45 protein-coding genes (2 of these 45 only partly in view) are annotated in these 57,671 nt (G+C 69.3%); 10 read left to right on the top strand and 35 right to left on the bottom strand.

The genetic code is table 11. The features are described 5' to 3' along the window. Positions 1-483 carry the 5' end (the start) of a cytochrome c oxidase subunit II gene (gene coxB / locus ACG00Y_RS04845; RefSeq protein ID WP_394477487.1) on the bottom strand. It extends 636 nt beyond the left edge of the window, so 483 of the gene's 1,119 nt are visible here — the first part of the coding sequence; its start codon is at positions 481-483; its stop codon lies beyond the left edge, outside the window. Positions 484-742: 259 nt separating this feature from the next. Further along, positions 743-1,666, bottom strand: coding sequence for a class I SAM-dependent methyltransferase (locus ACG00Y_RS04840; RefSeq protein WP_394476513.1), 924 nt, complete (start codon positions 1,664-1,666; stop codon positions 743-745). 77 nt (positions 1,667-1,743) lie between these two features. Here ACG00Y_RS04840 and ACG00Y_RS04835 point away from each other — a divergent pair, with 77 nt between their 5' ends. From ACG00Y_RS04835 to trmL, 3 genes are all read left to right on the top strand, one after another. After that, positions 1,744-2,445, top strand: coding sequence for a ComF family protein (locus ACG00Y_RS04835; protein ID WP_394476511.1), 702 nt, complete (start codon positions 1,744-1,746; stop codon positions 2,443-2,445). A gap of 84 nt (positions 2,446-2,529) precedes the next feature. Next, complete coding sequence (locus tag ACG00Y_RS04830; protein WP_394476509.1) at positions 2,530-3,558, top strand: GSU2403 family nucleotidyltransferase fold protein; 1,029 nt, start codon at positions 2,530-2,532, stop codon at positions 3,556-3,558. A 62-nt stretch (positions 3,559-3,620) separates the two neighbouring features. Then, positions 3,621-4,091 (top strand): tRNA (uridine(34)/cytosine(34)/5-carboxymethylaminomethyluridine(34)-2'-O)-methyltransferase TrmL, encoded by a 471-nt coding sequence (gene trmL / locus ACG00Y_RS04825; protein ID WP_394476507.1) that lies wholly within the window; start codon positions 3,621-3,623, stop codon positions 4,089-4,091. Here trmL and ACG00Y_RS04820 read toward each other — a convergent pair whose 3' ends face one another. The 4 genes from ACG00Y_RS04820 to ACG00Y_RS04805 form a co-directional block, all read right to left on the bottom strand. After that, positions 4,092-5,090 (bottom strand): NAD(P)H-dependent glycerol-3-phosphate dehydrogenase, encoded by a 999-nt coding sequence (locus ACG00Y_RS04820; protein WP_394476504.1) that lies wholly within the window; start codon positions 5,088-5,090, stop codon positions 4,092-4,094. Between the two features lie 75 nt (positions 5,091-5,165). Beyond that, positions 5,166-5,639 carry a protein-export chaperone SecB gene (secB, locus tag ACG00Y_RS04815; protein ID WP_394476503.1) on the bottom strand — a complete coding sequence of 158 codons (474 nt, stop codon included), beginning with the start codon at positions 5,637-5,639 and terminating at the stop codon, positions 5,166-5,168. 118 nt (positions 5,640-5,757) lie between these two features. Beyond that, positions 5,758-6,018, bottom strand: coding sequence for a glutaredoxin 3 (gene grxC, locus ACG00Y_RS04810; protein WP_394476501.1), 261 nt, complete (start codon positions 6,016-6,018; stop codon positions 5,758-5,760). Positions 6,019-6,043: 25 nt separating this feature from the next. Continuing rightward, a complete protein-coding gene (locus ACG00Y_RS04805; protein WP_394476499.1) occupies positions 6,044-6,454 on the bottom strand; it encodes a rhodanese-like domain-containing protein in 411 nt (136 codons plus the stop codon). An 89-nt stretch (positions 6,455-6,543) separates the two neighbouring features. On the opposite strand from ACG00Y_RS04805, the gene gpmA reads away from it, so the two are divergent. Beyond that, positions 6,544-7,287 (top strand): 2,3-diphosphoglycerate-dependent phosphoglycerate mutase, encoded by a 744-nt coding sequence (gene gpmA / locus ACG00Y_RS04800; RefSeq protein ID WP_394476497.1) that lies wholly within the window; start codon positions 6,544-6,546, stop codon positions 7,285-7,287. Here gpmA and ACG00Y_RS04795 read toward each other — a convergent pair. Continuing rightward, positions 7,272-8,237, bottom strand: a complete 966-nt coding sequence (locus ACG00Y_RS04795; RefSeq protein ID WP_394476495.1) for a glycosyltransferase family 9 protein — start codon at positions 8,235-8,237, stop codon at positions 7,272-7,274. The two genes, gpmA and ACG00Y_RS04795, sit on opposite strands and share 16 nt — an antisense overlap. A gap of 51 nt (positions 8,238-8,288) precedes the next feature. On the opposite strand from ACG00Y_RS04795, the gene ACG00Y_RS04790 reads away from it, so the two are divergent. Both ACG00Y_RS04790 and ACG00Y_RS04785 read left to right on the top strand, forming a co-directional pair. Next, entirely contained in the window at positions 8,289-8,915 is a 627-nt protein-coding gene (locus ACG00Y_RS04790; protein ID WP_394476493.1) for a DUF4254 domain-containing protein, read from the top strand. Next, positions 8,912-9,655 carry a hydroxypyruvate isomerase family protein gene (locus ACG00Y_RS04785; RefSeq protein WP_394476491.1) on the top strand — a complete coding sequence of 248 codons (744 nt, stop codon included), beginning with the start codon at positions 8,912-8,914 and terminating at the stop codon, positions 9,653-9,655. Before ACG00Y_RS04790 ends, ACG00Y_RS04785 begins: the two co-directional genes overlap by 4 nt. On the opposite strand, the gene ACG00Y_RS04780 is transcribed toward ACG00Y_RS04785, so the two are convergent. From ACG00Y_RS04780 to ACG00Y_RS04740, 9 genes are all read right to left on the bottom strand, one after another. Next, the gene (locus ACG00Y_RS04780) at positions 9,652-10,311 is read right to left on the bottom strand and encodes an SdpI family protein (protein WP_394476489.1); all 660 of its coding nucleotides are present in this window, start codon (positions 10,309-10,311) and stop codon (positions 9,652-9,654) included. The genes ACG00Y_RS04785 and ACG00Y_RS04780 overlap by 4 nt on opposite strands. Continuing rightward, a complete protein-coding gene (locus tag ACG00Y_RS04775; RefSeq protein ID WP_394476487.1) occupies positions 10,304-10,612 on the bottom strand; it encodes an autorepressor SdpR family transcription factor in 309 nt (102 codons plus the stop codon). Before ACG00Y_RS04775 ends, ACG00Y_RS04780 begins: the two co-directional genes overlap by 8 nt. A 110-nt stretch (positions 10,613-10,722) precedes the next feature. After that, positions 10,723-11,751, bottom strand: coding sequence for a PEP-CTERM sorting domain-containing protein (locus ACG00Y_RS04770; RefSeq protein WP_394476485.1), 1,029 nt, complete (start codon positions 11,749-11,751; stop codon positions 10,723-10,725). 161 nt (positions 11,752-11,912) lie between these two features. Continuing rightward, entirely contained in the window at positions 11,913-12,635 is a 723-nt protein-coding gene (locus tag ACG00Y_RS04765) for a lysophospholipid acyltransferase family protein (protein WP_394476483.1), read from the bottom strand. Next, complete coding sequence (locus ACG00Y_RS04760; protein ID WP_394476482.1) at positions 12,632-13,936, bottom strand: dihydroorotase; 1,305 nt, start codon at positions 13,934-13,936, stop codon at positions 12,632-12,634. The genes ACG00Y_RS04765 and ACG00Y_RS04760 overlap by 4 nt, the downstream gene beginning before the upstream one ends. Beyond that, the gene (locus ACG00Y_RS04755) at positions 13,933-14,895 is read right to left on the bottom strand and encodes an aspartate carbamoyltransferase catalytic subunit (RefSeq protein ID WP_394476480.1); all 963 of its coding nucleotides are present in this window, start codon (positions 14,893-14,895) and stop codon (positions 13,933-13,935) included. The genes ACG00Y_RS04760 and ACG00Y_RS04755 overlap by 4 nt, the downstream gene beginning before the upstream one ends. Further along, positions 14,895-15,380: a bifunctional pyr operon transcriptional regulator/uracil phosphoribosyltransferase PyrR gene (gene pyrR, locus ACG00Y_RS04750; RefSeq protein ID WP_394476478.1), complete on the bottom strand. Its 486-nt coding sequence runs from the start codon at positions 15,378-15,380 to the stop codon at positions 14,895-14,897. The genes ACG00Y_RS04755 and pyrR overlap by 1 nt, the downstream gene beginning before the upstream one ends. Beyond that, positions 15,377-15,772 (bottom strand): Holliday junction resolvase RuvX, encoded by a 396-nt coding sequence (gene ruvX, locus ACG00Y_RS04745; protein WP_394476476.1) that lies wholly within the window; start codon positions 15,770-15,772, stop codon positions 15,377-15,379. Before ruvX ends, pyrR begins: the two co-directional genes overlap by 4 nt. A 2-nt stretch (positions 15,773-15,774) precedes the next feature. Beyond that, the gene (locus tag ACG00Y_RS04740) at positions 15,775-16,353 is read right to left on the bottom strand and encodes a YqgE/AlgH family protein (protein ID WP_394476474.1); all 579 of its coding nucleotides are present in this window, start codon (positions 16,351-16,353) and stop codon (positions 15,775-15,777) included. Positions 16,354-16,374: 21 nt separating this feature from the next. On the opposite strand from ACG00Y_RS04740, the gene ACG00Y_RS04735 reads away from it, so the two are divergent. Beyond that, complete coding sequence (locus ACG00Y_RS04735) at positions 16,375-17,814, top strand: cryptochrome/photolyase family protein (protein ID WP_394476472.1); 1,440 nt, start codon at positions 16,375-16,377, stop codon at positions 17,812-17,814. Between the two features lies 1 nt (position 17,815). Here ACG00Y_RS04735 and ACG00Y_RS04730 read toward each other — a convergent pair whose 3' ends face one another. From ACG00Y_RS04730 to ACG00Y_RS04660, 15 genes are all read right to left on the bottom strand, one after another. Continuing rightward, positions 17,816-19,159, bottom strand: coding sequence for a methyl-accepting chemotaxis protein (locus ACG00Y_RS04730; RefSeq protein WP_394476470.1), 1,344 nt, complete (start codon positions 19,157-19,159; stop codon positions 17,816-17,818). Positions 19,160-19,304: 145 nt separating this feature from the next. Further along, positions 19,305-19,808, bottom strand: a complete 504-nt coding sequence (locus tag ACG00Y_RS04725; RefSeq protein WP_394476469.1) for a Csu type fimbrial protein — start codon at positions 19,806-19,808, stop codon at positions 19,305-19,307. 4 nt (positions 19,809-19,812) lie between these two features. Continuing rightward, complete coding sequence (locus ACG00Y_RS04720) at positions 19,813-22,125, bottom strand: fimbria/pilus outer membrane usher protein (RefSeq protein ID WP_394476467.1); 2,313 nt, start codon at positions 22,123-22,125, stop codon at positions 19,813-19,815. 16 nt (positions 22,126-22,141) lie between these two features. Further along, positions 22,142-22,870 carry a fimbrial biogenesis chaperone gene (locus tag ACG00Y_RS04715; RefSeq protein WP_394476466.1) on the bottom strand — a complete coding sequence of 243 codons (729 nt, stop codon included), beginning with the start codon at positions 22,868-22,870 and terminating at the stop codon, positions 22,142-22,144. Between the two features lie 12 nt (positions 22,871-22,882). After that, positions 22,883-23,389, bottom strand: coding sequence for a Csu type fimbrial protein (locus ACG00Y_RS04710; protein ID WP_394476464.1), 507 nt, complete (start codon positions 23,387-23,389; stop codon positions 22,883-22,885). Between the two features lie 240 nt (positions 23,390-23,629). Beyond that, positions 23,630-24,469, bottom strand: a complete 840-nt coding sequence (locus ACG00Y_RS04705; protein WP_394476462.1) for a response regulator — start codon at positions 24,467-24,469, stop codon at positions 23,630-23,632. Positions 24,470-24,593: 124 nt separating this feature from the next. Next, the gene (locus ACG00Y_RS04700) at positions 24,594-25,229 is read right to left on the bottom strand and encodes a response regulator (RefSeq protein WP_394476460.1); all 636 of its coding nucleotides are present in this window, start codon (positions 25,227-25,229) and stop codon (positions 24,594-24,596) included. After that, entirely contained in the window at positions 25,226-26,587 is a 1,362-nt protein-coding gene (locus ACG00Y_RS04695) for a CHASE3 domain-containing protein (protein ID WP_394476458.1), read from the bottom strand. The genes ACG00Y_RS04700 and ACG00Y_RS04695 overlap by 4 nt, the downstream gene beginning before the upstream one ends. A 242-nt stretch (positions 26,588-26,829) precedes the next feature. After that, on the bottom strand, positions 26,830-27,873 hold the full coding sequence (locus tag ACG00Y_RS04690) for a GGDEF domain-containing protein (RefSeq protein ID WP_394476456.1): 1,044 nt from the start codon (positions 27,871-27,873) through the stop codon (positions 26,830-26,832). A 5-nt stretch (positions 27,874-27,878) separates the two neighbouring features. Beyond that, positions 27,879-33,944, bottom strand: a complete 6,066-nt coding sequence (locus ACG00Y_RS04685; RefSeq protein WP_394476454.1) for an Hpt domain-containing protein — start codon at positions 33,942-33,944, stop codon at positions 27,879-27,881. Between the two features lie 181 nt (positions 33,945-34,125). Continuing rightward, positions 34,126-36,492 (bottom strand): methyl-accepting chemotaxis protein, encoded by a 2,367-nt coding sequence (locus ACG00Y_RS04680; RefSeq protein WP_394476452.1) that lies wholly within the window; start codon positions 36,490-36,492, stop codon positions 34,126-34,128. A gap of 68 nt (positions 36,493-36,560) precedes the next feature. Continuing rightward, positions 36,561-37,091, bottom strand: a complete 531-nt coding sequence (locus tag ACG00Y_RS04675; protein ID WP_394476451.1) for a chemotaxis protein CheW — start codon at positions 37,089-37,091, stop codon at positions 36,561-36,563. Positions 37,092-37,108: 17 nt separating this feature from the next. Continuing rightward, positions 37,109-37,474, bottom strand: a complete 366-nt coding sequence (locus ACG00Y_RS04670) for a response regulator transcription factor (RefSeq protein WP_394476449.1) — start codon at positions 37,472-37,474, stop codon at positions 37,109-37,111. 23 nt (positions 37,475-37,497) lie between these two features. Next, on the bottom strand, positions 37,498-37,887 hold the full coding sequence (locus ACG00Y_RS04665) for a response regulator (RefSeq protein ID WP_394476447.1): 390 nt from the start codon (positions 37,885-37,887) through the stop codon (positions 37,498-37,500). A 60-nt stretch (positions 37,888-37,947) separates the two neighbouring features. Continuing rightward, on the bottom strand, positions 37,948-38,100 hold the full coding sequence (locus tag ACG00Y_RS04660) for a rubredoxin (protein ID WP_394477485.1): 153 nt from the start codon (positions 38,098-38,100) through the stop codon (positions 37,948-37,950). 183 nt (positions 38,101-38,283) lie between these two features. Here ACG00Y_RS04660 and thiD point away from each other — a divergent pair, with 183 nt between their 5' ends. From thiD to mpl, 3 genes are read left to right on the top strand one after another with little or no spacing between them, the layout of a single operon-like run. After that, on the top strand, positions 38,284-39,225 hold the full coding sequence (gene thiD / locus ACG00Y_RS04655) for a bifunctional hydroxymethylpyrimidine kinase/phosphomethylpyrimidine kinase (RefSeq protein WP_394476445.1): 942 nt from the start codon (positions 38,284-38,286) through the stop codon (positions 39,223-39,225). Positions 39,226-39,243: 18 nt separating this feature from the next. Continuing rightward, positions 39,244-40,530 (top strand): glutamate-1-semialdehyde 2,1-aminomutase, encoded by a 1,287-nt coding sequence (gene hemL / locus ACG00Y_RS04650; protein WP_394476443.1) that lies wholly within the window; start codon positions 39,244-39,246, stop codon positions 40,528-40,530. Positions 40,531-40,558: 28 nt separating this feature from the next. Then, positions 40,559-41,920, top strand: a complete 1,362-nt coding sequence (mpl, locus tag ACG00Y_RS04645) for a UDP-N-acetylmuramate:L-alanyl-gamma-D-glutamyl-meso-diaminopimelate ligase (protein ID WP_394476441.1) — start codon at positions 40,559-40,561, stop codon at positions 41,918-41,920. Between the two features lie 166 nt (positions 41,921-42,086). Here the strand turns inward: mpl and ACG00Y_RS04640 are convergent, their stop codons facing one another. The 4 genes in view from ACG00Y_RS04640 to ACG00Y_RS04625 are tightly spaced (at most 49 nt apart) and all read right to left on the bottom strand, a layout consistent with a single transcriptional unit that may run on beyond the window. Continuing rightward, on the bottom strand, positions 42,087-43,454 hold the full coding sequence (locus tag ACG00Y_RS04640) for a TolC family protein (RefSeq protein WP_394476439.1): 1,368 nt from the start codon (positions 43,452-43,454) through the stop codon (positions 42,087-42,089). A 49-nt stretch (positions 43,455-43,503) separates the two neighbouring features. Then, positions 43,504-44,838, bottom strand: coding sequence for an HlyD family type I secretion periplasmic adaptor subunit (locus ACG00Y_RS04635; RefSeq protein WP_394476437.1), 1,335 nt, complete (start codon positions 44,836-44,838; stop codon positions 43,504-43,506). Then, entirely contained in the window at positions 44,825-46,621 is a 1,797-nt protein-coding gene (locus ACG00Y_RS04630) for a peptidase domain-containing ABC transporter (RefSeq protein WP_394476435.1), read from the bottom strand. Before ACG00Y_RS04630 ends, ACG00Y_RS04635 begins: the two co-directional genes overlap by 14 nt. Before the next feature lie 16 nt (positions 46,622-46,637). Then, positions 46,638-57,671: the 3' portion of a VCBS domain-containing protein gene (locus ACG00Y_RS04625; protein WP_394476434.1), read on the bottom strand. It continues 10,650 nt past the right edge of the window; the window shows 11,034 of its 21,684 coding nt (coding positions 10,651-21,684); its start codon lies off the right edge, out of view; the stop codon is at positions 46,638-46,640.

Below are 57,671 nucleotides of genomic sequence, written 5' to 3'. Positions count from 1 at the left end.
GACCGGCGCGGGGTTGCCCGAATTGGAGGCCTCACGCTGGGCGGTGTCCAGCGTGGCCAGGAAGCCGATGCCCTCGCCCTCGCCCTTCAGGTAGTCGTAGCCCCACTTCCACTGGTAGCCGGTGGCCTTGATGGTGACGTCGGCGTTGGTGGTGTCCTTCATCGCAACGACCACCTTGGTCGCCGGCAGGGCCATGGCGATGACGATCAGCAGCGGGACAACGGTCCAGGCGATCTCGACGGCCACGCTCTCGTGGAAGTTGGCCGACACCGCGCCCTTGGATTTGCGGTGCTTGAAGATCGAATAGAACATGACGCCGAACACCGCCACGAAGATGGCGAGGCAGACGATCATGACGAAGTTGTGCAGCCACATCTGGTCGGCAGCAATGCGCGTGACCGGCTCGTGCAGATCGAGCTGATTAACGCCCGGGCCGCCTTTGAGGTCGTTCACCGCGAGGGCCGAACCCGTCGCCAGGGCCATCGTCGCCGCCACGGCAGCCCGCTGGGCCCAGCCGCGTGAAGCGCTATGCACTCGTGCGTTCATCATCGTCATGGTTGTCACTTGGTTCTTTGAAGAGCAGGACTTGCTGTTCCGCCCTACGCGAAGGAAAGGGCCGGATTTGCTGCCGCAAGATCCGGATCGGGTCGGGTTTTGCCCTTGACCCTCTTAGCGGCCCGGGATTTTAGCCCGAGGTCCTCGGGTGCCCGCCGCAGGGCAGCCCCTGGGAATCACCTAGCCATCAGCTCTCGGCGCGGCCCTTGCGCAACGTGGCCCGCATGGCGTCGACCGACACATGGGTTTCGGCGGCCATCGTCAGCCTGGGCGCGGCCTTGAACGCATGGCCGAAGACCAGTTCCAGCGTCAACGCCAGCCGCCCGTCGGTGCCGCGCAGGCTTTCCAGTTGCGCGGCCAGTGCCGCCCGCCAGCGCCGGCCACGCAGGCCCTGGAAACGCGCGGGCGCCAGGTTGCCGCCCAGCGCGCGCAGGTCGGCCAGCAGGCTGTCAGGGCCCGCCCACGTGAGTCGCAGCCGTTCCTGGTCCATCACCGGGTCGGCGAAGCCGGCCTTCAGCACCAGGTCGCCGATGTCGTGCATGTCCCACCAGTCCGGCGCCGGCCGGCCCCAGCCGGCGCGGGCGTAAAGCGGGCGCAGTTCGACAAAGCTGTCCGGCCCCAGGCACGAGAACATCACGAAGCCGCCGACGGCCAGGCTGGCCTGCCATGCGCTCAACAAACCGGGTAGGTCGGCATTGGCATGCAAGGCCATGTTGGACCACAGCAGTTCGACCTCGGGCTTCACAGGCAGCGTGTCGGTCTGGCCGGAACCAGCGCCGCGCAGCTTCTGCCACCAGCCCACGGAACGTGCAGCAGCTGCACGCCCGGCCAACGCCGGGTCGGCCTCGTGCCACAGCACCTCGGCCTTGGGGTAGGTCAGCCGCAGCAACTCGGCGCTGGCGCCCAGCGCAGGCGATGCATCCAGCACGCGCGCCGGCTGCAGCTTGATGTAGGGCAGCCGCTCGGCCATGCGGCGCGCCACCTCGGCATGCAGCCAGGGAGACTGTTCGGCGCGGGCCAGGCGCCGGGCCTGATGGCGCAGCGCCGCCGCGTCGACGTCCTGGGGGCGCGGCCCCTTGTTTGAAGTAGGGGTCGATGCCGGTTCACTCATGGAGCGGTCAGTATATTGAGCCGATGCCCGAGCGCTCCCCAGCACCCACGAAGCCCGCCCTGGTCGAGAAGGTGCTCATGCGATGCGCCGGCCAGTGCGCCGTCTGCCGCGCCTGGAGCCACCAGACCATCTGCGACGACTGCCTGCAACGCTACGCCGCGCCGGTGCCGCGCTGCTGGACCTGCGCGGCCAGGCTGCCGCTCGAACTGATCGGCAGGCCCCGGCCGCAATGCGGGCGCTGCCTCGTCGAACCACCGCCGCTGGACCGCGCGGTCGCCGCGCTCGACTACCGATTTCCCTGGGACGGCCTGCTGCAGCACTTCAAGTACCACCAGGCACTGGAGTTGCGCGAGACGCTGCTGCAGCGGCTGAACTCGGCGCTGACCGCCGCCGAGGTCGACGAGCCGGACTGGCTGCTGCCCGTGCCGCTGTCGGCCAAGCGGCTGCGAGAGCGCGGCTACAACCAGTCGCACGAACTGGCCAAGGCGCTGGCGCGGCGGCGCGTGCTGCGCTGCGAACCCGACCTGCTGCTGCGCGTGCGCGACAACGAACGCCAGGCCGGCCTGAAGCTGGACGCACGCATGGCCAATGTGCGCGGCGTCTTCGCCATCGATCCCTTGCGCGCATCCAGGCTGCGTGGCACGCGCGTGGCCGTGCTGGACGATGTGATGACCAGCGGCGCAACGCTGTTCGAGCTGGCGCGCGTGCTGCTGCAGGCCGGCGTCATGAGCGTGCAGGCCTGGGTCGTGGCGCGCACGCCGGAACCGGGCGCGGAATAGACACAAGCCAACGGCACCTCGCCAAGGAGCGTTCATCGCTCACAGAATCTTGTACTACCAAATTCAATAAGGTAGTATAACTTCATGTTTACCGACTACAGCACTGCCGCTCAAGCCAGCTACTCCTCCGTGATGGCAGCTGCCCGAGTTGCGGCATTGAACCGCTCGCCCGCAGATCTGCCTGGCGGCTTCACGACCAAGACCATCAACAAGCGGCGCTACTGGTACTACCAGCGCAAGGGGCCCGCCGGGCTGGAACAGTTGTACGTCGGACCGGACGATGAGGCAACGCGGTCTCTGATAGACGCAGCACGCAACGACCGCGCCGCAGCCACTCACGAACATCTGCGCAGGTTGGCGAATGCGGCCGCAGCGCATGGTTGCTACACCGTCGTCCCCAAACACTTTCGGGTTCTTAAGCGGCTCGCCGATCACGGCATCTTCTCGGCGGGCGCCATCCTGGTTGGGACTCACGCGTTCTTGGCCTACCAGAACGTGTTGGGGGTCACCTGGGGTGAAGCAGGCCAGACCGTCGATCTCGATTTCGCGCATGCGGGTCGGAACGTATCACTGGCGCTGGCTCCAGATACGAAGGTAGACGCGCATTCAGCCATTGACTCGCTCCGGATGGGCTTTGTTCCCGTCAATGAGGGAACAAGATATGTCAAGCCGGATGAACCGGACTTCGATCTTGACTGGCTGACTTCCAGAACCCAACCCGGGGACGAGCCGGTGGAATGCCCCGCACTGAATGTCAACCTGCAGCCATTGAGATTCATGGAGCTGGCGTTGGAGGCACCCATACCCGCCACTTTGCTTGGCGCTCAGGATGCAATCGTCGTTCACTTGCCTGATCCAGCCGCTTACGCCATGGGGAAGCTGCTGGTCGCTGCCGAGCGCTCAGGTGATGCCAGATCGAAGGCGAAGAAGGACATTGCCCAGGCAGCGGCATTGATCGACTATTTCGTCCAGCGAGATCCGCAGGCAATCAAAGAAATGGCGCGGAACACACGCGAGCGCGGTCCGGCCTGGCGCAAGGCACTCGACGCTGGTCTTTCATCGCTCTCAAGAGGATGGCCGCAGGTCCACGAATCGTTCTTGCAACTCGCCTAGGAACGCGCGCGAGCGCTTCTGACGCGGGCACCGTGCCAATCTTCTCGGGATACTCCCGCCCCATGTTCCGCATCGTCCTCGTCCACCCGGAAATCCCGCCCAACACCGGCAATGTGATCCGGCTCGCAGCCAACACCGGCTGCACGCTGCACCTCATCGAGCCGCTGGGCTTCTCGATGGAAGACCGGCTGCTGCAGCGCGCGGGGCTGGACTATCACGAGTACGCCCGTGTGCAGCGCCATGCCGACTGGGCCGCCTTCCTCGCTGCCGAGTCGCCGGACCCGACGCGCATGTTCGCCTTCACGACGCGCGGCAGCCGGCCGTTTGGCGAGGTCGCCTGGCAGCCGGGCGACTGGTTCGTCTTCGGCAGCGAGACGGCCGGCCTGCCGCCCGCGCTGCGCGACGGCTTTGCGCTCGAACAGCGCGTCCGGCTGCCCATGCGCGAAGGTCAGCGCAGCCTGAACCTGAGCAACAGCGTGGCCGTCGCTGTGTTCGAGGCGTGGCGGCAGAACGGCTACGCAGGCGGTAGCTGACTACTCGGGCCGTGCTTCGCGGCCCATCAGCCGCTCGACCGCTTCGCCCACGCGCAGCCGGCCTTCCAGCAGCGCCACCATGCCTTCCGTGATCGGCATCTCGACGCCCGCCTCGCGGGCCCGCGCCAGCACGGTCGGCGCGCTGTAGACGCCCTCGGCAACATGGCCCAGCCGGGCCAGGATGTCGGGCAGCGTCAGGCCCTCGGCCAGCATCAGGCCGACCCGCCGGTTGCGCGACAGATCACCGGTCGCCGTCAGGACCAGGTCGCCCAGGCCGGACAAACCCATGAAGGTCTCGGCCTTGGCACCTAACGCCAGGCCCAGGCGCAGCATCTCGGCCAGGCCACGCGTGATCAACGCCGCGCGGGCGTTCAAGCCCGGGCCATCAGGCGTTGCAGCGGACAAACCGTCGCAGATGCCGACCGCGATGGCCATGACGTTCTTGACGGCGCCGCCCACCTCCACGCCAACTGGATCGCTGGACGTGTAGACGCGCAGCCGATCACCGTGGAAGGCCTCGACGGCGGCCTGCGCCAGCTCGGCGTTCTCGCTGGCCGCCACCAGCGCCGTCGGCCGGCCGGCGGCCACCTCCTGCGCGAAGCTGGGGCCGGACAGCACGCCCACACGCATGACGGGCTGCAGCTCGCGGGCGATCTCGTGGCCCAGCCGGCCCGTGCCGGCCTCGAAGCCCTTGCACAGCCACAGCACGCGCTGCGTCGAGGGCAGCGCCGCCAGCGTCTCGCGCAGACCGGACATGGGTGTCGCGACGATGGTGAGGCCCTCGGCCGCGTGGGCGATTGCCCCGCTGCGGTCGGCCGTCAGCCCGAGCCTAGCGGGCAGTTCGCTGTCGGGCAGGTAGGCGGCGTTGCGCCGGCTGGCGCGCATCTGCTCGATGGCGGCTGCATCACGCGCCCACAGGCGCACATCATGGCCAGCCCGCGCGGCCTGGATGGCCAGGGCCGTGCCCCAGGCACCGGCACCGAGAACGCTGATCTTCATCGTCGTCATGCGCGGGAGTGTCACCCAAGTAAAACGCCCCGCACTCGGCGGGGCGTCGTCAGCGAAGTGGGCTGATCAGTTGACCGCTTGGCCGCCTTGGGCGGCGCGCTGCGCCTGCTGGGCTTCGAACATGGCCTGGAAGTTCACTTCCGTCAGCAGCACGGGCGGGAAGCCGGCGCGGGTGCAGACATCCGACACGATGGCGCGCAGGTAGGGGTAGACCATCTGCGGGCAGACGATGCCCAGGATGCCTTCGACCTGGTCCTGCGGCACGTTGCGGATCTCGAAGATGCCGGCCTGCTTGGCTTCCACCAGGAACAGCGTCTTGTCGCCGACCTTGGTGTTGACGGTGGCCGTGACGGCCACTTCGAAGATGCCGTCGGTGACGTTCTCGGCGGACAGCGTCAGGTTGATGTCGACCTGGGGCTGCTGCTGCTCCAGCAGGATGTGCGGTGCGTTGGGCTGCTCCAGCGACAGATCCTTCAGGTACATGCGCTGGATCTGGAACACGGGGGTGCCTTCGGCGGCAGCTTGGATCTCGTCGGCCATGGAACTCTTCTTTCGAACGAAGCGTCAAACAAAAGCCCGCAGGCGGCGCGCTGCGGGCGGTGGCGGATTATGGGCGAGGGCCCGTGACAGCCTGCCCGGGGCTTGCCCGGGCTTGAAATCAGGCGGCCTGCAACAAGGGCGCGAGCCCGCCGCGCTGGTCCAGCGCGATCAGATCGTCGCAGCCGCCCACATGCGTGTCGCCGATGAAGATCTGCGGCACGGTGCGCCGGCCGGTGCGGTCCATCATGGCCTGGCGCTCGGCGGGGTCGAGGTCGATGCGAACCTCCTCGATCTGCTGCACGCCCCGCTGCTTGAGCAGCATCTTGGCGCGGATGCAGAACGGGCAGACCTGGGTCGTGTACATCTTCACTTGGGCCATCGTCGATCTCCTCGGCGGCAAAGGCTTACGCCGTCTTCTCGACCGGCAGGTTGGCTTCCCGCCAGGCCCTCAAGCCGCCGGCGAGTACCTGGGCCTTTTCATAGCCCAGCTTGCGCAGCATGGCAGCGGCACGGCCGGCGCGTGCGCCGGTCGGGCACACCAACACCAGCGGCAGGGCCTTGTTGGACGGCAGCGACTTGTGGCCTTCCAGTTGGCCGAAGGGCACGTTGCGCGCGCCGACGGCATGGCCCTTGGCGAATTCCTCGGGCTCGCTGACGTCGATCAGCACGCCCTTGGCGCGGTTGATCAGCTGCACGGCCTCGGCTGTCGTGACGGCAGCGCCCTGAGAGCCCTTCACCACCATGGGCCAGATCAGCATGCCGCCGGAGACCAGCGCGGCGACGATCAAAAACCAGTTCTCGATCAGGAAGTTCAAGCAAGCATCCCGTGTAATTCAACGAAGCCGGCGATTATCGCTGCGTCCGATAATCCGCCGCTTCCACCACCCCTGTGCGTCTTCTGCCCATGTACAAGCTCGTTCTCATCCGCCACGGCGAATCGACCTGGAACCTGGAAAACCGCTTCACCGGCTGGACCGACGTGGACCTGACGCCCACCGGCGTCGAACAGGCCAAGAGCGCGGGCCGCCTGCTGAAGGAGGCCGGTTACGACTTCGACATCGCCTACACCTCCGTGCTCAAGCGCGCCGTGTGGACGCTGTGGCATGCGCTGGACCAGATGGACCGCACCTGGCTACCCGTGCGCCACGCCTGGCGCCTGAACGAGCGCCACTACGGCGCGCTGCAAGGCCTGAACAAGGCCGAGACGGCCAAGCAGTACGGCGACGAGCAGGTGCTGGTCTGGCGCCGCAGCTACGACACGCCGCCGCCCGCGCTGGAAGCGACCGACGCCCGCAGCGAACGCGGCGACCGCCGCTACCGCGGCCTGGACGCCGAGGACATTCCGCTGACCGAATGCCTGAAGGACACGGTCGCCCGCGTGCTGCCGTTCTGGAACGAGACCATCGCGCCGGCCATCAAGGGCGGTGAACGCATCCTGATCGCCGCGCACGGCAACAGCATCCGCGCGCTGGTGAAGTACCTGGACAACATCGCCGACGACGCCATCGTCGGCGTCAACATCCCCAACGGCATCCCGCTGGTCTACGAGCTGGACGAGAACCTGAAGCCGATCAAGAGCTACTACCTCGGCGACGCGGAAGCGGCGGCCAAGGCGGCCGCAGCGGTCGCCAATCAGGGCAAGGCTTGATCCACGGCTGAGATGACCTCATCGACGCTGGACCACTCAGCCGGTCCACGTCGCATCAAGGTCACCGTCGAGCCCCAGGGCGCCCAGCGCGCGGCGTCCACGGGGCCCCAGATGCTCAGCAGCTTCGCGCCTACGCCAGCGGCCATGTGGGCGGGGCCGGTGTCGTTGGCCACCACCACGCCGGCCAGTTGCAGCAGCGCGTTGTAGACGCCCAGCGCGACGCCATCCAGACGGGTTGCGTCCGGGTACAGCACCTTCGCGCCCTCCACCTCCGCCGGCCCCGGCACGATGACGACCTGCCTGCCCGCTGCGTGCAGGCGGCGCACGAAGTCCGGGAAGGCCGGCCAGCTGCGGTCCAGGAACTCCACGCGACCGTTGGCAAACGGGCAGATCAGCACGAAGCGGCCTGACTCGATACCGTGTGACGCCAGCAGCGCCAGTGCCTGCTCGCGCTGCGCGGCGCTGACCTTCATGTGGATGTCGGCCGGCGGCTCGGCCTGGATGCCGAGGAAGTCGCAGGCCAGCTCCCAGTACTCCACCAGCGTGTGCCGCCCCTCGCGCCTGGGGTGGCCGCGCCGCATCAGCCAGGTGCGGCCGTCGCCCGCATGGCCCTCGGCCTTCAGCCCGGCCAGGCGCGCATCCAGCGCGGCAGAGAAGGCATAGGGGAAGAGCAGCGCGTTGGCGCGTTTGTCAAAGCCCGGGTCTTCGGCCCTGAAGCGCCGCCGCAGTTCACGCAGCTGGCCGATCCGGTCGCCCAGCTTGGCCGGCCGCACATGCACCGTCCAGCCCTCGGCTTCCAGCAGCCCGCGCGCCCAGCCCTTGCCCACCAGCTCCAGCCGGTAGCCGTGCTGCTCCAGCAAGCGCAGCGCCGGCAGGCTCAGCACCGTGTCGCCGACGAAATTGCGCAGGCGCACGATCAGCGGCTTGGGTGCGGGGCGGGCTTCTATCATTTGCGGCTCAATCACAGTGGCGCGGAATTCTGACAGCGCCCCAGCCCGCCTATGACCGCCGCCCTGCCCTCCTCGACCGAAGTGATCGCCGCGCACGATGCGGCCCTGGCTGTGGCGCCGGCACCTGTCGATGCCGATGACGTGCGTGGCTGGATCTCCGTCAACCACTTCCACAACCGCAGCCTGTGGGCGCAGGAAGACCTGGCCCGCCGAACCCAGGCGCCCGACGCGGAGATCGTCGCCAACAAGCGCGCCATCGACCGCCACAACCAGGCCCGTAACGACGCCATCGAGCGCATTGACGAGTTCCTGCTTGCAGCGCTGGGCCTCGTCGACCCGGCCACGCTGGCGAGCGCCCTGCCCCGCTCGACGGTGGCGCCCGGCGCGCGACTGAACAGCGAGACGGCCGGCTCCATGCTGGACCGCATCTCCATCCTGGGCCTGAAGATCGCCGCGATGCGCGAGCAGACGCTGCGCGCCGACGTGGACGACGCGCACCGCCAGGCTTGCGGCGAGCGGCTGCAACGGCTCGTGCAGCAACGCGCCGACCTCGGCCAGTGCTTTGACGAACTGCTGGCCGACTCGCGAGCTGGCCGGGCCTACTTCAAGGTCTACCGCCAGTTCAAGATGTACAACGACCCGCGGCTGAACCCGGCCCTCATCGCGGAGTCGAAGTGATCCCACCGCGCTTCGCGGCCAATCTTGATTGGCTCTACACGGAGCACGCCTATCTGGACCGGCCCGACGTCGCGCGTGCCGATGGCTTTGCCGCCGTCGAACTGCAGCAGCCCCACCTGCACGACGCCGACGCCCTCGCCGCCCGCCTGGCCGGCCTGCGCGTCGTGCTGATCAATGCCCCGGCCGGCGACTGGGCGGCCGGCGAGCGGGGCTTCGCAGCATTGCCCGGCTCCGAGTTCCGCGACGCGACCTTGCGCGGCTTGGCGCTGGCAACACGGCTGGGTGCCGAGCGCGTGCACCTGCTGTCCGGCCTGGCAGAAGACACACCTCAGACGCGCGCAATCTGGCTGGCCAACCTTGCCTGGGCCGCCGAGCAGTCGACGCTGCCCCTGGTCGTCGAGCCCATCAACCGGCGCGATATGCCGGGCTATTTCCTGCACCGGCAAGCCCAGGCGCTGGAGCTGCTGGCCGTGCTGAACTCGCCGCGTGTGCAACTGCAGCTGGACCTCTACCACTGCCGCGTCGCCGAGGGCGAATCGCTGAGCCACCTGACCCGCGCGCTCGACAGGGGCCTGCTCGGCCACGTGCAAGTGGCCGGTGTGGCGGGCCGCCACGAGCCCGAGGCCAACGAGTACGCGACCGAACTCACACTGCTGCGCGAACGCGGCTGGCCCGGCGCCGTGGGCCTCGAATACCGGCCGCGTGCCGGCACGTCGGCGGGCCTGGCCTGGCTGGGTTAGGACTGCTGCAGCTGGCGCCACAGCCAGTACGACTTGAACACCGACGCCAACGCCACGCACACGCTGACGGCCACGATGGCCGGCGCCACCCAGCCGCTGGCCAGCGGCGTCGCCGCCAGCGCCAGCAGCAGCACACCGGCCAACACGAAGGCCTTGCCGCCGAAGCGGTGCGTCTGGTCCCAGACGCGCTCGTTGTCCAGCGTCCAGCGGGTGCGGATGCCGACCGAGTGGTTCGGCCGCAGTTTGCCCAGCACGTTGCCCATGACGATGAACATGCCGCCCGTCAGCAGCAGAGGCAACTGCGGCGCCGGCTGACCGAACCCGAGGGCCAGCATCGCGATGCGCAGCTGCAGCACCGTCAGCATCAGCGCAACCACGACCCAGATCGTATCGACCGCTGCCCCCGAGCGCTCGATGTTCTGGCCGCGCGGGTCGATGCGCGGCAGCAGCCAGCGCAAGCCCAGCAACGCCAGCGCAATGAGCGGCATCAGCGACAGCCCGATCCCGGCGGACATCCAGCCATCGGCCTCGCCCGCTGCGTTGAAGTGGACGGGCACGGTCGCGCCGGCCGGTAGCTGATTCCAGGCCCACAGGCCGGCCGCCACCATGACGGCGATCAGAGCGAGCTGGATGCGTGTGCCATTGCGTTCAAGCATGGGAACCGCCTTTCTTCGTGGTTCGGGTTGCCTTCGCCGGCTGGCCAAAGGCGAACAGGTCGGCAAAGCCCAGCAGCGCTTCCTCCAGCGTGGAGACGTTGAGGCGGTAGGTGATGGTCGTGCCGCTGCGGTCCGACGTGACGAGGTCCGCCTCACGCAGCACGCTGAAGTGGCCCGACAGCGTCGGCTTGGCCAGGTCGAAGCAGTCGGCCAGCTCGCCCGCCGTCATCTCCCGCTCGCGCAGCAGTTGCAGGATGCGGCGCCGTGTCGGGTCGCTGAGTGCCTTGAAGACTTTGTCCATGGTTCGTTATTTTGCCAAATAACAAAATAAATGCAAGGTCGCGGCGAAGTCGTAGGCGGCCGCGGCGCCGCCCTGTCACCGCAGCCCCCATCAACATGCCGGCGAGCGGATCAGACCCGCTGCCTGCCTTTGCAAGCCATCCAGGCAGCTAGCGCCAGGCCCATCAGCATCAGTGAGGCCGTGGTGGGTTCAGGAACCGGGCTCGCGGCAAACGCGATGTTGCGCGGCGCCTCGCCAAGCACCAGCCCTTCCTCGAAGTAGCTCGCCCGGATCGTCTGGCCGTTCAACAGCGTGCCGGTCAACACATAGGACACGCCGGGTCCCGAGATCCAGTAGGTCGGGTCGAAATACGAGTCGGCGCGTGCGTTGCTGAGTGCGAAGTTGGACCCGTACAGCACGAACTGTCCCAGGCCGCCCTTGCTGCTGCCCAGACGACCGTTGGTGGCGCCCAGGCCGCCCGACACCTCGATCAAGCCGTTGTACGAAAACAGCGTCGAGAAGTTGCCGCCGCTCACATCGACCGACCCACCCTGGGTCGCGCGCACGATGCCGTTGGTGCGACCGCCCGTCAGCTCGAGATGCGCTCCGATGCCAGCGGCCTCGGCAATGGTGAACGAACTCAGGGACTGGATGACGCCCCCGGACACCCGCGCCGTGCCCGAATCGTGCACCTGGATGCCGTCGACCCGACCGTTCTCCAGCGTCAGGCTCGAGTGGTCGTCCACGTTGGCAATGCCAAGGCTGGCTTTGTCGTAGGCGACTTTCACGTGCGCGCTGTCGTACAGACGCAAGCTCGTGCGGTAACCGTTGGCGTAGTGCGTGAAGCTGCCACCGTAGATGGCGGTGCGGCTGTCGCTGCGGGCATACAGGTCACCATTCAGTGCCGCGCCGGCGACGATGTCCAGGTCGACGCCGCTGACAAGGCCGCCACCGCTGGCTTGGCCCACATGCACGTTCTGCTGGCTGCCGAAGGCAGAGTTCCAGGCATTGCCGCCAGGAACGGTGTGATCAGAGCTGACGTAGACCGCCGCTTGAGCAGCAGACCCGGCCAAGGTGCAGGCAAGGAGAACAGAGGATGAGAGGTGGCGCATGAGCTTTCCGACGAGTCGAGGGCTGAGAGGAGGTGCTTGCGAAAGCACCGGCTGACCCTTTGAAAACGCAGATTCCTCAGCCGATAAGGGCCATCACGCGTGGCCTACCCCCTTGAACAGGTGGCCGCTGCCTGAAGAGCTCTGCCTCTGCGGGCCGGCACCAGGTTGCCAACTCACGCATCGGCGCGCCGATACCGGGCGTCAAGTCTTCAGTTGAGCTTGTCCGCGATCAACCCGCGCAGCGCCTCGCCGAGCGCGCGCCGGTCCTGTCCGGCGGTCTGCACGGCCGGCAGGATCTGCACATCAATGCCCAGCCCGCGCGCCGACGCGATGGCCCACAGGCTCTGCGTCAGCGTCATGTCGCCAATGAAGCGCGCCGAGGTGCTGAAGCGCTCGCCGGGCTCATACCAGCGCAGCACGACTGGCAACACGGGGGACTCCGTAGCGACGGCAGCCTGCAGCAGGTTGGCGTGAAAGGGCAGCAGCTCCGGCCCGGCACCCGTCGTGCCTTCGGGAAAGACCGCCACGCAGTCGCCCGCCTGCAGCGCCTCGGCCGTCTGGTGCACGACGCGCAACGCGTCGCGCTTGCTGGTGCGTTCGATGTAGAGCGTGCCGGCGCCCGTGACCAGTGCGCCGACGACCGGCCAGTGCTTCACGTCGGCCTTGGACACGAAGCGCGCCTGCGGCAGCACCGCGTGCACGGCGGCGATGTCCAGCCAGGAGACGTGGTTGGCCACCACGAGATGACCCGCCGGCTGGGCCGTGCCCGTCACCGTCAACTCGATGCCCAGGATGCTCAGCGTCTTCTTCGACCACCACTGGATGCGCTCGTGGCGCTGCGCGGGCGTCATGCCGTCGAAGGCGGTGCGCACGATCCACAGGCCGTGCAGCACATGGGGTGTCAGGCGCGCCAGGCGCCAGACCGCATTCATTCGGCGGTGTAGGCGATGTGCCCCGCCACCAGCGTGGTGCGCACCCGCGCCGGCAGCTCGAAGCCGCTGGACGCAAACGCGAACGGCGTGTGCTTGCCCTGGCTGGCCAGCAGCTCGGGCGTGACGGCCCAGCTGGCGCCGGCGTCGAACACGCAGACATCGGCCACGCCGCCTTCCACCAGGCGACCGGCGCTGTCGGCCAGCGAGCCCAGCGCGCCGCCCAGCACGCGCACCGGCTCGGCCGTGATGACGGCCAGTGCGCGTTGCAGCGGCAGGCCCGAGTCCTGGGCCCAGCGCAGGCTCAAGCTCAGCAGCAGCTCCAGCCCGGTCGCGCCCGGCGTGGCTTCGGCGAAGGGCACGGCCTTCTCGTCGGTGGTCACGGGCATGTGGTCGGACACCAGCGCGTCCAGCGTGCCGTCGGCCAGGCCGGCGCGCAGCGCGTCCCGGTCGCGGCCCTGGCGCAGCGGCGGCGTCAGGCGCATGGCGGAGTCAAAGTAGCCGATGTCCACGTCGCTGAGGTGCAGCGAGTTGATGGATACGTCGGCCGTGACGGGCAGGCCTTCCTTCTTGGCCGCACGCACCAGCTCGACACCGGCCGCGCTGGACAGGCGGCACAGGTGCACGCGGGCGCCGGTGGCGCGGACCAGCTCGAAGATGGTGTGCAGCGCCACCGTCTCGGCGCTGACCGGCACGCCCGACAGACCCAGCCGCGTCGCCACCGCGCCGCTGGCAGCAACGCCGCCGCCCAGGTAGGCATCCAGCGGGCGCAGCCAGACGGTGTAGCCGTAGGTTGCCGCGTACTGCAGCGCGCGGCTCAGCACCAGCGTGTCCTTGATGGGCACCTCGGCCTGCGAGAAGCCGATGCAACCGGCCTCGGTCAGCTCGGCCATCTCGGTCAGCGCCGTGCCGCTCAGTTGGCGCGTCAGCGCGCCCAGCGGGAACAGGCGGCAGCGGCTGAGCTTGCGGGCGCGGAACTTCAGCATCTCCACCAGGCCAGGCTCGTCCAGCACCGGGTCGGTGTCGGGCGGGCAGACCAGGCTGGTCACGCCGCCAGCGGCAGCTGCGGCAAGTTCGCTTTCCAGCAGGCCTTCGTGCTCGTGGCCGGGTTCGCGCAGACGGGCGCAGAGGTCGACGAGGCCGGGCGCGACGATGAGGCCGGTGGCGTCCACCGTGCGCTCGGCGCCGAAGTCCGCCACATCGCCCAGGTGGACGATGCGGCCGTTGGCGATGGCGACATCGCCGATGCGGTCGAGGTTCGAGGCCGGGTCGATCAGCCAGCCGCCCTTGATGAGGATCTTCATGCTTCGTTCCCGGCGAGGATGGCCATGACAGCCATTCGGACAGCGATGCCGAATGTCACTTGAGGAAGGATCACGCTGCTCTTGCCGTCCGCCACGTCGGACGCGATCTCGACGCCGCGGTTGATCGGCCCCGGGTGCATGACGATGGCGTCGGGCTTGGCCAGGCGCAGCTTGTCGTGGGTCAGGCCAAAGTGCTTGAAGAACTCGCCGCTGCTGGGCAGCATGCCGCCGTTCATGCGCTCGTTCTGCAGGCGCAGCATGATGATGACGTCGGCGTCGCGCACGCCCTCGGCCATGTCGTGGCAGACGCGCACGCCCATGTCGCGCAGGTCGCCGGGCACGAGCGTCTTGGGGCCGACGGCGCGGATCTCGGGCACGCCCAGGATGTTCAGCGCATGGATGTCCGAACGGGCCACGCGCGAGTGCACGATGTCGCCGACTATTGATACGGTCAGGTTGCGGAAGTCGCCCTTGAAGTGCCGGATCGTGTACATGTCCAGCAGCCCCTGCGTCGGGTGCGCGTGGCGGCCGTCGCCGGCATTCACCACGTGGACGTGAGGCGCGCAGTGCTGGGCAATCAGGTGGGGCGCGCCGCTCTCGCTGTGGCGCACGACGAACATGTCGGCGTGCATGGCGCTGAGGTTGGCGACCGTGTCCAGCAGCGTCTCGCCCTTGGCGGTGGAGCTGCGGGCGATGTCGAGGTTGATGACGTCGGCCGACAGGCGCTTGGCGGCGATCTCGAAGGTGGTGCGGGTGCGCGTGCTGTTCTCGAAGAACAGGTTGAACACCGACTTGCCGCGCAGCAACGGCACCTTCTTGACCTCGCGGTCGTTGACGGACAGGAAGCTGCCGGCCGTGTCCAGGATCTGCTCGATGACCGCGCGCGGCAGGCCCTCGGTGGACAGCAGGTGGATCAGCTCGCCGTGCTTGTTCAGCTGGGGATTTCGTTTGCTCAACATCACTTGACCTCGAAGCTGAAGCGGCCATCTTCGCTGCGGGCCAGGCGCAGATGTTGTTCGCTGTTGAGCGTCACCCGCGCCGCAGAGAACGCCGGCTCGATGGGCAGCTCGCGGCCGCCGCGGTCCACCAGCACCGCCAGCTGCACGCGCGCCGGGCGGCCGAAATCGAACAGCTCGTTGATGACGGCGCGCGTCGTGCGGCCCGTGTAGAGCACGTCGTCGATGAGCAGGATGTCGCGGCCGCCCACGTCGAAGGGCAGCTTGGTGTGGTCCGCCTTGGCCAGGCCGCGCGAGCCGAAGTCGTCGCGGTGCATCGCGCTGGAGATGGTGCCGGAGGCCACGCCGAGGTCGGCCGCCAGCCGCTCGGCCAGCCAGGCACCGCCACTCCAGATGCCCACCAGGGCGGTGTCGGCGGTCAGCAGGCGCTGCACGCCGCGCTTGAGTTCGAAGTACAGGGCCTCGGCATCGAGCAGCAGTTCACTCATGGGTGTTCTCTGAAGAATTGTTCAAGGATGAGGGCGGCGGCGGCGGCGTCCACGTCGTGGGCACCTTCGGCTTCAGCCTCGACGCTGGTGTAGCGCTCGTCCACCTCGAAGACCGGCAGATGGTGCCGCCCGGCCAGCCGCCTGCCGAAGTTCTGCGCCTTGGTGGTCATCACGTGCGGCGCGCCGTCGGGGTGGCGCGGCACGCCAATGACCAGCGCGTCGGGCTGCCAGGTCTTGACGAGGGCAGCAATGGCGTCGAAGTCGCCGCTGCGGATGGTGCCACGCGGCTCGGCAGCGCCCAGCAGCCGCGTGCCCGAGGCCACGCCGATGCGGCGGGTACCGAAATCAAAAGCCAGAAAAGTCTGAAGAGATGACGGCGCAGCGGCAGTCATCATCAGGCGTGGCCAGCGTCCGAGCTGAGCATGCGCGGGTCCACGCCCAGCAGCCGCAGCGCCTTCTCGTAGCGCTGCTCCACCGGCGTGTCGAAGATGATTTCCGGCGCCGCGTCGACGGTCAGCCAGCCGTTGCGGCCGATCTCTTCTTCGAGCTGGCCGGCGGCCCAGCCGCTGTAGCCCAGCGTGACGAGGATCTTGCGCGGGCCGGCGCCGTTGGACAGCGCCTCCAGCACGTCGCGGCTGGTGGTCATCTCCAGCCCACCGGGCACGGCCAGCGTGGCGTTGTAGTGGCCGCCCTGTGCGTCCAGCGGCTCATGCAGCACGAAGCCGCGGTCGGTCTGCACCGGGCCGCCGTAGTAGACCGGCGTGGCGGCCAGCGGGTCGGCGGGCGGGCTCAGCTCGACTTTCTCGAACAGCGTGCCCAGCGTCAGCGTCGTCGGCCGGTTGATGACCAGGCCGAGCGCGCCGTTGTCGTTGTGCTCGCAGAGGTAGACCAGGGTGCCTGCGAAGGCCTCGTCGGCCATGCCGGGCATGGCGATGAGGAACTGGTTGGTCAGGACGATCCGGTCGGCAGGCATATCTCATTTTATTCTGCGGACATGAACCCCCTCCTCGACCGCGCGTTGGTCTGGTTCCGCCGCGACCTGCGCGCGGACGACCACGCCGCCCTGTACCGGGCATTGACCAGCGCCAGGCAGGTCTTCTGCGCCTTCATCCTGGACCGCGACATCCTCGACGCCCTGCCCCGCGCGGACCGGCGGGTCGAGTTCATCCTCGGCGCGCTGCGGGTGCTGGACGAGGACCTGCGCCAGCTCGGCGGCGCGCTGATCGTGCGGCACGGCTCGGCGGCGGACGAGATCCCGCACCTTGCCGCCGAGCTGGGCGCGCAGGCCGTGTTCACCAACCACGACGACGAGCCGCAGGCGCTGATGCGCGACGCGCAGGTGGCCGAGCTGCTGAGGCCCTTGAACGCCGAGCTGCGCACGTTCAAGGACCATGTCATCTTCGAGCGCCGCGAGGTCATGACGGCCACGGGCGGGCCCTATGGTGTGTTCACGCCCTATAAAAACGCCTGGCTGCGCAAGGTGGATGAGTTCTACCTGAGCAGCTATCCGGTCGAGCGCCACGCCCATGCGCTGGCGAAGACCGAGCTGGCCACCGGCGTGCCCCGCCTGCAGGACATCGGCTTCAAGCCTGCCGGCCTGACCCAGCACGTTGGCCAGGGCGCCCGCGGCGCCCAGGCGCTGCTGGACGACTTCCTCGACCGCATCGCCGACTACGACAAGAAGCGCGACTTCCCGGCCGTCAAGGGCCCGAGCTACCTCAGCGTGCATCTGCGCTTCGGCACCATATCCATCCGCCGCCTGGCGCGCACGGCCCACCAGTTGATGCAGGGCGGCGATCACGGCGCCGAGATCTGGCTGTCGGAGCTGATCTGGCGCGACTTCTATCACCAGGTCATGCACCACCACCCGCATGCGATGCGCGCGGCCTTCCGACCCGAGTACGACGGCATTCAATGGGAAACCGGCGAGCATGCCGACGCGTTGTTCCAGGCCTGGTGCGAGGGCCGCACCGGCTTTCCTCTCGTGGACGCGGCGATGCGCCAGCTCAACCAGACCGGCTACCAGCACAACCGGCTGCGCATGGTGACGGCCAGCTTCCTGACCAAGGACCTGGGGCTGGACTGGCGGCGTGGCGAGGCCTATTTCGCCGAGAAGCTGCTGGACTTCGACCTCGCCGCCAACAACGGCGGCTGGCAATGGGCCAGCAGCAGCGGCTGCGACGCCCAGCCCTACTTCCGCATCTTCAATCCGACCAGCCAGAGCGAGAAGTTCGACGCCGAGGGCCGCTTCATCCGCCGCTACTGCCCGGAGCTGGCCGGCCTCGACACCAAGGCCATCCACGCGCCCTGGGAGCGCGCGCCGCTCGCCATGCAGGGGGTGGACTACCCACGTCCGGTCGTCGACCACGCCGCGGCCCGGGAGCGCACGCTGGCGCGCTACGCCGTCGTCAAGTCACGTCAGCTGCCGGCTTGAGTCACACCTTATAGACGCCGCAGCCCACGAGCAGGTCACCGGGCAGCGGCAGCACATAGGAGATCTTCTCGTTGACCACGCCGGTCACCGGGTGGACGGTCTGGTAGCCCACCCAGCCGCCGCCCTGGTCCATGCGCTCGAAGCCGTCGCGCAACAGCCGCTCCCATTGCAGCCCCTGCACCTGGCGCAGATGCCCGCCATGCAGGCTCGGGTTGGGGCCGAAGGCGGTGAAGATGCCCTGGCGGTTGAAGATGAAGATGTACATGTCGCGGTCGAAGAAGCCGCCGGCGCGGTCCACCAGGCGTGGCACCGCGTCGCGCACGCCGCTGCGCTTGACCAGCGCCGCCGCCTTCTCGACCAGGCTGCGCGCCTCGTCGGCGCTTCCCTGGCGCAGCCGCAAGGTCTGGGCTGCGGCGGACAGCTCTTCGGTGCGCTCGCCCAGCTCGCGCGCGGCGCGGGCGGAATCGGCCACCATCTCGGCGTTCTGCTGCGTCAGCTCATTGGCGCCCTGGACGGCCTGGGCCAGCGACGTCAGACCCTGGGCCTGGGCGGCGCTGCTGTCGGCCATCTCGCCCACGCGCCCGCTCAGCTCGCGCACCCCCCCGACGATGTCTCCCAAGGTCTGGCCCAAGGCCTCGATGCGCCGCGCACCCTGGTCCACCTGCTCGGCGGACTGCGCGATCAGCCGCTTGACCTGCGCCGCCGACTCGGCACTGCGCTGCGCCAGCGCCCTCACCTCGCTGGCGACGACCGCGAAACCACGCCCCTGTTCACCCGCGCGTGCGGCCTCGACGGCCGCGTTCAGCGCCAGGATGTTGGTCTGGAAAGCAATGCTGTCGATGACCGAGATGATCTCGCCCATCTCGCGCGAGCTGGACTCGATCTGCCTGACCCGGTCCACTGCCTCCTGCATCAGCGCGGCGCCGGACTCGGCCGCCTCGCGCACCCGCGTCGACACCTGGTGCGCCGCCTGCGCGTTGCGGGCCGTGTCCTGCACGCGCCCGCCAAGCTCGTCGACCTGGCCTGCCGCAGCGGCGAGCTGGCGGGCCTGGGCCTGTGTGCGCTCGTCCAGCCGGCGTGTGCCACTGGCCAGTTCCTCGCCGGCCATCGCCAGGATGCTGGCGCTGTTGCGGATCTGCGCAACGCGGTTGGACAGGGACGCACACATCTCGTTGAAGCGACGGCCCAGGCCGCTGGCAACGCATTCATCGAGTGTGGCCGACAGGTCGCCACGAGCGGCCGCATCCAGGCCTTGCCCCAGTGCTTGGTCCTGCCGGCGCCCACCGGGCGAGGGCCATGACCAACGCCTTGCCTGCCCGGGCGTGCCGGTCTTGCTTGTCTCCATGTTCATCTCGTTCTTTTGCCTCAGAGGATTTGCGTGAGGCGGAAAAGGGTATCGCCCAGAACTTACCCACCAACACCAGAAATGACTTCAAAGAACGGAAAAGTGGCCGCATGCCTATTTCGTCACGACATCCCTGCAACGCTCCTCAGTAGTAGGTCAGCGTCACGCTGATGGTGTCGCTGTAGACGCCCGGCACCGTCGTGACCTGGCGGCCGGGAATGCGGCCGTAGATGTAGAAGTTCTGCGGCGGCGACAGGCCCAGCACATCCAGCAGCATGCCGGCGCTGACAAGCTGGGTGGAGGCGCTGCCATCGCCCCAGCGCGTCGTGTACGAGGCATCGGTGTAGAGGTTGTAGGCCAGCGAATGGGCGCCGCTCTTCATCAGCCGGTTGGCATAGCTGCCGCTGGCGCCGGCACTGATGGCGATGTTGAAGGGGATGAGCAGGCCGGCCACGCCGCCACAGCTGACCCTGACGCTGCCGGTGCTGTCGGTGTTGCCGAAGGCCAGCGGGCTGTAGGTGCCGAAGGCCAGGTTGGTCGTCGTGACGCCGCAGCTGCACAGCGCCGGCAGGCACAGCGCGCGCGCCGGGCCGGCCCAGGCGAGCAGCAGGCACAGGGCGAACAGGGAGCGGGTCATCAGTCGGGTCATGGGGTCACCGGCAGATCAGGATGCCCAGGTCGGGCAGATCATCGCTGTCGCGGGCCGGCGGCAGCAAGAACTCGAACTGGCATTCGCCGCTGCCCTCGCCCGTCCAGCGGGCGAGCACCGTGTTGCGCCCCGGCGCCAGGCCGGCGACGTAGGCGCGGCCATTCAGGCCGACCGGGAACAGGCGCGCCTGACCCTTGGGCTGCAGCTGCGCGCCGGGTGGCAGCGGGCGGCCGGCGTAGTCGAGGATCTCCACCACCGCCGAGCGGCCCCGCTGCACTGGGAAGTCGATGCGCGCGGCGCTGCGGGCTGCGGGGGTGAGTCGGATCTCCAGCGCCTCCAGCTCGGCGTCCATCGGCAGGTCCGAGGCATCGATGCCGATGCGGTTGGGCTGGTAGCCGCGCAGGCCGCTGACGAAGGCGCGGCCGCGTGCGTCGGTGCGGGCGACATCCTGGTTGTCCTGCGTCACGCGCACGCCCTCGTAGCCGCCCACGTCCACCACCGCGATACCGCCGTCGATGCGCCGGCCGGCAAAGAAGCTGCCGTCCACCCAGGCCGCGCCGCCGGAGGCGCCGATGCGGGTCTCGACCTCGCGCCCGCGCCGGCCGGCACCGCCGGTCAGCACGGCATGGTCGCCCTGCCACTGCGCCTGCACGAGCTGGCGGCCGCCGGTCTCGGCCATCACCTGGTAGCCCACGCCGGAGCCGAACGCCGGGTTGCGTTGCAGCTGGGTCTGCACGACGGTCTGGTTGCTGCCGTCGAGCCCGGGCTGGCGCTGCACGCCGACGCTGACGCCATGACGGGCGTCGAGGGCGCGGGTCCAGCTCAAGCCCATGACGCTGCCGCTGCCGCCGGGCCCGAGGTCACGGAAGACGATCAGGCCGACATAGCCCCAGTAGCCCAGGTCGCGGCTGTAGTTCACCTGGGCCAGCTTGCTCTGCACCGCGCCACCGCTTTGCCGAGCGATGCTCACGCCGAGGGACTGCCCTGCCCACGAGGTGCCGACAGCCGCCGTCACGACGGTGCGCGCAGCCATGGCGTTAGGCTGGCCAACCTGGCTGAAGCGCGGGCTGGCATGGCGGACCTGCAGGCTGCCGCTCCAGTCGCGCGCCTGGCGGTCCAGACCGGCCGCGAGCATCCAGCCGCTACCCCGTTCGCCCGAACGGCTGGCGACGGCCGAGGCGCTGCCGGTGCCCAGGCTGGGCCACAGCATCCAGCCCGTGGCCCCCACGGCCTGCTTACGGCCGCTGGCCTCCGCGCGCAGTTCGCGCGTGAAGCGCTCGGTCACGCCCTGGCGGTGCGTCACGCTGGCCAGCGCGCGGCCGTAGCGGTTGCTGGCCAGCCCGTAGTCCTCACGCTCGGCACCGATGTCGACGCTGATGGCGCTGAGGCCCGGCTTCAACAGCGCGGGGCTGACGTAGTAGGGCGTGACGACGACCTGCTCGCGGCCCAGCAGGTCGCGCACGACGGTGCGGATCTCCCCCTGGCCGGTGACCACGGGCAGCTCGCTGAGGTCGAAAGGCCCGGGCTGCAGCCGGCTCTGCAGGCGCTGGCCGTTGTTGACGTAGACGTCCAGCGTGGACGGCAGCGCCGCCTCGCCGCGCAGCGTGGGCAGCGGGAAGCTCAGGAAACCGGGCTGCAGCGAGAAGTCCGTCCCCCACTGCAGGCCGCCGTAGCGCAGCGCGCGGCCCCAGGCGCCGGCGTGGCTGATCGCGTCGCCGACGCGCCAGCGCGTCAGGCGGGCCGGGTCGTCGCGCTGCCAGCGCGTGTCCAGCCGCACGCCGCTGCCCTGGCTGCGCGCCAGGCCGGTGCTGCTGAAGTCGCCCAGCGGCCCCATCAGGCCCAGCTCCCACAGCGCATCGGCAGCACCGGGGCTGCGGGTGCGACGCTGCCACTGGGCGTCGTAGTTCATGAAGGGCGCCCAGACCGAGGGCGCGGTCACACGCGGCCGGCCGCCTGCCATGTCCAGGCTCTGGCCGACGAAGGCGGAGGCCGGCGCGTCCAGCTCCAGCGTCTGGCTGGCCTCGTCGATGCGCCAGCGCAGCGGGCCGGCGTTGGCGAGCAGCACATGCTGTTCGCCGTCGATGACGCGCGGCGGGCCGCTGGCGGGCAGGCGCAGGTGCATGTCGTCCCAGTTCGATTGCGGGATGGCCAGACCCTCGCGCAGGCGCACGGCGCGCAGCATGCCGTCCCGGGGCACGCCGTTGACCTTCAGTGCCAACAGCAGCGTCTCGCCCCAGTTCACGCGGAACTCGGCAGGCGGCGACTGCGCCGTGGCCGCAGCGCTGATCAGCAGCAACAACTGCGCGATCAGCGCCAACAGCCGCCGGCAAGGGTCAGGGCTTGACGGCCTCACGCACGTCATTCAGCGCAACCGCCTGCAGGCCTTCGTCGGTGCGCACCAGCACCTGCGTGGCCTGGGCGACGGCCGGCAGGCGGAAAACCCGCTGCTCGCCAGGGAAGATGACGGAGGTGCTGCCCTTCTGCGCCAGCAGCGCCAGCGCCTCGCCGCCCTCGCCTGCCAGGCGCAACTCGGCCACTTTGAGGTGGACGTTGCCGGTGTTGACCACCTGGGCCAGCACCTCGCCGTTGGCGGCACGGTTGACCTGCCATTGCTCGCCGCGCCGGACCTGGGTGGGCGCGACATAGACGGGCACACGCAGCGCCACCAGCACGCGCACGCTGCCGGCCACGTTCAGCGCGTCCGACGCGCGTGGCAGCGGCACCTCGCGCAGCACGATGCGGTAGGTGGCTTCCTGCGCCAGCGCCTGGCTGCGGCGCAGGCCCAGGCGCAGCACCTGGGTCTGCCCGGGCTGCACGGTGAAGACGGGCGGGTTGACGATGAGGTCGGTGGTCGGGGCGTCGATGTCCAGGCCGCCGACACGGTTCCAGGCGATGGCCTCGGCCTGCATCAGCACCGGCTCCTGGCCGTTGTTGACCACCTGCACCGTGGCCCGGTCGTTCATCCGGTCGAGCTTGACGGTGACGGGCATCAACGTGACGTCAGCCGCCTTGGCCAGCAGCGGCAGCAGACACAGCGCGAGAACCTGGACGAGGCGCTTCATCACTAACCTCCTTCAATAGCTGACAGTGACCGTCACGGTGTCGGTGTAGCTCCCCGGGATGACATTGGCAAGTGAAGGCAGGCGGCCGTAGATGGTCAGCGTCTGCGTGCTGCCCGTGCCGGTGCCGGGCGAGGTGCTGCTGCTGGCCGTGCCGTCGCCCCAGACGCTGGAGCGGCCGGCGTCCAGATAGAGCTGGTAGCCCAGCGTGTTGCTGCCGCTCTTCATCGTGCGCGCGCCGAAGTTGGAGGCGCCGCCCGCGTTGGTGCCGGCGTTCAGCGCCACGGTGTACGGCGTGGTGTTCGTGCACACCACGCTCAGCGTGGACGTGGCATCCAGCGGCGTGGCGGTGGCCAGCGGGTCGATGCTGGCGCCGAAGTTCAGCGTCGTGCCCGATACGGTGCAGGCGCTGGTGACGGTGGCCGTGACCTGGAAGGTGTTGCCGGTCGTGGCGGCCTGGACGAAGGCAGGCAGGAGGGCGATCAGCAGGGCCAGCGGCTTGGCGATCTTCAGCAAGGTCATCGTCATTTCTCCGGGTTGATTTGAAGCACTTGGGCGCGGTTGCCGGGGTCGGGACTGGTGTTGCGCCCTGGCCGTTTGTCGATGGTGTGATCTTCGAACCGACGCGGCTTTTTCGGCAGCGGGCGATGCCGGTATGTCGGCAGCGAGATCTCCGCCAGCCCGCGTAGGTCAATTGCCTACGCGCCGGGGCTGCCGTGCAGCAGTTGGCATTTCAGGGCTCCGACCCGCTTGCAGCGCGCATCAAAGGGCGCCGAAAGCGGTGGCCTCGGCCAGGGTCAGCAGGCCGCGCGGGGACACCGCATCGGCAGGAAAGAGCGCCATGCCCAGCTCAAGGCCGAGTGCATAGTCGTGGCCGTTGGCATTGAAGGGCTGGGCCATCAGCGTGCTCAGGTGCTCGGCGTGGGCGGCGGCCTGGCCGGCCTGGTCGACGCGGGTCAGCACGAAGGCGAACTGGTTTGCGGCGCTGCGCGCCACGATGTCGGCCTCGCCGCAAGCTGCGCTCAGGCGCTCGGCGACCTGCAGGGCCAGCGCGTCAGAGACGTCGGCCGGCAACTCGGCCAGGCCCGCCAGGCGCAGCACGTAGACGGCCAGGTCGACCTTGTCGCGGGTGGCGATCCGGGCAGCCTGGTCCAGGCGCTCGCACAGGGCGGTCGCGCCATACAGGCCCGTCAGGCCGTCTCGCAGCATGGCCACGGGCTTGCTGTCCTCGGCGGCGGTGGCTTGCGGCTGCAGCTCGGCGAGGTCGCCGAACAGCGTCTCCAGCCCGCTGGCCTTGTCGTAGAAGGCGTCGGCACCGGCGTCCATGCAGGCGCGACGGTAGATGTCGATGTCTTCGCTGGTCAGCACGGCGATGCGGCCGGTGTAGCCCGAACGGCGCAACTCGCGCAGCAGGCTCAAGCCCGAACCGTTGGCCAGCGACAGGTCCAGCAGCACAACGTCCGGCGCCGTCCAGCGGATCAGGCCGAGCGCCTGCTCCTGCCCGGCCGCCTCACCGACCACACGCATGCCGGGCATGACATCCAGGCGGCGCACCAGCAGGCGGCGGATGGAGGCGGAGTCTTCGACGAGGAATATGTTCATGGACGGCATCGTCGTCCCCGGGCCGTCCTGGCGGCAGCGGGGGATGCCGCGAGCGCCGCAGCGGCTTTGCCGCGAGCGCGCGTAGGTAAGTTGCCTACAGGCCGGCGTGCACCGGCGCCGCCGCTCAAAGTTCCGTCAGGCCGTGCTGGATGCAGTACTTCGTCAGCTCGGTGTTGTTGGTCCAGCCCGCCTTCTCCAGGATGCGCGCGCGGTAGCTGCCCACCGTCTTCACCGACAGGTGCATGACCTCGGCGATCTGGGCCGGCGTGCGGCCGGCGGCGATCAGCAGCATGACGCGGTGCTCCTGGGCCGACAGCTGCTCATGCGGCAGCGCATCCGGCGCCTTGCCGCTGAGCAGGCCCAGCAGGTGGTCGGCCATGGCCGACGTGACGTAGCGCCCGCCCTCGGACAGGCGGCGCAGCGCCACGCGCAACTCGTCCGCCGCCCGGTCCTTGGGCAGGTAGCCGCTGGCGCCCATCTGCATCAGCCGCGCCGCGTAGGCGGCCTCGGCGTTCAGGCTCAGCACCAGCAGCGGCACGCCGGGCAGCGCGCGCAGCAGCCGGCTGGCGCCCTCGGTGCCCTGGGCATCGGGCAGGGACAGGTCCAGCGTGACGAGGTCCGGCCGCGCCGCAGCAATGCAGGCCAGCGCGGCGGCGATGGTGGGCGCCTCGTCGATGGCGGCACCGGGCCATTCCTGCAGCACCAGCTGGACGATGCCCATGCGCATCAACGGATGGTCATCAACGACGAGCACTCTCATACCCAGGCCTCACCCTCGTCCAGCGCCTCTTGCCCTGCAGTGCGCAGCGGCAGCCAGACCCTTACCCGCGTGCCGCCACCCAGAGCGGGGCCGAAGTCGAAGTCCCCACCGGCCATCGCCGCGCGCTCGCGCATGCCCCGCAGGCCCGAGGCATCCGCCCGCGTGTCGCCGGGGCCGCGGCCGTTGTCGATGACTTCAAGTTCATAGCCGTCCCGCCCACCCTGCAAGCACGGGTGGCCCGTCACGCGCAGTGCCGTTGCCGCGGCATGCCGGAGCACGTTGGTGCAGGCCTCCTGCGTGATGCGGAACAGCGGGTTGGCCTGGTCCGGCGCCAGCTCTTGCGCGCCGGTCAGCGCCAGCGTCGTTGTCAGGCCCGACTGGCGCTGCAGCGTCTGCAGGTAGTGGCCCAGCGCGGCCTCCAGGCCCAGTTCATCCAGCAGCGGTGGCCGCAGCGCGGCCGAGATCTGGCGGGCCGCGCGGATGGCCTCGTCGGCCATGGTCTGCAGCTCGTCCAGCAGCGGCTCGGTGCGCGGCGCCAACTGGGCGCGCAGCGCGAACACCAGCATCTTGATGGCCGTGCCGGCCTGGCCGATCTGGTCGTGCACCTCGCGCGCGAGCCGGCGGCGCTCGGCTTCAATGCTGCGCTCCAGCTCGCTGGCAAAGCTGCGGATACGCGCCAGCGCCCGGCTCAGCGCCTCGGTGCGCTGCGCGACCTGTTGCTCCAGGCCCGCATTGGCGTTGCGCAAGGCCTGCTCGGCGCGGTCGCGCAGGCGGCGCTCGCGCAGCATCAGCAGCAGCGCCAGCGCCAGCGTCACGAGGCCGGCGCCGGGCAGCAGTTGCATCAGGCGGGTGGTGCGTTGCTGCACCTGCTGCGTGGCCAGGTCTGCGGCCGTGACGCGCTGCCGCTGTTCATGCGCGAGCTCCCCGATCTCGAAGCGCAGTTCATCCATCACGCGCTTGCCGTCGGCATAGGCGCCCAGGTCCCGCATGACGCCCTCGCCCATCGCCAGGCGGCGCTCGATGTTGGCCTTGATCTGCGCCAGCCGTTGCTCGATCAGCGCATCCAGCCGCTGCAGTGCCGCCGTGCTGACGCCCGTCTCGGCCAGGCGCTGGCGCAGCCCGGTGTGCAGCCTGCCGAGGTCGTCCAGCGCCTCCTCGTAGGGCCTCAGAAAAGGCTGCTGGCCGGTGATGATGAAACCGCGCTGCCCGGTCTCGATGTCGATCAGCAGCCTCAGCAGCTGCTGGAGTTCGGTCTGCGTGTGCAGCGCACGGCTGCGTTCGGCATCGCGCTCCAGCAGGTTACCCAGGCTCTGCGACGCGCCCACGGCGGTGCCGACGAATGCCAGGAAAGCAGCCACCAGAAGGCTTGCCGGAAGCCAGGAATAACGCATGCGTGCCCTGCAGCGATGCCACGACATGTGGGTCTGCCGGCCACGCCTGCGCTGGCGCCCGGAAAACAACAACTCAGCCCACGCCTACCCGCACTGGACCACCCTCGGGCATCTGCGACGCGCCCGTTATGGGGAACAGCCAAAGGCTATTGCGCTCACCACAAAAAAGCAAGCCGCAGTTTGCGTCCGACTAACCCGTTAGGACCGGGTCAGAACAGCTCGGCGTCGCTGTTGTCGTGCTGGACCGCTTCCTGGATGACGCCGCTGGCCACCAGGGCCGCGTAGTTGTGCACCTGGTTCCGGCCATGTCCCTTGGCATGATAGACCGCCTTGTCGGCGCGCTCGAAGGCGGTCGCCGGCCCGTCGCCGCGGCGCACTTCGGTGAAGCCGATGCTGACCGTGATGCGGCCGACCTGCGGGAAGGCGTAGCGCTCCGTGTTCAGCCGCAGACGCTCGAAGGCCTCGCCGGCATGGATCTCCTCGTCGCAGCGCATCAGCACGACGAACTCCTCACCGCCGAAGCGGTAGAGCATGTCGTGGAAGCGGAACGAGCCGCGCATCAGCCTTGAGAGCAGCAGCAGCACCTCGTCGCCGATCAGGTGGCCGAAGCGGTCGTTGACGGTCTTGAAGTGATCGATGTCGATGACGCCCAGCACATAGTGGGGCGTGGCCGTGTCGTGGCGGCGGTCCTCGGCCTCGTGCTTGGCGTCGGGCCGGGCGGGGATGTCCGACAACACCTTCAGGAAGCTCTCGTCGAAGGTCTTGCGGTTGAGAAGGCCGGTCAGCGTGTCGCGCTCGGAGTAGTCGAGCAGGCCCTGGAAGTTGTGATAGATCCGCAGCACGCTGCTGACCATGCGCTGCGCGCCCGTGCCGAGCCGGCGTGTGGACAGGATCTCGATGACGCCGATGACATCGCGATCGGTGGCGATAGGGAACAGGTACAGCCACTGCCCCCCCTGGGCCACCTGCGTGACGCTGCGGGTGCGCATGGCCTCCAAGCGCAGCGGGTGCGTGGCCACCAACGGCAGCGAATCGGGCTTGGCCCACAGCGGGTCGGCCGTGGCGACGGCGTCCCCGGCGCGCAGGTGGGCGCGCGTCAGCCAGCGCTCATGGCCCGGCTCGCCCACCGTGCGGTAGATCGCGGCCGACTCCGGCTCCAGCAGGTCACGCAGCGCCATGACCAGCGTGACGTCCATGACGTCGCGGTCACGGAAGCCGGTCAGCTCGGCGAGGTGGTCGACAACCTGGGACATGGTGTTCAGGCCGCGATGGCCTGCCGGGTGTACTGGCGAATCAGGCCCAGCAGGTGTTCCTCGTCATAGGGCTTGCCGAGGTAGTGGTCGACGCCCAGCTGGGCGGCGTAGTCGCGGTGCTTCTGCGCGATGCGGGACGTGATCATGATGACAGGCAGGCCGGCCAGGCGCCCGTCCGCACGCATGTTGCGCACCAGGTCGAAGCCGTCCATGCGCGGCATCTCGATGTCGGACAGCACCACCGACGGCAACTCATCGCCCGACAGCTTCTCCATCGCATCCAGGCCGTCCTTGGCGAGCAGCACGCGCAGGCCCACGCGCTCCAGCAGGCGCTGGGTCACGCGGCGCACGGTCAGCGAGTCGTCGACGACCATGACCAGCGGCGCCAGCTGCAGCTCCTCGGCCTCCGGTGCGACCGGCGTGTGCTCGGACATCTCACCGCGCGCCGCCGCGAGACGGGCCTGGGCGTCGGCGCCGTACCAGTCGGCCAGGGCCACGACGTTGTAGATCAGCGCCACATCGCCCGAGGCCAGCAGGCTGATGCCGGCAAGACCCGGCACGCGATTGAGCTGGGCGCCCAGGTTCTTGACGACGACTTCCTGGTTGCCGACGACTTCATCCACGTGCAGGGCCAGCGCCGCCTGGGCGCTGCGCACCAGCACGACGGGTGCGTGCTTGCCATGCGTGTGGCCGCGGCCACCGTGGCCGAGCAGGCCGCCCAGCCAGTAGAACGGCAACTCGGCGCCGCCGTGCTGCAGCTTGCCGGTGGCATAGGCCGCCTCGACGGCCTCGACCGGCACGCGCTGCACCGATTGCATCAGCGCCGCCGGCACGGCGACGACCTGGTCGGCGCTCTTGAGCAGCACGACTTGCGTCAGCGCCGTCGTCAGCGGCAGGCGCAGCAGGAAGCTGGTGCCCTTGCCGGCGGTCGACGTGGTCTCGATGCTGCCGCCCAGCGTGCCGACCTCGGCGCGAACGACGTCCATGCCGATGCCGCGGCCGCTGAGCTCGGTGATCTGGCCGGCCGTCGAGAAGCCGGGCGCGAAGATCAGCCGGCGCAGCTGGGCCTCGTCGGGCTCGGCATCCGCCGAGATCAGGCCCAGTTGCAGGCCACGCTCGCGGATGCGGGCGAGGTTCAGGCCGGCGCCGTCGTCGACGAAGTTCAGCAGCACTTCATTGCCATGCTGGCTGACCTCGATGCGCAAGGTGCCTGCGGCCTCCTTGCCGGCGGCGGTGCGCACCTCGGGCATCTCGATGCCGTGGGCGACGCTGTTGCGCAGCAGATGCTCGAAGGCGCCTGCCGTGCGCTCCAGCACCGAGCGGTCCAGCTCGGTCTGGCCGCCGGTGATCTCCAGCTTGACCTGCTTGCCGCTGTCGCGCGCGGCCTGGCGCACGACACGGTGCATGCGCTCGCCGATGCTGTCGAAGTCCACCAGGCGGGTGCGCAGCAGGTCGTCCTGCAGCTCGCGCGTCAGCCGGGACTGTGCGGCCAGCTCGTCTTCACCGGTCTGCACGTTGCGGCTGAGCGTGCGCTGCAGCGTGGCCACGTCGCCGACCGATTCGGTCAGCATGCGGGTCAGTTCCTGGAAGCGGGTGTAGCGGTCGAACTCCAGCGGGTCGAACTCGCGGCCGCCCTGCTGCGCCGCTTCCTGCTGGGCGTGCATCTGCGCCTCGGCCTGCAGGTCCAGCTCGCGCAGCTGGGTGCGCAGGCGCTCCAGGTTGTCGTCGAGGTCGAGCAGCGCGCCCTTCATCTGGACCAGTTCGGACTCCATGCGCGCGCGCCGGATGCTGACCTCGCCGGCCTGCGTGGCCATGCGCTCCAGCAGGCTGCCGCGCACGCGCACCAGGGCCTGGCCGATGGCCAGGTTCTCGCCGGCGTCGGCCACCTCGCTGGTGTCGGCAAATCGCGCCCAGTCGATCTCGCGCACCGGCTCTGGCGCGGCCTCCTCGGCCAAGGGCGTGACCGTGGCAAAGCGCGCCAGCGGTTCGGGCCCGGGCGCCAAGGGTTCTGCGACCACGACGGCGGGAGCCGGGGCAGCCACAGGGGTTGGCGCCGGCACCAGCACGGGTGCAGGCGGCGCGACCACGGCCACCGGCGCGGCCGGGGCCTTCAGGCTGCGGCCCAGTTCCTCGAAGGCATGCTCCAGCACGTCACCTTCATGCTGCAGCGCGTGGAGCTGCTCGGCGTCGGCGGCCCCGGCGCGCAGCAGCGCCTCGATGGCCGATTCCAGGTTGTGCGCCTGCTCGCCCAGGCGCATGGCGCCGGCCAGGCGGGCGCCGCCCTTGAAGGTGTGCAACGCGCGCATGCAGGCGTCGGAGCGACCCAGGTCGGCCGGCTCGGCCAGCCAGTCGCGCAGCGCGCCGTGCAGGTCCTGCAGCAGGTCGCGGCCTTCTTCTTCGAAGATCGGGTAGAGCTCGTGCTCGATCGCGTCGGGCAGGCCGGGTTCGGGCTCCGGCTCGACGGCGGGCACGGCAGCGATGACTGGCTCGGGCTCGGCGATCGGCTCGGGCTGGAACGCGGTGTCCGGTTCGGGTTCAGGCAGCGCCGCAGCTTCGGTCTCGCGTGGCGGCTCGTCCAGCGGCAACAGCGCTGCCGGCTCGGTGTGGCCCGCATCCCGCGCCAGGAAGTCGTCGAGATCGCCGGCCACGGTGTCGTGCAGCGAGCCGGAGCCCGTCATCGGCTCTTCCTGCGGCTGGTAGGCATGCAGGCGGGCGATGACCTCGGCGTCGTTGGGCTTCAGGAAGCCAGCAGCGAACTGGTGCAGAAGGCGGCGGATGTCGTCGGCGGCGCGGATGAAGAGTTCGGCGTCTTCGGTTTCGTAGCGCACGGCGCGCTGGGCGCGGCCAAGCGCGTGCTCCAGCTCGCGTGCCAGGCTGGACAACTCGTCATGCCCCACCGTGCCGGCGTTGCCGGCCAGCGCATGGGCCTGCACCTCGCAGCTTTGCGGCACGGGCGGGCTCATGCCGACCGCCCATTCGGCCAGGCCGACGGACAGCTTGCGCGACAACTCGTCGGCCTCGTTCAGGAAGATGTTGAACAGCGCGATGCTGATGCGCAGCGGGCCGATGAGCTTGTAGCCCTCTTCCGGGTCCAGCGGGTCCAGCGGGTCGAACGCGTCGGCGAGGTCGGCGCTCTCGGCAACGGCAACGGCCGGGGCCGGCTCGAACACGGGTTCGGGCTCGTCGGGCTGCAGCGCCGGCAGGACCAGCGTCGTCTCCTCGGGCTGCTGCGGTGCCTCGCCGGCAGGCAGCGGCTGGGCTTCGGCAGCGGGCGGCTCGTCCAGGTCGAGTTCGAACCTGAAGTTGGCCAGCGTCTCCTCGTCCGCCATCTCCACCGCCTGCGGCAGGGGCATGGGCTCGGTCGGCGCGTGGTGCGGCGCCGGTTCGTCAGCGGCGGCGCCGAGGTCCAGCGTGTGCTCTTCGTCGGGCAGCACGAAGCGCGCCGCCACGGCGGTGTCGGCGTCGGCGCTGGCGGGCTCCGGCTCGGACAGGTCGAGCATGAAGTCCGGTGCCAGCGGCTGATCGACATCGCCCGGCGACGCTTCGGTGATGTCGAGCACCTCGGGCAGCGGCAGCGGCTCGGCGGCGTCGATGGCGCCTTCAGCTGCGGCCTCGGGCTCCAGCGGCAGGTCAATGGCCGCCGGAACATCGGGAGCCGATTCGGGCTCGACGAGCGGCAGGCGCTCGCCGCGCAGGCGCAGCGCATCGGCGCTGAGGCGCAGCGGCTCGGGCGAACTGTGGCCAGGCTGGTTGCCGGCGATCTGCTCGCGCCAGTGGGCGAAATAGTCCAGCGCCTCGGCGGTGAAGCCGGCCAGCGCCGCGTCGGCCTGCGGATGGGCCTCGGCCAGGCGGGTGTTGAAGAGCTGCTCGCAGGCCCAGGCGCCTTCACCGAAGTCGGTCAGGCCGACCATGCGGGCGCTGCCCTTGAGCGTGTGGAAGGCGCGGCGGACGATGGTGAGCTGGCCCGGGTCGGCCGGCGCCTCGCGCAACGCGGCCAGCGCGGCGCGCGCGTTGGCAATGACCTCGTCGGCCTCCTCCAGGAAGATCTCGCGCATCTCCGGGTCATCGGCGACGCTGGGTTCGAACGCGGCGGCAGGCGCGCGTGCGGGCGCGGGCGGCGGCGCAGGAGCCGGTTCGGGCGCGGGCTCCGACAGGTCGAGGTCGGGCAGGCTGAGGTCGGGCAGGTCCAGCGTGGCCAGGTCGATGCGGAGCGGCTGCGTGGTCTCGTGCGAAGACGGGGCCTCGCGCGGCTCGTCATCCAGGTCGATGTGGAAGCCGCTGGCCTCGAAATCGGGCAGTTCGACGGCGCCTTCATGGCGGCCCATGACCGGGTCGAGCCGGCCGCTGGCATCGTCGAAATGGAACATGCGCTTGGCCAGGGCCGGCTGCACGCTCAGCATGTCGATGAGGAAGCCCAGGGCGCCCAGGTTGTTGGCCAAGCGCTCGAAGACGTCGCGCGCGCCGGGGCGGTCGAAGTCGATCTCGGTGCTGGCCAGGCTGTCGACCTCGTCACGCATGCGCACGGTGGCGAGGGCTGCCTGGTCCAGGCCCAGCACGCTGAGCACGCCGCGCATGGCCTGCAACTGGCCGGGCACGGGGATGAGCAGCTCGCGCTGCGTGGGGCTGCGGAAGTACTCGTCGCACTGCCGCTCGATCTCGGACAGGCTGGCGCGCAACTCGTGCACGACGCTGCCCAGCGTCTGGCGGTCGGAGACGCGGCGGTAGAGGTCCTCCATCCAGCCTTCCAGCGGCTCGGCCGGCTGGCCGTGGCCCACGGCCTCGACGCGGCGCGCCAGGCGGCGCACGCGCTCGGCCTGTTCGGGCTGGTCGAAGGCGGCGTCTTCCAGCGCGGCCTCGACGTACAGCAGGCTGGTAGCGACTTCCATCGCCAGTGCGGGCGGCGGCGTGCTGCGCGAGCGCAGCGTCGCGACGACGGCGCGCTGCAGCGTCTGGGCCAGCACCTCGCCGCTGGGGAACAGGCGGGTCAGCGATTCGGCCAGGCCGGCGAACTGCTCGTCCAGGCTGGTCAGGCGGTGCTGGTCGCCCTCGGCGGCGCTGGACCAGCTCTCCTTGGCGGCCATGACGCGGCGCTTGGCCTGCACGACCCAGGCAGGGTCGATGCTGCCGAGGCTGGCGTCTTCATAGTCGCCGGCATGTTCGTCGGTCAGCCGGTAGGCCTCGTGCACGGCCTTCAGGCGCGGGCCGGCGCCCTGCGTGACGCGGCATTGCGCGCAGAAGAACAGCAGGTCTTGCGCGAGGCGCTCGCGCTGCGGGTCGTCCTGCTCGCCGCGGCCCACGAGACGCAGCTCATGCAGCAGCTTGGAACCCAGGCGCTTGGTGTAGGCGTCGTTGCGCAGCAGCTTGAGCGCCTGGCCTTCGAAGACGGCGGCGGCCAGTTGCCACAGCGTGCGGCCCTGGCCGGCGGGCAGCGCCGCCGCGAGGCCGGCACACAGGCCGGACAGGTTGGCCGCATGGGTGGGACTCGGCTCGCGCATGTGGCGCAGCAGCGCCGACTCGAACGGCGCGCGCACGGCGTCGGGCGAGCGCGGCAGCACGCCGGCCTCCACGGCCAAGCTGCGCCAGGACCAGTCGTAGGGCCACAGGTCGGCCGGATGGATGCGCTCCACGCGGTTGAGCTGCTGCAGCGCGCGGTAGCTCGGGTAGAGCGCCAGCGCGGAGGTCTTGCTGCCGGCCAGCAGCCGGGCGACGTAGGCCAGCAGCGCGAAGTCGGCGCGCTCGATGGTGTCGACGGCTGCGGCCTCCACTTCCAGCGGCCGCTCGGCCAGCCAGGCGACCGCAGCCTCGGCGGCGCGCAACACGGCGGCACCGGCCGGCAGCCCGACCAGCGACAGCACGCCGCTGACCTGGTGCAGCTGGGCGGCGGCCTGCTGCAGCGGCAGACTGGGCTGCGCGTCGGACCCGAAGGCCGTGACGCGGTTGTCGTTGCCGTCGCGCACGAGGCGGCGCAAGGTCTTGTGCACCGACTCCAGCGAGCGGCGCAGCTCTTCCTGCACCCAGGCCAGTGGGCTCAGGTCGGCTGGGAGGTCGGGATCTCGCAGGGCGCTGTCCATCAGTTGTGCACTCCGCAACCACAGCGCAAGCACATGGCGGGCCGAGCGCCGGGCCGCTCCCAAGCCGGCCCGAGATGGCGATGTGCATGCGGCTCGATGCCGCGTGCATCGCCGTCCCCTCGGGGGACCGACCGGGCTTGCGCGCGTTCAGCGGCGCGAGACTGGGCGAGGGGCTTCATGTTCAGGCGACCTTGAACCGCGACACAGATGCGCGCAGCGCCTCGGCGGACCGCGACAGCTCATGCACCATCTGCGCCGTGGAGCGCGTGCCCTCCGAGGTCTGCTCGGTGACGGCGAAGATGTGCTGGATGTTGGACGCCACCTCGTTGGCGTGTGCGGCCTCGCGCTGCGCCTCCGAGGAGATGCGGCCGATCAGGTCGTCCAGCTGGCGGGACACGCGGTCGATGTCTTCCAGCGCCTTGCCGGCCGCGTCGGACAGCTGCGTACCTTCCACCACACCGCGCGTCGAGCGCTCCATGGCGGCCACTGCGTCGTGGGTGTCGGTCTGAATGGTCTTGACCAGCGCGGCAATCCGGCGCGTCGCGTCGCCGGAGCGTTCCGCCAGTCGCTGCACTTCTTCCGCCACCACCGAGAAGCCGCGGCCGGCTTCACCGGCGGACGCGGCCTGGATGGCGGCGTTCAAGGCCAGCACGTTGGTCTGCTCGGTAATGTCCGAGATCAGCTCGGTGATCTCGCCGATTTCCTGTGACGACTCGCCCAGTCGCTTGATGCGCTTGGAGGTTTCCTGGATGGAGTCGCGGATGGTGTTCATACCCGCGATGTTGTTCTGCATCGCGGCCAGGCCTTGCTCGGCGGCCTGCCGGCTCTGGCGCGCCACGTCGGCCGTCTGCTGCGCCTGGGCGGACACGTCGGTAATCCGGCTCGCCATACCCAGCACGGCCTCACCGGTGGCGCGAATCTCGTGCAGCTGCTCCTTCGAGGCGGCCAGCAGGTCGGTGGAGGTCTGGTCCACCGCGCCGGTCGTGTCCGTCACGCGGGCTGCCGTCGCCTGCACCTGGCCGACGAGGTTGCGCAGCTCTTCCACCGTGTAGTTGACCGAGTCGGCAATCGCGCCGGTGATGTCTTCGGTCACCGTGGCTTGCTGCGTCAGGTCACCTTCAGCGACGTTGGCCAGCTCGTTCATCAACCGCAGAATGGCCGCCTGGTTGGCGTCGTTGACGCGCTTGGCTTCGGCTTCCTCGGACTCGGCACGCTGCTTCTCGGCTTCGGCCTGTTCCGCACGGCGGCCCTGGTCGGCCAGGTACAGCAGAAGGAAGCCGACCGACCCGCCCAAAAGGGCCAGCACAGACGCCGTCAACAGCAGGCCCAGGCCCCAGCCCGCGCCGCCGGACTCTTCCAGGCCGGACGCGGCCTGCTCCAGGCCTTTGCGCAGCGGCTCGGAGTCGTTCAGGATGGCCGTCTGCGCTTCACGTGCCGCCACCAGGCCTTGCAGGTTGTCCAGAATGGCCTTGGCGCGCGTGCGCGTCTCTTCGTACTGCGACAGCAAGGTCTGCAGCCGTTCCTTGAGCTGCGGGTCGCGCGCGGCGTTCAGGCGCAGCTCGGGGCTGCCGTTGATCAAGGCCTCGGTGATGAGCTTGAAGGAATTCAAGTCCTTGCCGAGCAGGAACACGGCTTCGGGGCTGACGCCTTCCTGCGTCAGGAACTCGTTGGCGCTCTTGCCGATGCGCTGCGTCAACATGACGAGCTGGCCGACCGCCGAAACCTCGCCTGCGGAGGCGCCGATCTGCAGCGCCTGGGAGGACACGGCCTCGGCGCTTTCGAGCAGGTCGCTGGACTGGCGGTTGATGGCGCGCAGCGCCTGGCCGACCTGGGTCAGGATCTTTTCCTGACCCTGCACGACCTTGCCGTTCTTCTCGGCGCGCTCGACCAGCGGCTTGAGGGCCTCCAGCGTCGGCTGCACGTCGGAAGGCGCGATGGCCAGTTGGCCCTCACCCGTGCGCAGGTTGGTGACGACATCGCTCAGCGTGCCCACCGATTCGCGCAGTTCCGCGAAGGCGGCCTGGTTGCCCACCAGCGCGGCGGACACGGACTTGGCCATGCGCTGCGAATGCATCAGCGCCTGGCCGGTGGCGCGCACCTGCGCGGCGCTGCGGTTGGAACTGTTCAGCACCATGACGACCGAGGCCACCGTGCCGACGATGCCCAGGGCCACGAGGCCGGTCAACACGCGCTGGCGATGGCGGTTGAAGAGCTGGCCGAGCTTCTCGGCGCCGGTGGCGGGCTCGGCCGACAGCAGCATCGTCGGGTCGGCTGCCTGTGTGGTCTGCGCGAAGTTCAGCGAGCTGGCGGGGAACTCGCTGTTCGGGCCCGGCTCGGTGGGCACGGCCGCCGAGATGATGGAAGGGGGCTCTTGCCGCACGAGGGTCTCGGGGCGGGGCAGCTCCACACCGGCCAGCGTCGTGTCGGCGGTGCGGGTCGTGTCGAACACGGCGCCCTGCGAGTCGATGGTGGTGTCGATGCCTTCGCGACCCGCCAGCGGCGGCTCGTCGGCTTCGGACTTTCCCCTGATCTTGTCCAGCAGGCTCATCTCAACCCTCTTCCTTCGGTGATTGTGGTGTCCGCATCCCAGCGCGGACAGGGGCTAGTAAACGCGCGTCACGCAACGATGTGCAGGAAGTTCTCCTGCCTGGCCAGCGCTTCGAGATTGATCACCTGCCAGTGGCGGCCAGTCTCGTCGCGCCGCAGCGCGCCCGCAAAGCGCGGTCGCGGCCCGGCAGGCTGCTCAGGCGCGAGCGGCAGTTGCTCGTCGCTGCGCAGACCGGCGAGGCGGTCCACGAGCAGTGCGCAGTTCAGGTTCAGCTCGGCGCTCAGCGACACCAGCCGCGTCTGCGGCGACGCGATGCCGCGACCAGGCGCCGCGTCCCGAAGGCCGAGATAGATGGCCAGGTCGACGACCGTGAACAGACCGCCACGCAGGTTGGCCACGCCGGCCAGCCAGGGCTTGGCATAGGGCACGGGCTTGATCGGCACAGGCGCGAAGATTTCGCTGGCCTGCTTCAGCGAGAACAGCAGGCCGACACCGGCGCACTCGACGGCCAGCCAGTTCGCGATCAGCGTCGTTTCACGCGCGGCCATGCGCTCGGCCAAGCGCTGTTGCAGTTCACGCAGGGCGGTCTTGTTGGCCATGTGAGCGCCTTGCGTCTTCAGCCGAGGGCTTTGATCTTGGCCAGCAGCTCTTCTGCCTTGACCGGCTTGACGACGTAGTCGCTGGCGCCCTGGCGCATGCCCCAGACGCGGTCGGTCTCCTGGCCCTTGCTCGTGCACATGATGACCGGCACACCCATGAAACGCTCGTCACGCGTGATCGCGCGGGTGAGCTGGAAGCCGTTCTGGCCGGGCATGACGACGTCCATCAGGATCAGGTCGGGCTTGGCCTCGGCCAGGCGCTTCATCGCCTCTTCGCCGTTCTCGGCCGTGCGCACGCTGTAGCCGCGCTTGATCAGCATCTCGGAGAGAGCGTGTAGTTCGGTCTTGGAATCGTCGACCAGCAGGATGTTGTGGATGCTCATGGCTTTTCTCTCAGTAAGGCTTCTCAGGGCCGGTGCTGCAGCACGGCTTGAAGCAACTGGTCCTTCGTGAAAGGCTTGGTCAGGTAGTCCTGCGATCCCACCATGCGCCCGCGGGCCTTGTCGAAGAGGCCGTCCTTGGACGACAGCATGATCACCGGCACGCCGGAGAACTGCGGGTTGCGCTTGATGATGGCGCAGGTCTGGTAGCCATCCAGGCGCGGCATCAGGATGTCGCAGAAGACCAAGTCGGGATGGAAGTCGCCAAGCTTGGACAGGGCATCGAAGCCGTCCTCGGCCAGGGCAACCTCGTGCCCCCCCTGCTTCAGGAAGATCTCGGCGCTGCGGCGGATGGTGTTGCTGTCGTCGATTACCAGGACCCGCGTCGGGCCGGCACTGGAAACTTGCTCGTTCAAACCTTGTCTCCTCGGAGCTTCAGCTCGGGTCCGGGCCTAGTCGGCGGTTGGCAGGGCCGGTCAGATGCGCACCATCTCGAAATCTTCCTTGCGCGCACCGCAGTCCGGGCAGGTCCAGTTCATGTCCACATCGGCCCACTTGGTGCCGGGCGCAATGCCATGCTCCGGGTCTCCCGTCTCCTCGTCGTAGATCCATCCGCAGATCAGGCACATCCAGGTACTGGGTTCGCTCACGTGTCTCTCAGGGTTTGCTCACTACAATCGACTCATTCTAGCCAGGGCCCGAGAGCGCAATGCTGAGGGCAAACGCCTGTGCCCAGGGCGTCTGAAACGCCCAATTAGCGGCAGACTCCACGCTTTGCGGCAGCTCTTCGGCCGCGACCGCCACGACCTCCCATGAGCCCAAATCCCCTCTCCCCCGCCCCCGAGGTTGACGCACCACAGGACGAACAGGAAAGCCCGCCGCCGGCCTGTGTGCTGAGTTTCAACGCCAGCGACGCCTCCGGCGCCGGTGGTCTGGCGGGCGACATCGCAACGATTGCGGCCATGGGCGCGCACTGCCTGCCCGTCGTCACCGCCATCGTGCTGCGCGACACGGCCGAGACCTTCGAGCACGAGACCCTGGACCCCGACACCGTCGCCGAGCAGGCCCGCCACATCCTCGAAGACGTGCCCATCACGGCCTGGAAGGTCGGCTTCCTTGGCAATGCCGAGGCGGTCAGCGCCGTCGCCGAGGTGCTGAGCGACTACCCGGACGTGCCGCTGGTGACCTACCTGCCCTCGGTGGCCTGGATCGACGAGGACGACCAGCAGCAATACCTCGACGCGCTGCGCGAGCTGGTGCTGCCGCAGACGGTCGTGCTGGTGGGCAACCATAAGACACTGACCGACTTCCTGCTGCCCGACTGGGACAGCGAGCGCGCGCCGTCGGCCCGCGAGCTGGCCGTGGCCGCTGCCCAGTCCGGCGCCCAGCATGTCCTGGTGACCGGCATCCAGCTGCCCAACCAGTTCGTCGACAACGTGCTGGCGAACGCGCAGGGACCGATCGCCGGCGAGAAGTTCGAGCGCTTCGAGACGTCGTTCGTCGGCGCGGGCGACACGCTGTCGGCAGCGCTGGCGGCGCTGTTGTCCGTCGGAGCTGAGCTGCACTCGGCGGTCAGCGAGGCACTGTCCTTCCTGGACCAGTCGCTGGACGCGGGCTTCCGCCCCGGCATGGGCAATGTCGTGCCCGACCGCTTCTTCTGGGCCCTGCCGCCGGCCGACGAGGAAGACGGCGAACCGGGCTTCGAGGAGCCCGAACCCGAGCCGTCGCCCAAGATGCCGCGGCGCATGCACTAAGCCTCATCTCCTTTTCTCATGGCCAGCAATACCGAGCTCTTCGAACGCGCCGCCCGCGTGATCCCCGGCGGCGTGAACTCGCCCGTGCGCGCCTTCCGCGCCGTCGGCGGCACGCCACGCTTCATCGCCCGCGGTGAAGGCGCCTATATCTACGACGCCGAAGGCCAGCGTTATGTCGACTACATCGGCTCCTGGGGGCCGATGATCCTGGGCCACGGCCACCCGGCCGTGCTGGAGGCCGTGCAGAAGGCGGCCGTCGACGGCTTCTCCTTCGGCGCGCCGACCGAGCGCGAGATCGAGCTGGCCGAGGAGATCCTCAAGCTCGTGCCCAGCATGGACCAGGTGCGCCTGGTCAGCTCGGGCACCGAGGCGACGATGAGCGCCATCCGCCTGGCGCGCGGCGCCACCGGCCGGGCCAAGTTCATCAAGTTCGAGGGCTGTTACCACGGCCACACCGACGCGCTGCTGGTGAAGGCCGGCTCGGGCCTGGCCACCTTCGGCCACCCGACCAGCGCCGGCGTCACGCCCGGCGCGGCCGCCGACACGGTGGTCCTGGAATACAACAACGTCGAGCAGCTGGAAGCGGCGTTCGCGCAGTACGGCAGCGAGCTGGCCTGCGTCATCGTCGAGCCCATCGCCGGCAACATGAACTTCGTGCGCGCGTCGCGGCCTTTCATGACGGCGCTGCGCCAGCTGTGCTCCCAGCACGGCGCACTGCTGGTGCTGGACGAGGTGATGACGGGCTTCCGCGTCGGCCTGGGTGGCGCGCAGGCGCACTACGCCAAGCTGATCCCCGGCTTCGCACCCGACATCTCGGTGTTCGGCAAGGTTATCGGCGGCGGCATGCCGCTGGCGGCGTTCGGCGCGAAGCGCGAGGTGATGCAACACCTGGCACCGCTGGGCGGCGTCTACCAGGCCGGCACGCTGTCGGGCAACCCGGTGGCCACGGCCTGTGGGCTGGCGACGCTGAAGCAGATCCAGCAGCCCGGCTTCTTCGAGGCGCTGTCGGCCAAGACCCGCCAACTGGTCACCGGCCTGAAGACGGTCGCCGACGAGAACGGCGTACCGTTCAGCGGGGACAGCGAAGGCGGCATGTTCGGCTTCTTCCTGATGCCGGAACTGCCGCAGAACTACACGACGGTCATGACGACGGACAAGGACCGCTTCAACCGCTTCTTCCACGCCATGCTGGATGCGGGCATCTATCTTGCTCCGGCCTTGTACGAGGCGGGCTTCGTGTCGGCGGCCCACAGCCAGGCTGACATCGACGCCACGCTCGCGGCCGCGCGCACCGCCCTGCGCTGACTTCTGGCGCCCCTCGGGGCCGAACGACATGCATCTCCACATCCTCGGCATCTGCGGCACCTTCATGGGTGGCCTGGCGGCGCTGGCGCGCGAGGCCGGCCATCGCGTCACCGGCTGCGACACCAACGTCTACCCGCCGATGAGCACGCAGCTGCAGGCGCTGGGCATCGAGCTCATCGAAGGCTTCGCTGCGGAGCAACTGGAGTTCAAGCCCGACGTTTTCGTCATCGGCAACGTCGTCACGCGCGGCGAGCGCTTCCCGCTGATGGAAGCCATCCTCGACGCCGGCCTGCCCTATGTCTCCGGCCCGCAGTGGCTGGCCGAGCATGTGCTGCAGGGCCGCCATGTGCTGGCCGTGGCCGGCACGCATGGCAAGACGACGACGACGTCCATGCTGGCCTGGATACTCGAACACGCCGGCAAGCAGCCGGGCTTCCTCGTCGGCGGCGTGCCGCAGAACTTCGGCGTGTCGGCCCGCGTCGGCGCGGGGGCACCGTTTGTCATCGAAGCCGACGAGTACGACACCGCCTTCTTCGACAAGCGCAGCAAGTTCGTCCACTACCGGCCGCGCACCGCCGTGCTGAACAACCTCGAACACGACCACGCCGACATCTTCCCGGACCTGGCCGCCATCGAGACGCAGTTCCACCACCTCGTGCGCACGGTGCCGGCCACCGGCCGCCTCATCGTCAACGCCCGCGAGGAGGCGCTGCAGCGCGTCATCGCGCGCGGCTGCTGGAGCGAGGTACAGCGCTTCGGCGCCAAGAAGGAAGAGGCCGGCATGCTGCGCGCACGCGGCGAGCCGCAGGCCTTCGACGTGCTGCGCGGCAGCCTGAAGGTGGCCCGCGTCGAATGGGGCCTGATCGGCGAGCACAACCAGCTCAACGCGCTCGCTGCGATCGCGGCGGCCGAGCATGTGGGCGTGTCGCCCGAGCAATCGGCTGCGGCGCTGGCCGAGTTCCAGAACGTGCGCCGGCGCATGGAACTGCGCGGTGAAGTGAACGGCATCAAGGTCTATGACGACTTCGCTCATCACCCGACGGCCATCCGCACGACCGTCAATGGCTTGCGCCGCCGCATCGCGCCAGTGGAGCGCATCCTGGCCATCTTCGAGCCGCGCTCCAACACGATGAAGCTGGGCACCATGAAGGCGCAGCTGCCCTGGGCGCTGGAGGAGGCGGACCTGGCCTTCTGCAACCAGCAGGGGCTGACCTGGGACGCCAAGGAGGCGCTGGCGCCGATGGGCGCGCAGGCCGTTGTCGGCGCGGATGTGGACGCGCTGGTGGCCGCCATCGTCAAGGCGGCGAAGCCGGGCGACCATCTGCTGTGCATGAGCAATGGCGGGTTCGGCGGCATCCACGACAAGCTGCTCGCGGCACTCGCCAAATGAAAGAAGCCCCGCAGTGCGGGGCTTCACACCTGACGATCAAGCCGCCGGCGTCACCTTGCGCAGCAGCCGGATGCGCAGCTCGCATAGCTGCTTCGCAACGACCGGCGACGGCGCGCTCGGCCCAGGAGAAGGCGATGACGTCGTCGCTGAGGCGGCCCTCGACGCCTCAGCGCAGGATGGCCGCCGCGTCCGGGTTAAAGGGCTTGAGCGGCAGCGCAAAGCTGCCGTTCTCCAGCCCCAGCGTGGCTGGCGTCAGTGCACCCATCGCGGCCAGCAGGCGGTAGCTGGCGAGCACGGAGTCGTGCATGGCGTTGATGCGGTTGGACAGCGCGCCGTAGTACTCGACCTCGGCGTCCAGCACAAAGATCACCGTCTCGCGGCCGGCGTCGCGCAAGCGCTTGCGGCTTTGCATCACGTCGTAGGAGATGGCGGCTGCGCCCTCCAGCAGTTCCTCGCGTTCGCGGCCGTTGGTGAGCTGGTTCCAGGCCACGCGCACCGATTCGGCCAGGCGGTTGTTGACGGCCGCCTCGCGCTCCACCAGCGCCTGGTGGTTGGCATTGGCGGCGGCCACGCGGTTCTGCGTCTCGAAGCCCGAGAACAGCGGCCAGGTCACGCGCAACAGCAGCGATGACTCGTCACGGCGGGCCAGCGCGTTGGCGTTGACATCCTTGAGCTGCGCAGCGACCAGGTCGACCGAGGGCATGTAGGCCGCGCGTTCGACGCGCGCCTGTGCCTGCGCCTTCTGCGACTGCAGCACCGCCTCCTTGGCGCGCGGGCTCAGCTCGCGGGCCTGCGCCAGCGCTTCGTCCAGCGTCTTGGGGATGCGGTCGTAGAAGATGCCCACCTGCTGCAGGCGGCTCACGTCAGGCTCGCGGCCAAACACCTGCTGGTAGTTCGCCACCGCTTCGCGCAGGCCTTGCGCGTAGAACACGCGGCGCTCCTTGACGAGTTGCAGGCGCACGCGTGCGGCCATCGCGTCGACCGCAATGCCGCCGCCACGCTCCACGCGGGTGTTCTCCAGGTCCAGCTGCTGCTGCGTGGTCTCCTCGTTGCGGCGCGCCAGCGAGGCCAGCGTCAGGTAGCGGGCCATCTGCACATAGGCCGTCACGCCCTCCAGCAGCACGTCCTGCGTGGTGCTTTGCAGGTTGCTGTCCTGCAGTTGCACGTCCACCCCCGCCGCAGCCACCGCCGCATCGGTGCGGCCGCCGGCATAGAGGTTCTGCTCCACCACCAGGCCGGCCTTGCGCCGGTTCAGTTCGGTCTCGATGGCCGGCGTGATGTTGCCGTTGCTGTAGCTCTGCGTCTTGATGGACTCGCGGCCGGCGTCGGCGCTGAGGTTGATGCGCGGGTAGTAGCCGGCCCGCGCGGCGGCGCGGCTCCTGTCCGACGACTGCACCGACAGGCGGGTGGACTTGAGCAGGGGGTGCTCGACCATCAGGTTGCGCAACTCCTCGTCCATGGGCCGGGCGAGGGCGGGTGACGCCAGCATCTGGGCGATGGAGATGGCCAGCAGGGCCTTGGGTACACGTCCCATGTCGTTTTTCCTTTGATGTGCGGATCGATGCGAAGAATCGGGGCGGGCTTCAGACTTCCCTGAAGGCCTCGTGCTTGAGCTTGAGTACGGGCTTGATCAGCATCCAGAAGATGGACTGCGAGTCGGCATGGATGTCGACCTCACCCACCATGCCCGGCGTGATCGGCAGGTGGCCGGCGGTGCTGCCCAGCCAGCTCTTCTTGGTGCTGATCGTGACGCGGTAGAACGGGTGTTCATCCTTGCCCGCGTCGGTGTCGGCGGCGATCGCGGTGACCTTGCCTTCCAGGCCGCCGAAGCGGAAGAAGTCGTAGGCCGAGATCTTCACCAGCGCCGGCTGGTTCAGGCTCACGTAGCCGCGGTCGGCCGGGTTGAGGCTGACCTCGATGACCAGCTCCTCGCCCACCGGCACGATCTCCATGATGGGCTCGCCCGGCTTCACCACATTGCCGGCGGACTGGTAGCGCACATTGCGCACGATGCCGGCGATGGGCGCGCGGATGATGGCGCGGCTTTCCTGTGCGGTGGCGCGGCTCAGCTCCTGGTCGAGGCTGGTGAGCTTGCGTTCCAGCTCGCCCAGTTCGTCGGCCGCGCGGCGCCGAAAGCGCGCCTCCTCCTCGCGGCGCCGGCCGGCCGATTCGGTCTGGCCCGCCTGCGCGCCGGGGATGGCCTGCGTCGTCATCGCCACCTCGCCCTTGAGGCGCTCGACGGCGGCCTTGCGCTGGAAATGGTCCAGCTGCGAGGCCAGCTTGTCCTTGACCAGCTCTTCCGACACGGCCAGCTCCTGCTGCGCCAGCTTGAGGCTGGCGTTCAGCGAGGTCAGCTTGGCCTGCAGCTCGGCCACGCGCTGCGAGCCCTGCGAGCTCTGGCCACTGAAGGCTTCCAGCGCGCCGGCGAGTTCCTCGCGGCGGGCCCGGTAGGTCGAGCGCTCGGCTTCGGCCACGGCCGGATAGCTGTTGCTCAAGTCTTCCGGAAAGCGCGGCGCCGTGCCCTGCGACTCGGCCTCCAGCCGCGCCTTGGCGAACTGCAGCGCGGCGCGACGGGCCGCCATCTCAGACAGGTTGATGCCGCCGGTCGCCAGGTCCAGCTCCACCAGCGGATCGCCGGCCTTCACCGTGCTGTTCTCGCGCGCCACCAGCCGCTTGACGATGCCGCCCTCCAGATGCTGGACGACCTTGACCTTGTCCTGCGGCACGACCTTGCCCGGCGCGGTGACGACCTGGTCCACCTGGCCGATGAAGCACCAGCCCAGCGCGGCCAGCATCAGCAGGGTCAGCCGCTTGTCGGCACGCCGCCAGACGGGCGGGCCGGCGCGCTCGACCAGGCTGTCGAGGCGGTCGGGCGGCGCGGCCGCAGCGGGGGGCGCAAGCGTGTCAGGCGTTTTCAAGATGCGGGTCCGGTTGCTTGTGCTGGGCCGGCTGGGCTGCCGGCTTGGCACGCTGTGCAGCGAGTGCGGCCAGCACCTGGCGCGCCGGGCCGGCGGCGCTGATTCGGCCCTTGTCCAGCAGCACCACGCCGTTGCACTGGTTGAGCACGGCGATGCTGTGCGTGACGGCCACGACCGTGTGGTCGGCCGCGAGGGCGCGCAGCGTCTGCAGGAAGGCCTGCTCGGCCTCGTGGTCGAGGTCGGCGGTGGGCTCGTCCAGCAGCAGCACCGGCGGGTCGCGCAGCAGCACCTGGGCGATGGCGATGCGCTTGCGCTCGCCGCCCGAGAAGCGGCCGCCGCCCTCGCCCACCTCGGTGGCGTAGCCGTCGGGCAAGGCCATGATGAAGTCGTGCGCGCCGGCCCGGCGGGCGGCGGCGATGACGAGCTCGTCGTCTATGCCCGGCTCGGCCAGCGCGATGTTGTCGCGGATGCTGCCGGAGACCAGCTGCACCTGCTGCGGCAGATAGCCGATCCAGCGCGACAGGTCTGCCTGCGAGAACTGCGCCAGATCACCTTCGTCCAGCAGCACCCGGCCCTCGCTCGGCGCATACAGGCCGCGCAGCAGCTTGAGCAGCGTGCTCTTGCCGCTGCCATTGGCGCCGATGACTGCGTGCAGGCCGAACGGCCCGATCTGGCCCGACAGCGCCTGCAGCTGCGGCTGCGTGCTGCGCGGGTAGGTGAAGCCGGCACCGTCCAGGCGCAGCGCGCCTTGCGGGCGGGGCAGCGCGATGCCGGTCTCGCTGCGGTCCTGGGCCGTGGCGAACAGCGCGTCCAGCCGCTTGCGGGCGGCCATGAACTGGCCGATGGACTGCCATTGCCCGACCAGCTGCACCAGCGGCGCGACCATGCGGCCGGCCAGGATGTTGGCGGCGATCAGCGCGCCCATGGTCATCAGGTTGGCCAGGATGGCCAGCGCGCCGAAGCCGGTGGTGACGACCGAATTGATCGTCGTCATGCCGTGGGCGATGTCGCGGTAGTGGTCGGAGGCGCGGCTGCGCGTCAGCGACTCGTCCATCCAGGCGGCGTACTGCTGCTCCCAGCGCGCATGGGCGGTGGCGCCGGCGCCGGCCGTCTTCAGCAGCAGGCGCGCGCCGGCCAGCTCGGCGATGGCCGCATCGCGGCCGATCAGCTTGGCCCGCTCGGCCTCGGCCGCACTGCGCGTGACCCGGCCCGAGCGCCAGGCCAGCACCATGAAGGCGGCAATGGTCACCAGCGCCAGCGGCAGCAGCGGCCAGGCGATGACGGCCAGCAGCGCCAGCGACAGGAACAGGAAGGGCAGATCGATCAGCAGCAGCGCGGTGGCGCCGGCGCAGGTGGCGCGCACCAGCTCGATGTCGCGGAACACCGTCTGCCAGTAGGCCGGCGGGCGGCTCTCCAGGACCAGCGCGGGCAGGTTCATCAGGCGCTGGAAGGCGCGCCGCGCGATCTGCGCCTCGATGCGCACACCGACGCGCTGCAGCAGCTGGGCGCGGCCGGCGCGCAGCACATGGTCGAAGGCGATGGCGATGAACATGCCCACCGTCAGCGCCACCAGCGACGAGTAGCCGGCATGCGCCACGACGCGGTCGTACACCTGCAGCGCGTACACCGCCGAGCCCACGGCGATGAGGTTGATCAGCAGCCCCAGCGTCAAGGCCTGGCGGTAGGCGGGCCGCAGCGGTTCCAGCAGCTCGCGCAGCCAGTCGGCCTTGGGCGGTTCGGCGGCGCCGGTCGCGGCAGGCGCCGGCTCCTTGTCACTCCACATGGTCACTTTCAGCCTCTCAAGGGGGCAGGCCGTCTTCGACGACGGCGAATATGTTGTCGGTGCCGTACTGGTAGACGGCGTAGGAACCGCTGCCCGAGACGGTCTGGTTGGTGGCCACCTGGTTCCAGACGCCCGTCAGCGTCACGGTGTCGGTGCCACCGTCGCTGTCGATGACCAGCACGTGGCCCTTCTGGTAGGCGGCGTTGTCGACGGCGGTGTTGGTGTCGCCGGTCATGGCCAGCACGTCCAGGCCGCTCAGCGTCAACGCCTGGTCGCCGCTGCCCAGCTTGATGACTTCGATGTTCTCGACCCGCGTGTTGGCGATCGAACCGAAGTCGACCGCGCCGTTGCCGTTCAGGCGCAGCGTGTCGGTGCCGGTGCCGCCGTCGATGCGGAAGAAGGCGTTGCCGGTCACCTCCAGCGTGTCGTTGCCGGCGCCGCCGATGAGCACGTCGCGGCCGCCGTCGCCGGTCAGCGTGTCGGCGCCGGCATTGCCGATCAGCGTGTCGGCCAGGGCCGCGCCGCGCGTGGCGGTCAGCGTGCCGCCGTTGATGGTGCCGTTGCCGGGCGTGCTGTCGTTGAGGTCGGTGATGTGCTGCACGCCGGTGTTGATGCCCGAGGTGAAGTTCTCGTTGCCGTACAGGATCAGCGTGCTGGTGCCGGTGTTGCCGGAGTAGCTGAGGTCGTCCAGGCCGTCGCCGTCCACGTCGCCCAGTGCCTGCCAGAAGCTGCCGGCGCTGTTGGCGCCGCCGAGCAGCTGGATGCCGAAGTCCTGCACCTCAAGCAGGCTGATGTCGCGCCAGCCGCTGGCCTTGCCGAAGATCAGGTAGGCCGAGCCGCCGTTGGCGCCGGCCGTGCCGTTGGCAGACTCGTCGTCGCCGTAGGCCGCGATCAGGAAGTCGTTGTAACCGTCGCCGTTGACGTCGCCTGCCTGCGTGGCGTTGTAGCCGGCGTAGTCGAAGTCGACGCCGCCGGTGAGGCGGAAGCCCTTGCCCGACGCGGCCAGGTTGGCCAGGCTGAGGTTGGAACCCCAGCCCGAGGCCGAGCCGAACAGCACGTAGGCGCCGCCGTTGTCCTTGGCGCTGTAGTCGTTGGCGGCGTTGGCGGCGAACAGCAGGTCGTCGTAGCCGTCGCCGTTGATGTCGCCCAGGCCGCGGGTGTAGGTGGGGTTGATCGCCTGGCCGCTCTCCGCCGCGATGAAGGTCGAGGCCGCCACATTGGTGGAGGCGGCGATAGTGCTGCCCAGCGTGGTAGTGGCGTTCCAGGTGTTGCCGGCCTTGCCGAACACCACCGTGGCGCCGTTGCCGTCCCAGCTCATGACGAAGTCGCTGTAGCCGTCGCCGTTCACGTCGCCGGCCGAGGCGATGGCGTTGGTGTACTGGTTGCCGTTGGTGGTGACCGTCTTCTGCGTCCAGCTGTTGCTGGTGTTGTCCAGGCCTGTCCAGCCGCTGGCCGAGCCCAGCACCAGGCGCATGCCGTTGCCCACACCGGTGACGAAGTCGTCGAAGCCGTCGCCGTTCATGTCGCCCAGGCTCACCGGCGCCCAGTTGCTGCCCAGCTGCGCGCCCGCGGCGCCGATGAAGCTGCCGTCGGCCAGCGTGGCAGTGGTGGTGTAGGTGTAGATGGTGTTGGCCTCGGCGTTGGCCGGGCCGCGGTCGGGCAGGTCGGTGATGAGGTTGCTGGTGACGTTGTAGGTGGTGGGCAGCGCCGTGGCCGCGTTGAAGTCGTTGGCCAGCGTGGTGGTGGTGATGGCGCCGCCGGTCTTGTTGGTCAGCGCGGTGTTGCCGCCCAGGAAGAAGTACTGCCGGCCTTCGAGGGAGGTGGCCCAGCTGTCGTTGTTCCAGTCGGTGGAAAGGCTGGGCGCCCCGGGCGCCGTCTCGTAGCGCGCGGTGCTGCCGGTCGGGTTGGTGCCGGTGGGGTCGCTGCCGGACTTCTCGCCGCCCTCGTTGAACGTGAAGGTCTTGCTCGACTGGCTGGCGCCGATGACGAGGTCGCTGACGCCGTCACCGTTGATGTCCCCCAGGCCACCGAGGTAGCTGCCCAGGTTCTCGTTGGCGCTGGCCGAGCCGGTCAGCTTGATGGCGTTGCCGTTCACCGGCGCGGCCAGGCTCACCGCGCCGAGGCCACCGGCCTTGCCGTAGACCACGTAGGCCTCGCCGCTGTTGACGTTGTCGCCGCGTTGATTCAGCCGCGGGTAGCGGGCCCAGACGGTGTTGTTGACTTCCCAGTGCGGCCCGTCTTCGCGGCGCTCGTACCAGGGCAGCGTGGTGGTGGTCACCGCGTCCTGGCGCACCGCGAAGTCGGCGAAACCGTCGTTGTTGACGTCGCCGATGTTGCTGATGTACTGGCCCTGCGCGGTATCGAGCGCGCGGCCGCTGGTGACGGTGCTGCTGCGGAAGCCCGCCGGCAGCGCCAGCAGGTCGATGGTGGCGCCCTGGTAGGGCACGGTCCAGCTCGACACGATGCGCGTGATGTCCGTGTCCACCTTCATGTACAGGCCGTCGAGCGCGTAGGTGGTGTAGGTGGCGTCGCTGCCCATCACCGCCCATGGGCCTTCCAGCGTCAGTGTGTCGCCGGCATTGCCGTCCACCGTCAGCACGACGTTGGTGCCGTAGGCCGACGACAGCTGCCGCTCCATCAGGTAGACCGTCTCGATGTAGTTGAGGGTGAGGCTGTTGTCGCCGTCGCCGGTCAGGTCGATCTTCTCGAGGCTGCGCAGGCTGGCGCCGGCATAACCTGTCGTGTCCAGGTGGATGCCGTTGCCGACGAACCTCAGCGTGTCGATGCCGGTGCCGCCATCGATGAGCGCGAAGTTCAGGTCGGAGATGCCGATGGTGTCGTTGCCGGCGCCGCCGCGCAGGATGTCCGCGCCGCCCAGGCCGTAGAGGATGTCGTCGCCCTGCTGGCCGGAGATGCGGTTGGCGTTGAAGTCGCCCAGGATGGTGTTGTTCCCGGTGGTGCCGACCGACGAGAACGAGTCGCTGTAGTCGCCGCCGTTGATGACGAAGGCCTCGCCCGAGGCGTAGCCGTCACGGTGGTTGACCGGCATGCCGAAGACCATGTCGATGACGCCGTCGGCATTGAAGTCGCCGGAGGCGGCGGAGAAGCCGAGCTGCTCCTGCGGCAGGCCGCCGGTGATCTCCAGGCCGTCGGCGCCGAGCTGGTCGATGCTGATGCGGTTGGCCCAGTTCTCGCGCGCCTTGCCGAAGACGATGAAGGCGGCACCGGAGTCGACGTCGCCGTCGTTGCTGGCGAGGCGGTCCTGCGGGCTGGCGTCGTTGTCAGCGTAACGGCCGCCGGCCGTGAACAGCAGGTCGGCGAAGCCGTCCTGGTTGATGTCGCCGAACTCGACGACACGCGTCAGGATGTTGGTGGCGGTGCCGTAGATCTGCACGGCGCGGCCGGCATCCATCAGCTGCTGCATGTTCTGCACCGGCGCCCACTCGCCCGCCTGGCCGAACACCAGGTGGTACTGGCCATAGGCGTAGTTGCCGGGGACGTTGTAGTCACGCACATGCTGGAAGGAGCCGACGACGAAGTCGGGCGTGCCGTCGCCGTCCACGTCGCCCACGCCTTCGATCTGCTGGCCGGCCCACTGCTGCTCGAACTCGCCGTGGACCTGGCCTGGGTCGATCTGCACCGAGGCCTCGGTGCTGAAGTCCAGCGTCGTGGTGTTGCTGACACCGGCGTAGTAGGTGGTGACGGCCGCGTTGGCCGACTTGATGGCCTGGCTGTCCACCGTCAGGTAGTAGCCGCCGGCCAGCGCCAGGTCGGCGCCCGGGTTGACCACGACCTTGTAGCCGTCGAAGCTGACGTTGCCGCCCTGGCTGCCGTTGGTGCCGTCGCTGTCGGCCACGTCGAAGGACTCGATGAGCCGGCCGGTGTTGCTCCACAGCTTGATGAACTGTGCGCCGGGCGTGCTGCTGCCGGCAGTCACGGTCTCGCTGAAGGTGATCTCCAGGTTGTCGTTGATGGCGACCTTCAGCGAGCCGTCCACCACGTTGCCGCCGGCCATCGTCACCAGGCCGTTGGCGGTCGTGAAATTGAAGGCGCCCTGCGTGGTGTAGCCGGTGGCGCTGTTGCCGCTCAGGTCGGTCAGCGAGCCGGGGGCCACGTAGACGTCGTGGCCGGTGTTGTAGGCCAGGTTGGCGGCCGGGTTCAGCGTGATGGTCTTGTTGTTGACCGTCAGCACGCCGCCGTGGTCGCCGGTGATGGTGTAGACGCCGTTCACCGCCGTCGGCGCACTGCTCCAGGCGAAGGTCTCCACCGGCGTGCCGTTGTAGCTGCTGGTCAGGCGCAGCTGGACGGAGCCGCTGCTGCCCAGCAGCAGGGTTTCGTCGGCCTGGATGACGATGGCGTTCTCGACCGAGACGCCGGTGGCGTTGTCCACCGGCGTATGCAGGCGGGCGCCGTTGCTGAGCACCGGGCCGGTCGCGTCGGCTGCCGTGGTGTAGGTGAAGGTCTGGGCCACGCCGCCGTTGAAGGCATTGCCGGCCAGGTCCTGCATGCCGTTCAGCGTCACCGTCGTCAGCGTGTTGCCGGCGAAGGTGGTGCCGAAGTTCAGGCCGTAGACGTTGCTGTTCTGCACATGGGAGTTGCCACTGCCCGGGTAATACACCGAGCCGCCTCGGCTGCCCAGGCCGGTCTGCAGGTCGAAGGTCTCCAGCACCACGCCACCTTGCGAGAAGCTGATGGTGCCGTAGGGCTTGATGTGCTCGTTGAAGGTGAAGTCGAGGCGGAAGACCGGTGGGTTGGCGTTGATGTCTGTCGGCGCCACGAAGATGCCGGTGCTGCCGCCGGCCGTGGCGATGTTGACCGACCCGCCGCTGAAGCTGAGCAGCGCATTGGCGGTCAGCGTGGGCGCGGTCGCGTCATTCAGCGCCGAGCCGGTGGTGCTGAAGTTCCATGCCGTGCTGTTGCTGATGCCGGCGAAGTAGTTGCCCGCCAGGTCCTTGATGGCCGTCGGGTCGATGGTGACGTAGTAGCTGGTGTTCGGCGTCAGCGGGTTGAACGCAAAGATCTGCAGGCTGCTGTTGGCGATGTTGCTCCAGCTGCCCAACATCGCCTTGCCGCCCTGGCTGCCAAGGCCGGTGGCCATGTCGAAGCGCTCCACCAGCGCGCCGGTGGCCTGGTTGTACAGGCTGACGTAGCCGGTCCCCATGGCCACGCTTTCGGTGAAGCTGGTGTGCAGGTCGGGGTTCTGCGTCAGCGGCACGCCGGTGGCGTTGTCCTTGGGGAAGGTGTAGTCCGGGTTGTAGGCGCTGCGCAGCGTCGGCGCCGTGTTGTCGCGCTGCACGACGATGGTGTTGCCCCAGCCGTCGGCCTTGCCGAAGACGATGTAGCCGCTGCCGCTGCGCTCCTGCTGGCCGTTCGGGCCGGCGTTGTCCAGGCCCGGGCCGCCGATGGCGAAGTCGTCGAAGCCGTCGCCGTTGACGTCGCCAATGGCGGCGATGTCGGCGCCGATCTTGGTGATGTTGGCCGCGTCGGAGCTGATGATGACCCCTTGCGCGGGCGTCATCGTGTTGGCGTTGATGTTGCCGCGGTCGGCGCCGCCGAACACCAGGTAGACCTTGCCGCTCTCGTGGCCACTGGTGAGGCCGTGGCTCCACATGCAGGCCAGCGTGTAGTCGTCATAGCCGTCACCGTTGACGTCGCCCACGCCGGTGATGGTGTTCAGCGTGCCGCTGCCGTAGAAGCCGCTGACGTTGACGGTGTAGCCGTTGGCGCTGCCGGTGACAAAGGTGCCGGCGCTGGTGATGTCGACGTCGGTCCAGGTCGTGCGGCCGTAGATGACGCGGAAGGTGTTGGTGTCGGTGGTGGACGCCAGCAGGTCGTCGATGCCGTCGCCGTTGACATCGCCAATGGACGTGACGCCGTAGGTCTGCTCCTTCCAGTCCGAGAACTCGGGCAGGTTGGTCGGGCCGACGCCGTTGATCTTGAAGCCCTGGCTGCCCAGGTTGTTGAGGTCGAACTGGCCGGTCATCGAGGTCGTGCCGAAGACGACGAAGGCCGAGCCGAGCTGGTTGACGATGATGTCGTCTATGCCGTCCTGGTTGACGTCGCCCGCGTTCTCCACCTTCCAGCCGGCGTACTTGTCGATGCCGGCGCTGACGAGCAGCGCGCCGTCGTCGGCATTGAACGAGAAGGCGCTGAGCTGCGGCGTCGGGTTGATCTGCGTGACCACGACGCCCGGCGTGTAGTACAGCTTGCCGCCGTCGGCGGTGGTGAGCAGCTTGTAGGTGACGCCGTTCAGCACGGCGTCTGGCGCGGTGGCGATGTCGCTCCACTCGCCGTAGATGTCAATGGTGTCCGTGCCGGCCGTGCCCTTGACCACCAGCGTCTTGTCCGCGTCGGTCATCTCGGCCAGCTTCTGCGTCGACAGGACGAGCTTGTTGGCGGCGCCCGAGCCGGCGGCCAGGTCGATCTCCTCGATGTTGGTGACCGAGCTGGGCGCCAGCACCGGCGTGTTGATGGTGCCGGCGAACTGGAAGTAGACCTTGTCGTAGCCGCGCCCACCGTCCACGCCGGTGAAGCTCATGCTGTTCAGGCGGATCAGGTCGTCGCCGTCGCCGGTGATGGCGCCGCCGTTGGTGGCCACCAGCACGTCGTCGGCCGCCGAGCTGCCGATGGCGATGCTGCCGCCCAGCTCGTTGGTGATCTTCATCGTCACCTCGGAGACCACCTGCAGCATCGCGCTGCCCTTTTGCAGCACGGTGTAGATGCGGCCGTCGGCATCCGACTCCAGCCCCTTGGCCACCCAGCCGCCGTACAGGTTGAGCACGTCGCCCAGGTCGCCCATCACGGTGACGCGGTCGGTGTCCGACAGCGCCAGCACCGAGGCCTCGTCCAGCCGCACGGTCTGGTTGCCGTTGCCGCGCAGGTCCAGCACCTCGAAGCCCTTGACCACGCCGCCGGCGGCGACCGTCAGGTCCACGTCGCCGGTGCTGCTGTTGGTGCCGTTCTGCGTGCCGGCGATGCCGCCGTCGGCGTCCACCACACGGATGTTCAGCGTGTCGGTGCCGGTGCCGCCAAACACGCGCAGGTCGGCCGCGTCGTACAGCACCTGGTCGTTGCCGGCCCCGGCGTCGAGGATGTCGGCGCCCGCGCCGCCGTCGATCGTGTCGTTGCCGCCATCGGTCTTGATGGCGTCCTGGCCGGCGGTGCCGGTCAGGGTGTCGTCGCCGCTGGTGCCGCGGGTCAGCGCGGTCAGCGTCACGCCGCCGTTCAGCACCAGGTTGGTCGTGAGGGCACCGTCGACGAAGACCACGTCGTTGGCGTCGCCGTCGACGGTCACCGTGCCAGCGCTCGCACCCATGCCGGCCAGCGAGGCTTCGTCGAGGATCAGGTAGTTGGCGCCCGTGACGTTCAGCTCGATGGTCTCGAAGCCGGTGATCGTGGGCCGCAGTGCGCCCGTCGCGGGGCGGCCGGGGTCTTGCAGGTCGATGATCTCGCCGTCGGTCAGCACGCGCAGCGTGTCGATGTCGGCGCCGCCGGCCAGGCTGGTGTCGGCCGCGTCGTAGACGAGGATGTCGTCGCCGCTGCCGCCGTCCATCAGGTCGCTGCCGGAGCCGCCGATCAGCGTGTCGTTGCCGGCCATGCCGCGGATGTCGTCGCCGCCGGTGCCGCCGGTCAGCGTCTCGCTGCCGCTGCTGCCGACGATCTGGTCACCCTTGACCATCTTCAGGCCGCCCAGCACCGTGACCTGGGCGCCGTCCGTCGCATAACCGACGAACTTGTTGTACGTGACGCCGGCCAGCAGCTGCGAGCCGCGCGCCTCCCAGTTGCCGGCCAGGCGCACAGAGTCGCCCACGTCGCCGGTGACGATCAGCGTCTCGGTGTCGGCGGACAAGGCCTGGACGTCGTCCGGGTTGGCCACCAGCGTGTTGTTGCCGGTGCCGATGATGTCAATCTTCTCGATGCCGCTGATGACGTTGTCGGCGATGTCTGTCAGGTCCAGCGTGCGGCCGGCGCCCTGCAGCTGCAGCGTGTCGTTGCCGACACCGCCGGAGACGACCGCGTCGTCCGCGTCATAGACCAGCAGGTCGTCGCCCGCGCCGCCAAGCAGCGTGTCGTCGCCCGCACCGCCGTCGAGCTTGTCGTTGCCGGCCAGCGCGTCCAGCGTCTGGTTGCCGGCGCCTGCCTCCATGGTGTTGGCCAGCGCGGTGCCGGTGTAGGTGATGGCCACGACCACCGCCGCAGCGATGTTCAGCGTCTGGCCGTCTAGCGTGTAGCTCGTGTAGCCACCGGCGGTGGCGCCCTGCACCCAGTTGCCGAGCAGCGCGACGCTGTCGCTGGCGTCGCCCTCGATGCGCAGGTTGGCGCTGCCGTTCAGCGCCACAGCGTTGGCACCCGTGGTGGTGAGCGTGACGTTGCCGGAGCCCACGACCAGGTCGATGACCTCGATGTCGGTGACGGTGTTGCCGGCGACGTTGTTCAGGTTCAGGTTGGCCGTGACGCGCAGCGTGTCGCTGCCGTCACCGCCGTCGATGACCACATCGGCCGCGTCGTAGACCAGCGTGTCGTCGCCCGCGCCGCCGCGCAGCACGTCGGCACCGGCGTCGCCGTCCAGCGTGTCGTTGCCGCCCAGGCCGCGGATCACGTCGGCGCCGGCGGTGGCGCCGGGCAGCGGGTTGTCGCTGTCGCTGTCGCCGTTGGGGTCGTCCACCACGGCGCTGACCGTGATGGCCGTCTGCAGGCGCACCGTGGCGCTGCCGTTGGTGTAGGTGGTGTAGCCGCCGGCCGTGGCGCCGGTGACCCAGCTGCCGACCAGGTAGACCTTGTCGCCGGCATTGCCCAGCACGTCCAGCGCGTCGCTGTCGGACAGGGCGATCACCGAGGCCGCGTCGATGACCAGCGTATTGGCGCCGCCGCCGGTGATGTTGATGGCCTCGATGCCGGTGATCGTCGGCCGCAGGCCGCCTGCGGCCGGCCGGGCCAGGTCGCCGAAGTCCAGCACCACGCCGCTGGCGCTGCCGCGGAACTGCAGCGTGTCGGTGCCGGTGCCGCCGTCGGCCAGGTCGTCGTCGGCGTCGTAGACGAGCGTGTCGTCGCCGCTGCCGCCGGTCAAGGTGTCGGCGCCCGCGCCGCCATCCAGCGTGTCGTTGCCGCCGCCGCCGTCCACCTCGTCGGCGCCCGCGCCGCCGGTGAGGGTGTCATTGGTGACGCTGCCGGCATAGACGATGTCCAGCGTGACGGCCGGGTCCACCAACACGGTGGCGACAGTGCCGCCGATGGTCAGTGTGAACTTGACGTAAGGCTGCGTGGCGCCGCCGTTGTAGCTGACCGGCTGCGTGCCAGCGCCGATCCAGTTGCCGGTGAGGGTGAGCTTGTCGCCGCTGTCGCCATGGACCTTCAGCGTGTCGGCGGTGTCGGAGAAGGCCAGCACGTCGGCGCCGTCGAGCTTGAGCTCCTGCAGGCCGTGGCCGGTGAGGTCGATCTCCTCGATGCCGATGAAGCGGTCGTCGGCGATGGCCGTGAAGTCGACCAGCGTGTTGTCGGCGATGACGAGCGTGTCGGTACCCACGCCGCCATCCACCAGCGTGTCGTTGGCGTCGAACCGCAGGCTGTCGTTGCCCGCGCCCGCCAGCAGCGTGTCGCTGCCGGCGCCGCCGATCAGCACGTTGGCGCCGTCGGTGCCGGTGAGGTGGTCGTTGCCCGCGCCGCCGATGACGTTCTCGAAGTTGCGCAGCACGTCGGTGCCGATGCCGGCGCCGCTGGCGGTCTGCGTGGCGAGGTTGGCGACGATGGCCGCCGTCTGCGCGCTGTAGTCGATGGTGTCGACGCCGCTGCCGCCGTCGAGCGTGTCGTTGCCGGAGCCGGCGGTGACGCTGTCGTCGCCGATGCCGGCGTCCACGGTGTTGGCGCCCTCACCGGCCGCGATGCTGTCGTTGCCGGCGCCGCCGTCCAGGCTGTCGTCACCGGCACCGCCGGAGAGCGTGTCGTTGCCGTCACCGCCCGTCAGCGTGTCGTTGCCGAGGCCGCCGTCCAGGTTGTCGTTGCCGGCGCCGCCGAGCAGGATGTCGTCGCCGTCGGCGCCGCTGATCGTGTCGTCGCCGTCGCCGCCGTCCAGCGTGTCGTTGCCGCTGCCGTTGCTGTTGGCCTGGTCGCCGCCGTAGAGCGTGTCGTTGCCGGTGCCGCCGCGCAGCGTGTCGTTGCCGGCGCCGCCGATCATCAAGTCGTTGCCACTGCCGCCGTCGCCGTCGTCCTCGCCGGCGCCGGCGTCGAAGGTGTCGTCGCCGCCATTGCCGCTGTAGACATCGCTGCCGCTGCTGCCGATGCTGGTCTGGGCCGTGTCGTCGGAGCTGAAGATGTAGCCGACGGTGATGCCGGCCTGCACCTTGAGCGTCGCGCCGTTGTAGGTGTAGACGTTGTAGGTGGTGCTGCCGATGACCTCGGTGGGGATGCCGGTGGTGGGCCAGTTGGCGCCCACCAGGCGCACGCTGTCCTCCGCGCCGCCGTTGATGATGAGCGTGCCGGTGGACAGGCCGCCGGTCATGGCGCGGATGTCGGCGTCAGACAGCTTGACGTACTGCACGCCGCCGTCGCTGATGTCGAGGACTTCCAGGTTCTGCAGCACTTCGTCGCGCACGAGGGTCAGGTCCAGCGTGCTGATGCCGGCGCGCACGAGCAGCGTGTCGCCGCTGCCGGCGCCGCCGTCGACCAGCGCGTCGTTCTCGTCGAAGACGAGGGTGTCGTTGCCGGCGCCGCCGGAGAGCGTGTCGCCGCCATCGGCGCCGTCGATGAAGTTGTCGCCGTCGCTGCCGATGATGATGTCGGCGCCGCCGGAGCCGACGATGTTCTCGACATTGCTGAGCGTGTCGGTGCCGGCCGTGGAGCCGGCCTGGCTGACGCCCTGCGAGGTACCGGCCAGCACGTTGTAGGCGTAGTCCACGCCGTTGACGCGCACGGTGATGCTGTGCGTCGTGCTGCCCAGGTTGACGATGACGGGGCCGTTGATGTCGCTGTACGAGAGCGTGTCGATGTCGGCGCCGCCGTCGATGCTGTCGTTGCCCGCGCCGCCGCGCAGCGTGTCGTTGCCCGCGCCGCCCAC

It is taken from the genome of Pelomonas parva (genome assembly GCF_043555835.1).
Taxonomy (GTDB): domain Bacteria; phylum Pseudomonadota; class Gammaproteobacteria; order Burkholderiales; family Burkholderiaceae_C; genus Pelomonas; species Pelomonas parva.
Note: the sequence above shows the minus strand (reverse complement) of the source record. Positions and strands in the feature narration are given on the sequence as shown.

Bases quoted from the DNA above. Each gene is read 5' to 3' on its own strand.
- ACG00Y_RS04840 (WP_394476513.1), bottom strand. From the start codon at position 1,666: ATGAGTGAACCGGCATCGACCCCTACTTCAAACAAGGGGCCGCGCCCC.
- ACG00Y_RS04835 (WP_394476511.1), top strand. From the start codon at position 1,744: ATGCGATGCGCCGGCCAGTGCGCCGTCTGCCGCGCCTGGAGCCACCAG.
- ACG00Y_RS04830 (WP_394476509.1), top strand. From the start codon at position 2,530: ATGTTTACCGACTACAGCACTGCCGCTCAAGCCAGCTACTCCTCCGTG.
- trmL (WP_394476507.1), top strand. From the start codon at position 3,621: ATGTTCCGCATCGTCCTCGTCCACCCGGAAATCCCGCCCAACACCGGC.
- ACG00Y_RS04820 (WP_394476504.1), bottom strand. From the start codon at position 5,090: ATGAAGATCAGCGTTCTCGGTGCCGGTGCCTGGGGCACGGCCCTGGCC.
- secB (WP_394476503.1), bottom strand. From the start codon at position 5,639: ATGGCCGACGAGATCCAAGCTGCCGCCGAAGGCACCCCCGTGTTCCAG.
- grxC (WP_394476501.1), bottom strand. From the start codon at position 6,018: ATGGCCCAAGTGAAGATGTACACGACCCAGGTCTGCCCGTTCTGCATC.
- gpmA (WP_394476497.1), top strand. From the start codon at position 6,544: ATGTACAAGCTCGTTCTCATCCGCCACGGCGAATCGACCTGGAACCTG.
- ACG00Y_RS04795 (WP_394476495.1), bottom strand. From the start codon at position 8,237: ATGATAGAAGCCCGCCCCGCACCCAAGCCGCTGATCGTGCGCCTGCGC.
- ACG00Y_RS04790 (WP_394476493.1), top strand. From the start codon at position 8,289: ATGACCGCCGCCCTGCCCTCCTCGACCGAAGTGATCGCCGCGCACGAT.
- ACG00Y_RS04780 (WP_394476489.1), bottom strand. From the start codon at position 10,311: ATGCTTGAACGCAATGGCACACGCATCCAGCTCGCTCTGATCGCCGTC.
- ACG00Y_RS04775 (WP_394476487.1), bottom strand. From the start codon at position 10,612: ATGGACAAAGTCTTCAAGGCACTCAGCGACCCGACACGGCGCCGCATC.
- ACG00Y_RS04765 (WP_394476483.1), bottom strand. From the start codon at position 12,635: ATGAATGCGGTCTGGCGCCTGGCGCGCCTGACACCCCATGTGCTGCAC.
- ACG00Y_RS04760 (WP_394476482.1), bottom strand. From the start codon at position 13,936: ATGAAGATCCTCATCAAGGGCGGCTGGCTGATCGACCCGGCCTCGAAC.
- ACG00Y_RS04755 (WP_394476480.1), bottom strand. From the start codon at position 14,895: ATGTTGAGCAAACGAAATCCCCAGCTGAACAAGCACGGCGAGCTGATC.
- pyrR (WP_394476478.1), bottom strand. From the start codon at position 15,380: ATGAGTGAACTGCTGCTCGATGCCGAGGCCCTGTACTTCGAACTCAAG.
- ruvX (WP_394476476.1), bottom strand. From the start codon at position 15,772: ATGACTGCCGCTGCGCCGTCATCTCTTCAGACTTTTCTGGCTTTTGAT.
- ACG00Y_RS04740 (WP_394476474.1), bottom strand. From the start codon at position 16,353: ATGCCTGCCGACCGGATCGTCCTGACCAACCAGTTCCTCATCGCCATG.
- ACG00Y_RS04735 (WP_394476472.1), top strand. From the start codon at position 16,375: ATGAACCCCCTCCTCGACCGCGCGTTGGTCTGGTTCCGCCGCGACCTG.
- ACG00Y_RS04730 (WP_394476470.1), bottom strand. From the start codon at position 19,159: ATGGAGACAAGCAAGACCGGCACGCCCGGGCAGGCAAGGCGTTGGTCA.
- ACG00Y_RS04725 (WP_394476469.1), bottom strand. From the start codon at position 19,808: ATGACCCGACTGATGACCCGCTCCCTGTTCGCCCTGTGCCTGCTGCTC.
- ACG00Y_RS04715 (WP_394476466.1), bottom strand. From the start codon at position 22,870: ATGAAGCGCCTCGTCCAGGTTCTCGCGCTGTGTCTGCTGCCGCTGCTG.
- ACG00Y_RS04710 (WP_394476464.1), bottom strand. From the start codon at position 23,389: ATGACCTTGCTGAAGATCGCCAAGCCGCTGGCCCTGCTGATCGCCCTC.
- ACG00Y_RS04705 (WP_394476462.1), bottom strand. From the start codon at position 24,469: ATGAACATATTCCTCGTCGAAGACTCCGCCTCCATCCGCCGCCTGCTG.
- ACG00Y_RS04700 (WP_394476460.1), bottom strand. From the start codon at position 25,229: ATGAGAGTGCTCGTCGTTGATGACCATCCGTTGATGCGCATGGGCATC.
- ACG00Y_RS04690 (WP_394476456.1), bottom strand. From the start codon at position 27,873: ATGTCCCAGGTTGTCGACCACCTCGCCGAGCTGACCGGCTTCCGTGAC.
- ACG00Y_RS04685 (WP_394476454.1), bottom strand. From the start codon at position 33,944: ATGGACAGCGCCCTGCGAGATCCCGACCTCCCAGCCGACCTGAGCCCA.
- ACG00Y_RS04680 (WP_394476452.1), bottom strand. From the start codon at position 36,492: ATGAGCCTGCTGGACAAGATCAGGGGAAAGTCCGAAGCCGACGAGCCG.
- ACG00Y_RS04675 (WP_394476451.1), bottom strand. From the start codon at position 37,091: ATGGCCAACAAGACCGCCCTGCGTGAACTGCAACAGCGCTTGGCCGAG.
- ACG00Y_RS04670 (WP_394476449.1), bottom strand. From the start codon at position 37,474: ATGAGCATCCACAACATCCTGCTGGTCGACGATTCCAAGACCGAACTA.
- ACG00Y_RS04660 (WP_394477485.1), bottom strand. From the start codon at position 38,100: ATGTGCCTGATCTGCGGATGGATCTACGACGAGGAGACGGGAGACCCG.
- thiD (WP_394476445.1), top strand. From the start codon at position 38,284: ATGAGCCCAAATCCCCTCTCCCCCGCCCCCGAGGTTGACGCACCACAG.
- hemL (WP_394476443.1), top strand. From the start codon at position 39,244: ATGGCCAGCAATACCGAGCTCTTCGAACGCGCCGCCCGCGTGATCCCC.
- mpl (WP_394476441.1), top strand. From the start codon at position 40,559: ATGCATCTCCACATCCTCGGCATCTGCGGCACCTTCATGGGTGGCCTG.
- ACG00Y_RS04640 (WP_394476439.1), bottom strand. From the start codon at position 43,454: ATGGGACGTGTACCCAAGGCCCTGCTGGCCATCTCCATCGCCCAGATG.
- ACG00Y_RS04630 (WP_394476435.1), bottom strand. From the start codon at position 46,621: ATGTGGAGTGACAAGGAGCCGGCGCCTGCCGCGACCGGCGCCGCCGAA.